The 56912-nt window shown below is 71.8% G+C and carries 47 protein-coding genes and 4 pseudogenes (1 of these 51 running past the window's edge); 23 read left to right on the top strand and 28 right to left on the bottom strand.

Going from position 1 to position 56912, the window contains the following annotated elements; translation table 11 throughout:
- Window positions 1–167: the 3' end of a phenylacetate--CoA ligase PaaK gene (gene paaK / locus ACFZDA_RS39100; protein ID WP_391090870.1), read on the top strand. Its footprint begins 1180 nt before the window's first position; 167 of the gene's 1347 nt are visible here — the last part of the coding sequence; its start codon lies beyond the left edge, outside the window; it ends in the stop codon at window positions 165–167.
- A gap of 30 nt (window positions 168–197) precedes the next feature.
- On the opposite strand, the gene ACFZDA_RS39095 is transcribed toward paaK, so the two are convergent.
- The 3 genes from ACFZDA_RS39095 to ACFZDA_RS39085 form a co-directional block, all read right to left on the bottom strand.
- A complete protein-coding gene (locus tag ACFZDA_RS39095) occupies window positions 198–1391 on the bottom strand; it encodes a SpoIIE family protein phosphatase (RefSeq protein WP_391090869.1) in 1194 nt (397 codons plus the stop codon).
- A gap of 141 nt (window positions 1392–1532) precedes the next feature.
- Entirely contained in the window at window positions 1533–2291 is a 759-nt protein-coding gene (locus tag ACFZDA_RS39090) for an IclR family transcriptional regulator C-terminal domain-containing protein (protein WP_391090867.1), read from the bottom strand.
- A gap of 55 nt (window positions 2292–2346) precedes the next feature.
- On the bottom strand, window positions 2347–3381 hold the full coding sequence (locus ACFZDA_RS39085) for a substrate-binding domain-containing protein (RefSeq protein ID WP_391090865.1): 1035 nt from the start codon (window positions 3379–3381) through the stop codon (window positions 2347–2349).
- 290 nt (window positions 3382–3671) lie between these two features.
- Between ACFZDA_RS39085 and ACFZDA_RS39080 the strand changes: the two genes are divergently transcribed.
- Together ACFZDA_RS39080 and ACFZDA_RS39075 are read left to right on the top strand one after the other, a co-directional pair.
- Window positions 3672–6932, top strand: a complete 3261-nt coding sequence (locus ACFZDA_RS39080; RefSeq protein WP_391090863.1) for a discoidin domain-containing protein — start codon at window positions 3672–3674, stop codon at window positions 6930–6932.
- Window positions 6929–8419: a family 43 glycosylhydrolase gene (locus ACFZDA_RS39075; protein WP_391090861.1), complete on the top strand. Its 1491-nt coding sequence runs from the start codon at window positions 6929–6931 to the stop codon at window positions 8417–8419. Before ACFZDA_RS39080 ends, ACFZDA_RS39075 begins: the two co-directional genes overlap by 4 nt.
- Here ACFZDA_RS39075 and ACFZDA_RS39070 read toward each other — a convergent pair.
- A complete protein-coding gene (locus tag ACFZDA_RS39070) occupies window positions 8337–9593 on the bottom strand; it encodes an MFS transporter (protein WP_391090859.1) in 1257 nt (418 codons plus the stop codon). The two genes, ACFZDA_RS39075 and ACFZDA_RS39070, sit on opposite strands and share 83 nt — an antisense overlap.
- Window positions 9594–9663: 70 nt before the next feature.
- Here ACFZDA_RS39070 and ACFZDA_RS39065 point away from each other — a divergent pair, with 70 nt between their 5' ends.
- Window positions 9664–10626, top strand: a complete 963-nt coding sequence (locus ACFZDA_RS39065; RefSeq protein WP_391090857.1) for a helix-turn-helix domain-containing protein — start codon at window positions 9664–9666, stop codon at window positions 10624–10626.
- Between the two features lie 49 nt (window positions 10627–10675).
- Here the strand turns inward: ACFZDA_RS39065 and ACFZDA_RS39060 are convergent, their stop codons facing one another.
- Window positions 10676–11410, bottom strand: a complete 735-nt coding sequence (locus tag ACFZDA_RS39060) for a dienelactone hydrolase family protein (RefSeq protein ID WP_391090855.1) — start codon at window positions 11408–11410, stop codon at window positions 10676–10678.
- Between the two features lie 326 nt (window positions 11411–11736).
- On the opposite strand from ACFZDA_RS39060, the gene ACFZDA_RS39055 reads away from it, so the two are divergent.
- The 7 genes from ACFZDA_RS39055 (at window position 11737) to hypE (ending at window position 19637) form a co-directional block, all read left to right on the top strand.
- Window positions 11737–13482 carry an enoyl-CoA hydratase-related protein gene (locus ACFZDA_RS39055; protein WP_391090853.1) on the top strand — a complete coding sequence of 582 codons (1746 nt, stop codon included), beginning with the start codon at window positions 11737–11739 and terminating at the stop codon, window positions 13480–13482.
- Window positions 13479–14042: a hydrogenase maturation protease gene (locus ACFZDA_RS39050; protein WP_391090851.1), complete on the top strand. Its 564-nt coding sequence runs from the start codon at window positions 13479–13481 to the stop codon at window positions 14040–14042. Before ACFZDA_RS39055 ends, ACFZDA_RS39050 begins: the two co-directional genes overlap by 4 nt.
- A 61-nt stretch (window positions 14043–14103) precedes the next feature.
- Window positions 14104–14841, top strand: coding sequence for a hydrogenase nickel incorporation protein HypB (gene hypB, locus ACFZDA_RS39045; protein WP_391090848.1), 738 nt, complete (start codon window positions 14104–14106; stop codon window positions 14839–14841).
- Entirely contained in the window at window positions 14838–17150 is a 2313-nt protein-coding gene (gene hypF, locus ACFZDA_RS39040; protein ID WP_391090846.1) for a carbamoyltransferase HypF, read from the top strand. Before hypB ends, hypF begins: the two co-directional genes overlap by 4 nt.
- 3 nt (window positions 17151–17153) lie before the next feature.
- Window positions 17154–17435, top strand: coding sequence for a HypC/HybG/HupF family hydrogenase formation chaperone (locus ACFZDA_RS39035; protein ID WP_354743874.1), 282 nt, complete (start codon window positions 17154–17156; stop codon window positions 17433–17435).
- A complete protein-coding gene (hypD, locus tag ACFZDA_RS39030; RefSeq protein ID WP_391090844.1) occupies window positions 17432–18574 on the top strand; it encodes a hydrogenase formation protein HypD in 1143 nt (380 codons plus the stop codon). The genes ACFZDA_RS39035 and hypD overlap by 4 nt, the downstream gene beginning before the upstream one ends.
- Window positions 18567–19637: a hydrogenase expression/formation protein HypE gene (gene hypE, locus ACFZDA_RS39025; protein WP_391090841.1), complete on the top strand. Its 1071-nt coding sequence runs from the start codon at window positions 18567–18569 to the stop codon at window positions 19635–19637. The genes hypD and hypE overlap by 8 nt, the downstream gene beginning before the upstream one ends.
- Window positions 19638–19681: 44 nt before the next feature.
- Here hypE and hypA read toward each other — a convergent pair whose 3' ends face one another.
- The 9 genes from hypA to ACFZDA_RS38980 all read right to left on the bottom strand — a co-directional run bounded on the left by hypA (window position 19682) and on the right by ACFZDA_RS38980 (window position 27204).
- Window positions 19682–20038, bottom strand: coding sequence for a hydrogenase maturation nickel metallochaperone HypA (gene hypA / locus ACFZDA_RS39020; RefSeq protein ID WP_391090839.1), 357 nt, complete (start codon window positions 20036–20038; stop codon window positions 19682–19684).
- 7 nt (window positions 20039–20045) lie between these two features.
- The gene (locus tag ACFZDA_RS39015) at window positions 20046–20195 is read right to left on the bottom strand and encodes a hypothetical protein (protein WP_391090836.1); all 150 of its coding nucleotides are present in this window, start codon (window positions 20193–20195) and stop codon (window positions 20046–20048) included.
- 80 nt (window positions 20196–20275) lie between these two features.
- Complete coding sequence (locus tag ACFZDA_RS39010) at window positions 20276–20482, bottom strand: hypothetical protein (protein ID WP_391090834.1); 207 nt, start codon at window positions 20480–20482, stop codon at window positions 20276–20278.
- Window positions 20483–20523: 41 nt separating this feature from the next.
- On the bottom strand, window positions 20524–21120 hold the full coding sequence (locus tag ACFZDA_RS39005; protein ID WP_391090832.1) for a DUF5947 family protein: 597 nt from the start codon (window positions 21118–21120) through the stop codon (window positions 20524–20526).
- Entirely contained in the window at window positions 21117–21653 is a 537-nt protein-coding gene (locus ACFZDA_RS39000; protein ID WP_391090830.1) for a NifU family protein, read from the bottom strand. Before ACFZDA_RS39000 ends, ACFZDA_RS39005 begins: the two co-directional genes overlap by 4 nt.
- Window positions 21646–23439, bottom strand: a complete 1794-nt coding sequence (locus ACFZDA_RS38995) for a nickel-dependent hydrogenase large subunit (protein ID WP_391090828.1) — start codon at window positions 23437–23439, stop codon at window positions 21646–21648. The genes ACFZDA_RS39000 and ACFZDA_RS38995 overlap by 8 nt, the downstream gene beginning before the upstream one ends.
- 49 nt (window positions 23440–23488) lie before the next feature.
- The gene (locus ACFZDA_RS38990) at window positions 23489–24577 is read right to left on the bottom strand and encodes a hydrogenase expression protein HypE (protein ID WP_391090826.1); all 1089 of its coding nucleotides are present in this window, start codon (window positions 24575–24577) and stop codon (window positions 23489–23491) included.
- Complete coding sequence (locus ACFZDA_RS38985; protein ID WP_391090824.1) at window positions 24577–26541, bottom strand: hypothetical protein; 1965 nt, start codon at window positions 26539–26541, stop codon at window positions 24577–24579. The genes ACFZDA_RS38990 and ACFZDA_RS38985 overlap by 1 nt, the downstream gene beginning before the upstream one ends.
- A 198-nt stretch (window positions 26542–26739) precedes the next feature.
- Window positions 26740–27204, bottom strand: coding sequence for a DUF6069 family protein (locus ACFZDA_RS38980; RefSeq protein WP_391090822.1), 465 nt, complete (start codon window positions 27202–27204; stop codon window positions 26740–26742).
- Between the two features lie 162 nt (window positions 27205–27366).
- On the opposite strand from ACFZDA_RS38980, the gene ACFZDA_RS38975 reads away from it, so the two are divergent.
- Entirely contained in the window at window positions 27367–29046 is a 1680-nt protein-coding gene (locus tag ACFZDA_RS38975) for an oxaloacetate-decarboxylating malate dehydrogenase (RefSeq protein ID WP_391090820.1), read from the top strand.
- Window positions 29047–29121: 75 nt separating this feature from the next.
- Window positions 29122–30036, top strand: coding sequence for an RNA polymerase sigma factor SigJ (gene sigJ / locus ACFZDA_RS38970; RefSeq protein ID WP_391090817.1), 915 nt, complete (start codon window positions 29122–29124; stop codon window positions 30034–30036).
- A gap of 24 nt (window positions 30037–30060) precedes the next feature.
- Here sigJ and ACFZDA_RS38965 read toward each other — a convergent pair whose 3' ends face one another.
- A complete protein-coding gene (locus ACFZDA_RS38965) occupies window positions 30061–30798 on the bottom strand; it encodes an NAD(P)H-binding protein (RefSeq protein WP_391090815.1) in 738 nt (245 codons plus the stop codon).
- A 110-nt stretch (window positions 30799–30908) separates the two neighbouring features.
- Window positions 30909–31910 (bottom strand): AsnC family transcriptional regulator, encoded by a 1002-nt coding sequence (locus ACFZDA_RS38960; RefSeq protein ID WP_391090813.1) that lies wholly within the window; start codon window positions 31908–31910, stop codon window positions 30909–30911.
- 119 nt (window positions 31911–32029) lie between these two features.
- Here ACFZDA_RS38960 and ACFZDA_RS38955 point away from each other — a divergent pair, with 119 nt between their 5' ends.
- From ACFZDA_RS38955 to ACFZDA_RS38945, 3 genes are read left to right on the top strand one after another with little or no spacing between them, the layout of a single operon-like run.
- Window positions 32030–33349, top strand: coding sequence for an Nramp family divalent metal transporter (locus ACFZDA_RS38955; RefSeq protein WP_391090812.1), 1320 nt, complete (start codon window positions 32030–32032; stop codon window positions 33347–33349).
- On the top strand, window positions 33346–34797 hold the full coding sequence (locus tag ACFZDA_RS38950; protein ID WP_391090810.1) for an amidase: 1452 nt from the start codon (window positions 33346–33348) through the stop codon (window positions 34795–34797). The genes ACFZDA_RS38955 and ACFZDA_RS38950 overlap by 4 nt, the downstream gene beginning before the upstream one ends.
- Window positions 34794–36035, top strand: coding sequence for an FAD-dependent oxidoreductase (locus ACFZDA_RS38945; protein ID WP_391090808.1), 1242 nt, complete (start codon window positions 34794–34796; stop codon window positions 36033–36035). Before ACFZDA_RS38950 ends, ACFZDA_RS38945 begins: the two co-directional genes overlap by 4 nt.
- 7 nt (window positions 36036–36042) lie before the next feature.
- Here ACFZDA_RS38945 and ACFZDA_RS38940 read toward each other — a convergent pair whose 3' ends face one another.
- From ACFZDA_RS38940 to ACFZDA_RS38920, 5 genes are all read right to left on the bottom strand, one after another.
- The gene (locus ACFZDA_RS38940; RefSeq protein ID WP_391090806.1) at window positions 36043–37782 is read right to left on the bottom strand and encodes a trehalase family glycosidase; all 1740 of its coding nucleotides are present in this window, start codon (window positions 37780–37782) and stop codon (window positions 36043–36045) included.
- Between the two features lie 59 nt (window positions 37783–37841).
- Entirely contained in the window at window positions 37842–38666 is an 825-nt protein-coding gene (locus tag ACFZDA_RS38935) for an ABC transporter permease subunit (protein ID WP_391090804.1), read from the bottom strand.
- Window positions 38663–39649 (bottom strand): ABC transporter permease subunit, encoded by a 987-nt coding sequence (locus ACFZDA_RS38930; protein ID WP_391090802.1) that lies wholly within the window; start codon window positions 39647–39649, stop codon window positions 38663–38665. Before ACFZDA_RS38930 ends, ACFZDA_RS38935 begins: the two co-directional genes overlap by 4 nt.
- Before the next feature lie 10 nt (window positions 39650–39659).
- Window positions 39660–40901: an extracellular solute-binding protein gene (locus ACFZDA_RS38925; protein ID WP_391090800.1), complete on the bottom strand. Its 1242-nt coding sequence runs from the start codon at window positions 40899–40901 to the stop codon at window positions 39660–39662.
- 118 nt (window positions 40902–41019) lie between these two features.
- The gene (locus ACFZDA_RS38920; protein WP_391090798.1) at window positions 41020–42042 is read right to left on the bottom strand and encodes a substrate-binding domain-containing protein; all 1023 of its coding nucleotides are present in this window, start codon (window positions 42040–42042) and stop codon (window positions 41020–41022) included.
- A gap of 319 nt (window positions 42043–42361) precedes the next feature.
- Between ACFZDA_RS38920 and ACFZDA_RS38915 the strand changes: the two genes are divergently transcribed.
- Window positions 42362–45043: a cellulosome protein gene (locus ACFZDA_RS38915; RefSeq protein WP_391090796.1), complete on the top strand. Its 2682-nt coding sequence runs from the start codon at window positions 42362–42364 to the stop codon at window positions 45041–45043.
- 67 nt (window positions 45044–45110) lie between these two features.
- Here the strand turns inward: ACFZDA_RS38915 and ACFZDA_RS38910 are convergent, their stop codons facing one another.
- Window positions 45111–45824 (bottom strand): SDR family NAD(P)-dependent oxidoreductase, encoded by a 714-nt coding sequence (locus ACFZDA_RS38910; protein ID WP_391090980.1) that lies wholly within the window; start codon window positions 45822–45824, stop codon window positions 45111–45113.
- A 171-nt stretch (window positions 45825–45995) separates the two neighbouring features.
- Between ACFZDA_RS38910 and ACFZDA_RS38905 the strand changes: the two are divergent.
- Window positions 45996–46109, top strand: a pseudogene (locus ACFZDA_RS38905) (transcriptional regulator); the annotation flags it as partial.
- On the opposite strand, the pseudogene ACFZDA_RS38900 reads toward ACFZDA_RS38905, so the two are convergent.
- Both ACFZDA_RS38900 and ACFZDA_RS38895 read right to left on the bottom strand, forming a co-directional pair.
- A pseudogene (locus tag ACFZDA_RS38900) lies at window positions 46110–46644 on the bottom strand (TetR/AcrR family transcriptional regulator); the annotation flags it as partial.
- 44 nt (window positions 46645–46688) lie between these two features.
- Complete coding sequence (locus ACFZDA_RS38895) at window positions 46689–48113, bottom strand: aspartate ammonia-lyase (RefSeq protein ID WP_391090794.1); 1425 nt, start codon at window positions 48111–48113, stop codon at window positions 46689–46691.
- 103 nt (window positions 48114–48216) lie between these two features.
- Here ACFZDA_RS38895 and ACFZDA_RS38890 point away from each other — a divergent pair, with 103 nt between their 5' ends.
- The 3 genes from ACFZDA_RS38890 to ACFZDA_RS38880 are packed head-to-tail and all read left to right on the top strand — an operon-like array spanning window position 48217 to window position 50992.
- Window positions 48217–49560 carry a cation:dicarboxylate symporter family transporter gene (locus ACFZDA_RS38890; RefSeq protein WP_391090792.1) on the top strand — a complete coding sequence of 448 codons (1344 nt, stop codon included), beginning with the start codon at window positions 48217–48219 and terminating at the stop codon, window positions 49558–49560.
- Window positions 49557–50285: an amino acid racemase gene (locus tag ACFZDA_RS38885; protein WP_391090790.1), complete on the top strand. Its 729-nt coding sequence runs from the start codon at window positions 49557–49559 to the stop codon at window positions 50283–50285. The genes ACFZDA_RS38890 and ACFZDA_RS38885 overlap by 4 nt, the downstream gene beginning before the upstream one ends.
- 20 nt (window positions 50286–50305) lie before the next feature.
- Entirely contained in the window at window positions 50306–50992 is a 687-nt protein-coding gene (locus tag ACFZDA_RS38880) for an FCD domain-containing protein (RefSeq protein ID WP_391090788.1), read from the top strand.
- A 71-nt stretch (window positions 50993–51063) separates the two neighbouring features.
- On the opposite strand, the pseudogene ACFZDA_RS38875 reads toward ACFZDA_RS38880, so the two are convergent.
- The 3 genes and pseudogenes from ACFZDA_RS38875 to ACFZDA_RS38865 form a co-directional block, all read right to left on the bottom strand.
- A pseudogene (locus ACFZDA_RS38875) lies at window positions 51064–51201 on the bottom strand (SMP-30/gluconolactonase/LRE family protein); the annotation flags it as partial.
- Window positions 51202–51203: 2 nt separating this feature from the next.
- The gene (locus ACFZDA_RS38870) at window positions 51204–51362 is read right to left on the bottom strand and encodes a hypothetical protein (RefSeq protein WP_391090991.1); all 159 of its coding nucleotides are present in this window, start codon (window positions 51360–51362) and stop codon (window positions 51204–51206) included.
- Window positions 51363–51494: 132 nt separating this feature from the next.
- Window positions 51495–54683, bottom strand: coding sequence for a family 78 glycoside hydrolase catalytic domain (locus ACFZDA_RS38865; protein ID WP_391090786.1), 3189 nt, complete (start codon window positions 54681–54683; stop codon window positions 51495–51497).
- Window positions 54684–54891: 208 nt separating this feature from the next.
- Here ACFZDA_RS38865 and ACFZDA_RS38860 point away from each other — a divergent pair, with 208 nt between their 5' ends.
- Together ACFZDA_RS38860 and ACFZDA_RS38855 are read left to right on the top strand one after the other, a co-directional pair.
- Window positions 54892–55935, top strand: a complete 1044-nt coding sequence (locus tag ACFZDA_RS38860) for a substrate-binding domain-containing protein (protein WP_391090784.1) — start codon at window positions 54892–54894, stop codon at window positions 55933–55935.
- A 254-nt stretch (window positions 55936–56189) separates the two neighbouring features.
- Window positions 56190–56603 carry a hypothetical protein gene (locus ACFZDA_RS38855; RefSeq protein WP_391090782.1) on the top strand — a complete coding sequence of 138 codons (414 nt, stop codon included), beginning with the start codon at window positions 56190–56192 and terminating at the stop codon, window positions 56601–56603.
- A 90-nt stretch (window positions 56604–56693) separates the two neighbouring features.
- Here ACFZDA_RS38855 and ACFZDA_RS38850 read toward each other — a convergent pair.
- Window positions 56694–56912: pseudogene (locus tag ACFZDA_RS38850) on the bottom strand (2-oxoacid:ferredoxin oxidoreductase subunit beta); the annotation flags it as partial.

Below are 56912 nucleotides of genomic sequence, written 5' to 3'. Positions count from 1 at the left end.
GCCCGGGCACGCCCGCCGGCCTGCGGGACGCCGCCGCCCGCGCGATCGCGAAGGACGTCAAGGACCGAGTCGGCGTCTCCGCCGACGTGGCGGTCGTCGAACCGGAGACCCTGGAGCGCTCCCTCGGCAAACTCCGCCGGGTCAAGGACCTGCGGGGCAAGCCGTAACCCTGCGAGGGGGGAGCCACAGCCCTGCCCTCACAGGCGGCACCGCGCCTCGGGAGCGGGCTCCTTCTCGGGCGTGCCCGCTTCGGACGCGGCCGGTTTGCGGATCAGGAGCAGGGCCGCGTCGTCGTGCAGCCGGCCGCCCACATGGGCCAGCAGCTCGTCGTGGAGCGCGCCGAGGGTGCGGGCCGGCTCGTGGGACACGTGCCGCTGAAGTCCTTCGGCGAGCTGATAGAAGGCCCGCCCCTGGTCCCGGGCCTCGGTGACGCCGTCGGTGTAGAGGAGCAGCTGGTCACCGTCGGCGAAGGGGAGCTCATGGAGGCCGGGCCCGTGACCGGCGAGGGCGCGCAGTCCGAGGGGCGGAGACGGATGAGCGGGCTCCACCGGCGTGACGCTTTTGCAGGAGCGCACCAGCAGTGGCGGCGCATGCCCGCAGTTCACCACCTCCAGGTGCCCGTCCCGCGGATATCCGGCGACCACGGCGGTGACGAAGTCGTCGTGACCGAGGTTGCGCGCCAGACTCCGCTCGATCCGGTCGACCACGGCGAGGAGGTCGGGCTCGTCGTGGGCGGCCTCGCGGAAGACACCGAGCACCAGCGCGGCGGTCCCCACGGCGGGCAGCCCCTTGCCGCGCACATCGCCGACGATCAGCCGTACCCCGTGCGGGGTGGGTATCAGGGCGTAGAGATCCCCGCCGATCCGGGCCTCGGCCGCCGCGGCGCTGTAGCGGACGGCCGCCTGGAACGGCCCGACGGTCGACGGCACGGGCTTGAGCAGCGCGTGCTGGGCGGTCTCCGCGACCGAGCGGACGGCCGCGAGCACCCGCTCCCGGCGCACCCGCAGCACGCCGGCCAGGCCGCTGGCCAGGGTGACGGCCGTCAGGGCCGACAGCACGGCGGCCAGCTCCCGGCCCGGTATACCGTCCCGGATGCCGAGCGCCACCCCGGACGCGAAGGCGAGCAGGCCGATCCAGAGGACTCCGCGCGGGCCGTTGGTCGTGGCGGCGAGGGCAGGGCCGGCCGCGAGCAGGGGCAGCCAGATCATCCCGGCACAGCCGACGAGGTCGACGAGCACGATGACGGTGACGAGCAGGACCGGCAGGACGGGCGTACCGGCGGCCAGCTGTGCGACGACACGTCTGCGCGCCGAGCCCCCGGCACCGGCCACTCGGTTGCTGACCGGCCGTACGGCCCAGTGGTCGTCACCAAGGTCGCGGGTGTGACTCATGTCGGTATCCGTGGTCCTCACCTGTGAGCGGCGCCCCCTGGAGGAGGCCTACGAGGCCGAGCAGGCCTGGGGAAGCGCCGCTGAAATGTCCGTTTCATTCAGAAAACGGGGTGAGCCGGGGCACCGGCAAGGAGCGGATTTTCAGATAGTGAGCGAGAGGCTCCGCGTCACGCGGCTCGCGGTCGGAAGCAGCCGCTCGCTGATCTCCGGCAGCCGGGAGAGCCGGTGCGCCGGCAGGGAGACGCCGAGCGAGCCGAGGGTGTCCCCGCTGTAGACCGGGACGGCGACGCAGACCGTGCCGAGGGCGTACTCCTCCAGGTCCGTGACGGCCGGGGCCAGGGGCGAGGTCTCCAGCCGCCGGAGCAGTTCCGGCGGGCTGGTGATCGTCCGCGGGGTGAGGTCGGCGAGGTGGTGGCGGGAGAGGTAGTCCTTGCGGGCCTCCTCGTCCAGTTCCCTGAGCACGGACTTGCCGAGGGCGGTGGCGTGTCCCGCGTCCTCGAAGCCCACCCAGAGATCGACGCGGGGCGCCCCGGGGCCGTCGACGATCTCGGTGACCCGGATCTCGCCGTCCTCGTAGAAGGTGAGGTAGGCGGGGGTCGCGAGCTCGTCCCGCAGCGCGGCGAGCGTGGGCCGGACGCGGCTGAGCAGTGTCTGCGCACGGCCCGTGGTCCGGAGGTTTTGCACCTTGTCGCCGAGGACGAACCCGCCGTCGTCCAGCTTCCGCACGTAGCCGTCGTGCACCAGCGTCCGCAGCAGGTGATAGGCGGTGGCCAGAGGCAGCCCGGTCTCACGCGCCAGTTGCTTGGCCGGCGCGCCGTTCTGGTGCGCGCTCACCGCCTCCAGCAGCCGCATGGCCCGCTGGACGGAGCTGATGAGCGTAGGGCCGTCTTGCGCACCCATGGGACCAGGGTACGGCGGGTGCCGGGCACGGACGAGCCCCCTGCCGCCCCTTCGGCTACCGGGACGGCGGAGGTGCGGTCGAGGCCCGGACCACGAGTTCGACCGGGGGGTCGTTCGCCGGTGCCGGCTGCGCGCCGGGCGTCTCGATGGCCCGCACCAGGAGCCGGAGCCCCTCACGCGCCACGGCGTCGAACGGCTGGCGCACCGTGGTCAGCGGCGGGGTCACGTACGCGGCGACCGGGATGTCGTCGAAGCCGACCACGCTGACGTCGTCCGGCACGCGCCGCCCGGCCTCCGTCAGGGCGCGGATCACGCCGATGGCCATGTCGTCGTTGGCGGCGAACACGGCGGTGACGTCGCCGTCGGCGGCGAGCGCGCGGCCCGCCTCGTGGCCCGACGCGGCCGACCAGTCGCCGACGAGCACGGCCGGACGCTCTGCGCCCCGCGCGGCGAGGGCGCTGCGCCAGCCCTCCAGGCGGTCCCGGGCGGCGAACCACCGTTCGGGTCCCGCGACGTGGTGGACCGTCCTGTGGCCGAGGTCCAGCAGGTGTTCGGTGGCCGTGCGCGCGAGGAGCTCGGCGCCGACGCCCGTGGCGACGGTCCGGGTGCCGCCGAACGCGGCCGGCGCTCCGAGGACGAGGACCGGCACGTCGACACTCAGGGAGACCGCTCCCTCGTCGATGGGCTCGGAGACGACGATGCCGTCCACGCCCTGCTCCAGCAGCGACTCCACGGCGCCGACGACACCTCCGGGGTCGCCCTCCAGGGTGTTGACCACCCGGAGCGCGTATCCCGCGTCGCGCGCCGCCCGCTCGACGCCGATCAGGAGCGACGCGGGCCCGTAGAGGGCGGTCCCGAGCGCGACCACGCCGATCGAGCGGGTCCGCCCGGAGGCCAGCGCCCGGGCCGCGCTGTTCAGCCGGTAGCCGAGCTCCCCGGCCGCCTCCAGCACCCGCCGGCGCACCTCGTCGGAGACGTACCGCTCCCCGTTGAGGACCCTCGACACCGTCTTCTGCGAGACGCCGGCCAGGCGGGCCACGTCCACGCTGCGCGGCGCGGGGCCGCCGGCCCGTCCTTCCCCTCGCGTCATGCTTCTCTCCCTGGGTCCTGATGTCCTGCCGGACTGCGCAGTCATACGTACGCAGTGAAACGCGCCGCGTCAAGGAAAACGGGCCGTGCAAGCGGAGCAAGGCCGGCCTGAAAGGTTTTCCGAAGGTTTTCGTGCCGCTTCGCACCCATCCCTTCCGGAGGCAGCTCATCGCCGGATCGGGCAACTCAGGCCGCTCTCAACGCTATTGACACTTCATCAGCCCGCTCCTACGTTGCGAAAACCTTTTAGGTCGTTTCCGTGCTCGTCCCGGTCCGGACAGGGAGCATCCGATGAGAAGACCGCTGGTACTGCTGGCCGCGCTCGTGCTCGGTGTCTGTTGCCTCGTCCCGGCCGGTCCGGCCGCGGCGGCGCAGACCATCGGGTTCCCCACGTTCAGCGGCCCCTCGATCCCCGCCCCGCCCGTCGCCCACACGCCGGGCGACATGATGCGGGCGATCTACGACGCGGAGAGTTCGGGGACCGACTTCTGGATGGACCGCCTGCTGGCCCGCTCGGGCAACGACCCGGCCGGCCCCTGGCTGATGAGCAGGGGACGCGCCCTCTTCATGAAGGAGCACGACCCCGCCCGGTTCGGCTTCGGCGGCAAGGTCGCCTACTGGGAGAGCATCACAGGCGACAGCGCCTACACCGTCGCGGTGTCCCCGGGCACCTTCACCGAACAGGTCGCGCAGCGCCGGCAGACGCCGAGCCACTGGAAGAGCGTGCACACCAGCGGCTCGGTCACGGTCGACCAGACGAAGTTCATCACGGAGAACAACGTGGCCGTGACCAACCTGTCGATCAGGAACAACGGCTCCGCCTCCACCACGCTCCGGTTACGGGCGACCTCGCCCTACGCCACCACGGGCAGCGGCAGTGAGCTGACCGGGCAGGTGAACGCCTACAACAACCTCACGACCATCCGCCCGCGGCTCACCGGTGACGGGTTCACGGCCTCCGGCGGCGGCCTGGACCGGTCGGTGACGGTCGCGGCCGGGGCCACCGTCACCGCCAAGGTGGTCATGGGCTTCGTCACCGACGAGATCCCCGAGTCCCGCTCGGAGTACCAGGCCTACGCGGGCTATTCGGCCGCCGCCGCGTTCGCGACCCACGTCAGGGCCTACAACCGGTGGTGGGCGCAGAACGTGCCCTACATCGATGTGCCCGAGCCCGCGATCAAGAAGAACATCTACTACCGCTGGTGGCTGATGCGCTTCAACCACCTCGACGCCGACATCCCGGGGCAGACCTTCCAGTTCCCGACCTCCACCGAAGGCGTCCTCGGCTACAACAACGCCATCGCGCTCACCCAGCCGATGCACATCGACGACCTGAAGTACCTGCGCGACCCGTCCTACGCCTACGGCGACTGGCTCAGTGTCGGCCAGACCTCCAAGGGCGGCCGGTTCCTGGACAACCCGGGCGACCCGGAGAACTGGTCCAACAGCTACACCCAGTACATCGCCGAGGCGGCCTGGAAGAGCTACCAGATCCACGGGGGCCAGCCGGCGATCGCCGCGAACCTCGCCCGGTACGCCGAGGGCGACGTCAAGGGCCAGCTCGCCCACTACGACCACGACGGCAACAAGCTCATCGAGTACGACTGGGGCGCCCTGACGGGCAACGACGCCGACGCGGTCTCCTTCCACTGGAAGCCCGGGAACATGGACCGCGCCGAGTCCGCCTACCAGTACAGCGGGGCGCTGGCCGCCGCGCAGGCGTACGAGGCGACCGGCAACACGGCCAAGGCGAGCGAGATGCGCACCCTGGCCGGCCAGATCAAGGACGCCATCGTCAATGTGCTGTGGAACCCCAGCCGGCAGCTGTTCGAGCACCGGCTGAAGTCGACGAACGAGTGGGTGCCCTGGAAGGAGATCAACAACTACTACCCGTTCTCGGTCGGAGCCGTCCCCGACACCGCGACCTACAAGCAGGCCCTGCGGCTCTTCGACGACCCGGCCCAGTACCCGGTCTTCCCCTTCTACACGGCCAACCAGGCCGACAAGAAGGCGGCGGCCGACGCCGGGAACCCGGGCTCCAACAACTTCTCCACCATCAACTCCACCGTCCAGTTCCGGCTCTACTCCTCGGTGCTGCGCGACTACCCCAACTCCTGGATGAACGCCACCGACTACAAGAAGCTCCTCTACTGGAACACCTGGGCGCAGTACGTCGGCGGCAACACCCAGTGGCCGGACGCGAACGAGTTCTGGTCCGACTGGAACGGCAGCTCGATCACCTACCGCTCCTGGATCCACCACAACATCCTGGGCAGCGGCAACTGGACCGTGATCGAGGACGTGGCGGGACTGCGGCCACGCAACGACGCGAAGGTCGAGCTCTCCCCCATCGACATCGGCTGGTCCCACTTCACCGTCAACAACCTCCGCTACCGGGGCGCCGACCTGTCCATCGTCTGGGACGACCCGGCCGACGGCGTGACGCGCTATCCCGGCATCCCGGAGGGCTACTCGATCTACGTCAACGGCGACCGGGTCGCCACCGTCAGCTCCCTGGTGCCCTTCACCTGGGACCCGGCCACCGGCGAGGTCACCACCGGCGGCACGGTCACCCACCACACGGCCGTCCCCGGGCTGAAGGCGCCCACGCAGGTCGTGCAGGACAGCCCCCGGATGGTCGACATGCTCGCAAAGGCCGGTGTCGACCTGACCGCCGACCTGGCGAACCTCGCCTCCGGGGCGACCGCGTCCGCCTCCCACACCGGACCGGGCAGCACGGTCTCCGGCGCCGTCGACGGCTATCCCGTCAACGAGCCGTTCTGGGGCGCGGGCGGCTCCACGAGCAGCCAGGACTGGTACGAACTGAACTTCGGCACTGCCCGGACGCTGAACGAGATACGCCTGTACTTCAAGGACAGCCGCCCGGCGAGCACGACCTACCGGGCTCCGTCCGCGTACACGGTCCAGTACCACAACGGCAGTTCCTGGGTGAACGTGCCCGAGCAGACGAAGAGTCCGGACGTGCCCAGGGCCAACTACAACCTGGTGCGGTTCCCGGCGATCAGCGCCCAGCGCGTCCGGGTCCTGTTCACCCACGTCTCCGGGGCGAAGACGGGCCTGACCGAGATCAAGGTCCACCACCGGGGCGGCACCCGGCCGTCCGCCAACCTGGCACCGTCGGCGACGGCGTCCGCCTCCTACACCTCCCCCTGGGAGAGCGTCACCGCCGTCAACGACGGGGTCGACCCGCCCGCGTCCGACGACACCGTGAACCCGCGCTGGGGCACCTGGCCGCAGAGCGGGCAGCAGTGGGCGGAGCTGAGCTGGCCGTCGGCGAAGACGCTGAACAAGGCCGAGGTGTACTTCTTCGACGACGACCAGGGCATCGACCTGCCCGCCTCGTGGCAGCTCCAGTACTGGAACGGCAGCGCCTACGTCGACGTGCCCGGGGCGAGCGGCTACCCGGTCGCCAAGAACCGGTACAACACCGTCACGTTCACCGCGACGGACACCACGCGCCTGCGCATGCAGCTCACCAGCAACGGCTCCCACTCCGTCGGCCTCCTCGAAGCAAAGGTGTACGGCCCGTGACCCGTTCCCGATACCTGTCCGCGCTCCTCGCCTCACTCACCCTGGCCATCGCCTTCCTGGCCGCGCCGCCGCCCGCTGCCGCCGCCGTCGCGTTCACCTCGACGGGGGTGAACCAGAACGGCGGCAACTGCCTCGACCTGCCCGGCGGTTCGACGGCCGACGGGACGCAGCTGCGTGCCTTCGCGTGCGACTCCGGTGCGAACCAGAGCCTCGGCTTCGGCCCCGTCCCGGGGACGAGCGACACGTACACGATCACGACCCGGTCCGGTCGATGCGTCGACGTCCACGGCGCCTCCACGGCGGACAACGCGACGATCATCCAGTGGCCCTGCCACGGCGGCACCAACCAGCGGTGGCGGCTCGTGCCGGCCGGCGGCGGGGACAAAACCTTCAACCTGGTCTCCGCGCACTCGGGCAAGTGCGTCACGCCCAGCGGAGGTTCGCCCGCGTCGGGCACCGGCCTGGTGCAACTGCCGTGCTCCACGGCGAACGGCAGGGTGTGGCGGCTGCCCGGCTTCACCGGCGGCGGCACGAACCCGAACACCTTCACCAACCCGATCGCCCAGCGCGGCCCCGACCCCTGGATGACCTACCACGACGGCTACTACTACCTCGCCACCACGACCTGGAACTCGACCGTCACCATGCGCAAGTCCCGCACCCTCGCGGGGCTGGCCACGGCCACCGAGCAGGTGGTCTTCCGCCTGACCCGGCCCAATGGGGCGGGCACGATGTGGGCGCCCGAGTTCCATCTGCTGGACGGTCCGAACGGCAAGCGGTGGTACTTCTACTACACCGCCGGGCGCGAGCCGTTCGACCTGGGCACGCAGCGGATCCACGTCCTGGAGAGCGCCGGCCTGGACCCGATGGGGCCGTACACCTTCAAGGCCGACCTGCTCGACCCCGCCCAGGACGACACCTGGGAGCTGGACCCCGGCATCCTCCAGCTGAACGGCAGGCTCTACCTGCTCGGCACGTTCTACAACGGCTCGCAGCCGATGTTCATCCGGCCGCTGTCGAACCCGTGGACCGCGAGCGGCACCCGCCGGATCCTGTCCACCCCCACCTACAGCTGGGAGACGGTCGGCGGCGCGGTCAACGAGGGCGCCGAGGTGCTCCAGCGCAACGGGAAGACGTTCATCGTCTACTCCGCCAGCCACTGCTCCACGCCCGACTACAAGCTGGGCATGCTCACGTACAACGGCGGCGACCCGCTCAGCTCCTCCTCCTGGAGCAAGTCGCCGAACCCGGTCTTCCAGCGGTCCGATGCCAACGGTGTGTACGGCCCCGGCCACAACGGCTTCTTCAAGTCGCCCGACGGCACGGAGGACTGGATGGTGTACCACGCGAACCGTTCGGCGAGCGGTGGCTGCGACATGAACCGCTCGACCAGGGCACAGAAGTTCACCTGGAACGCCGACGGAACGCCGAACTTCGGCACGCCGGTCGGCCTGGGTGTCCCGCTGACGGCGCCATCGGGCGAGTAGCCCGGGCGCTCGGGGACCGCCGCTCGTCCGCGCCGCGGCTCGGAGCACACAACAAGGCAAGGGCCGCGACGCCCGCCGTGAGGAGGAACGCGGCCCGCAGGCCATGGAGTTCGGCGTACCCCCCCAGCAGCGCGGGCCCCGCGATCGTGCCCACCGCCAGGAAGGAGACGGTGACGCTGAAGCCGGCGGAGGGCCGCTCGGGAAAGACGCGGTAGCTCCACACCGCGAGCGCCCCGGATCCAGCCATGAAGCACGGGCCGTAGAGCAGGGCGGAGAGGGCGACGGCGGGGAGCGAGCCGGGGGCGAGGCCGAGCAGGGCGACCGCGACGGCGATGCCGGAGAAGAGGCCGGCGTGGACGCGGCGCAGCCCGTAGCGCGCGACGCAGTGGCCGGTCAGCGCGCCCGCCGTGCCCGCCGCGCCCATCAGGGACCAGAAGAGGGGCGCGGTCGCGGAACCGGTGCCGGCGGCGTCGGTGATCGCTTCCACGGCGAAGGACCAGTAGACGGCGCCGACGAGGCCGTAGACGACGGCGCTGAGCAGGAGCGGCAGTGCGCCGCGGCGGTACGCCGGCCGGCCGCTGCTCTGTTTCGGCCGGCCAGGAGCCCCGGGCAGCACACGGGCGTTGTACGCGGTCGATGCCAGCGCCGCCAGTGCGAAGGCCAGCCAGGGGTATCGCCATCCCCCGCCCCGGGCGAGCAGCGCCAGCGGGCCCGCGACCACGACGGCGAAGGCGGTGCCGCTGGCGATGGTGCCCAAGACCTGCTCGCGCCGCCCGGCCGGCACCATCCGGTCGACCGCGTCGGAGTAGGGGGCCCAGGCCCAGCCTGAGCTCGTACCGGCGAGAGTCAGCCCGGTGATGAGCAGACCCGGCCCCTGAGCGAGCGCCACAAGTCCCATCCCTACGGCGGCACAGAGTCCGCCGACGAGGACGAGCGGGCGCGGCCCGAAGCGCGCGATGAGGGCACCGACCATCAGCAGCGCGGCCAGATAGCCGACGTAGGTGGCGCTGCCGAGCAGCCCGACGAGCGAGACGGAGAGCCCGAACTCCTCGCGCAGCTCGGGGAGGAAGAGCCCGTATCCGTACCGCGCGAAACCGAAGGTCACGCCGATCGCCGAGATCCCGGCGAGGGCCAGCCTGTGAGCGGGCGCGGTCAGTGGTGAGTTCGATGCCATGCACCCACCCTCCGACCGGCGTCTCCGCCACACCATTGGCGAAAACGTCAGCTTGCCTTAGATTTACGCCATGGTACTTCGTGTGGTGGTGACCCTGCTGGAGGAGACCTCGCTGTTCGAACTCGCCGTGCCGTGCGCGGTGTTCGCGGGCGAGGGGTACGAGCTGACGCTGTGCGCCACCGCCCCGGGAGGCGCCCAGCGCGCCCCCGGCGGTCTGCGCCTGGAGGCCGAGCACGGCCTCGAGTCGCTGCGCGAGGCGGATCTGATCGTGGTCCCGGCCTGCATGATGGAGGGCTACGAACCGCCGGCCGCCCTGCTCGACGCGCTGCGCGAGGCGCATGCCCGCGGGACGCGGATCGCCTCCCTGTGTTCGGGGGCGTTCGTGCTGGCCGCGGCCGGGCTGCTGGACGGGCGACCGGCGGCGACCCACTGGATGTACGCGGAGGAACTGCGCCGCCGTCATCCGTACGTACGCGTCGACGACCGCTCCCTGTACGTCGACGACGGCTCGATCCTCACGAGTGCGGGCACGGCCGCGGCCATCGATCTGTGTCTGCACATCGTGCGCGGCGACTACGGCACGGCAGCGGCGGCCGAGGTCGGCCGCCGGATGGTCGTGGCCCCGCACCGGGAGGGCGACCAGACCCAGTACGCACTGCCGCCGGCCCCTGTCCCCCCGCAGGCGGAGGGCCTCGGGCCGGTGCTGGACTGGGCGCTGACCCGGCTCCACCGGCCGCTGACGATCGCCGAGCTGGCGTCGCGGGCGGGGATGAGCACCCGGACGTTCGGCCGCCGCTTCGCCGCGGAGGTGGGCATCACCCCGCTCAAGTGGCTCAACCAGCAGCGGCTGGCGCGGGCCCGGGAGTTGCTGGAGACGACGGATCTGGGAGTGGACACGGTGGCGGAGCGGAGCGGGCTGGGCAGCGCGGACAGCTTGCGCCAGCACTTTCACCGGGCGCTGGCCACGACTCCGGCGGCGTACCGGCGCACCTTCCGGGCCGCCGGCACCCCTGAACGGCTGTCCGGCAGCTGATCACGGGGGGAGTCCGGCCACCGGGACGCGGTGGTCCCCGAGCCGGAGCTCAACTGCCTGGCAGGGCGCGGTCGAGGAGGGGGAGCAGGCGGTCCCAGTGACGCTGCAGTCCGGCGGGGTCGAAGGCGTCGGTGTCGGACATGGTGAAGCCGTGGACGGTGCCGGGGTAGATCTCGGAGGTGTGGCGGACACCGGCGGCGTCCAGGGCCCGGTCGAGCTCGCCGAGGGCCTCGGGCGTGAGGTCGCTCGCGGCGTGGCCGAAGTGGACCTGGGCGGTGATCCCGGCGAGGGCGCCGGGCCCGTCCGCGCCCACGGGGGCATGGAATGCGGCGAGGGCGGCCACCTGGCCGGGGTGGGCCGCGGCGGTGCGCGTCGCGAGGAGACCACCTATGCAGTAACCGGTCACCGCGACCGGTCCGGCGGCGACCTCCGGCCGGGCGGTGAGGAACCTGAGGTAGGCGTCGGCGTCGCTCAGAGCACGTTCGGCGGTGTGCGCCTCGATCAAGGGCATCACCTGGGCCATGAGCGCGGGCCGCGCCTCTTCCCCGATGTGCTCGGGCAGGCCGGTCACCGGTGCCGGGCCGTGCCGGTAGAAGAGGTTGGGGACCAGCACGTAGTACCCGTGTCCGGCCAGGTCGCGGGCCATCTCCCGCAGCACGGGCCGGATGCCGAAGCCGTCCGCGTACATCAGCACCCCCGGGTGCCGCTCGCCGTCGTCGGGGAAGGCGGCGAAGGCGTCGGCCTGGCCGTCCGTGGTGGGAATCCGCAGCGCCGTGATGGGCATGTTCTGTTCTCCTGTCGTGGTTGATGTGCCGAGCCTGTGATCAACACGACGGAGGCGGAGCCCGCGCGGCGGCGCGGGACTCTCGATCAGAACCCGGGCCCGCACCGGCCCGTACGGCGCTCAGGAGAGCACCGGGTCACCGATCAGTGTGTGGCGCGAAGCCGTCCCGGTATACATGGCCGCAGCCTAGCCCACCGGAGAAGAGCCTGGCCGGACGTCGAGAACGGACAGCGGGCGATCCGGATGGAGCAAGAGGCCCGCGAAGACAGGCGAAACGCCGCCGTGGTCCTTCGCGGGCCTGCCCGGACCGGCGACCATGCGATGTCATGGACATCTTGCTCGTCGCCAGCGCGTTCAACAGCCTGTCCCAGCGTGTGTACGCGGAACTGTCGGACCACGGGCACCGCGTGGACGTCGTCCTCGCCTCGCACGGGCCCGACGCGGTCCGGGCCGCCGTCCGCGAGGTGCGCCCGGAACTGATCGTCGCCCCGATGCTCAAGTCCGCCCTGCCGGAGGACGTGTGGCAGGAGCACACCTGTCTGATCGTGCACCCGGGGCCGCCCGGCGACCGTGGCCCGTCGTCGCTGGACTGGGCGCTCGCCGAGGAGGCGCCCGAGTGGGGGGTGACGGTGCTCCAGGCCGAGGCGGCCATGGACGCGGGAGACATCTGGGCGGACGGGGCCTTCGAAGTGCCGCCGGCCGGCAAGAGCGACGTGTACCGCAACGAGTTGTCCGACGCCGCCGTGGCCGCCGTACTGCTGGCCGTGCGGCGGTACGCCGACGGATCGTTCAAGCCGCGGCCGCAGAGCGACCCCGGGATCCGTGTGGTGTGGCGGGACTTCTTCCGCCAGGAGCAGCGGCGGATCGACTGGGAGAACGACAGCACGGACACCGTGGTGCGCAAGCTCCGCGGGGCCGACTCGCAGCCGGGCGTCCTGGACGAACTCTGCGGCCGGGAGGTGTTCCTGCACGGCGGGCATCTGGAGGACCGGCTGCGCGGCCGGCCGGGCGAACTGCTCGCGACCCGGTCCGGCGCCCTGTGCCGGGCCACCCGGGACGGCGCGGTGTGGATCCCGGAACTGCGCCCCCGCAAGAGCTCCGGCGACCCCGCCCCCTTCCGCCGCCCGGCGGCCTCGGTCCTCGCCTCCTTCCCGGCGCCGCCCGGCAGCGGCCCGGGCATGCCGGGTTCGAACGACCGCCCGTACTGGCTGCCGGAGATCGCCGCCCCGCTCGAACTGCCGCCGAAGCGCACCACCTGGTCCGACATCCGCTACCGGCAGCGGGACGGCATCGGCTTTCTGTCCTTCTCGTTCCCGGGCGGGGCGATGAGCACCACGCACTGCCGCAGGCTGCTCGCCGCCTACCGGTACGCACTCACCCGCTCCACCTCGGTCCTGGTGCTCGGCGGCGCCCGCGACTTCTTCTCCAACGGCATCCATCTGAACGTCATCGAGGCGTCGAGCGACCCGGCGGGCGAGTCCTGGTCCAACCTCATCGCCATGAACGACGTGGTCGAGGCCGTGCTGCGCACCACCGACCGGCTGGTGGTGGCGGCGCTCGGCGGCAACGCGGCGGCCGGCGGCGTCATGCTGGCCCTGGCCGCCGACGAGGTCTGGTGCCGCACGGGCAGCGTCCTCAACCCGCACTACCGGAACATGGGCCTGTACGGATCGGAGTACTGGACGTACTCGCTGCCGCGGCGCGTGGGAGCCGAGACGGCCGAGCGGCTGACGAGCGAGGCGGTGCCGGTGAGCGCCGCGACGGCCGAGCGGTTCGGGCTGGTGGACCGTCTGGTGCCGGTTCCTCCCCGGGAGTTCGCCGCGGAGGTCGAGCGCCTGGCCGCCGAGGTGGCCGCCGACCCGGATCTCGCACGCCGGATCACCGCCAAGGCCACCTCACGGCACGCGGACGAGCTCCAGCGCCCCCTCGCCGAATACCGGCGCAGCGAACTCGCCCGCATGCGCGCCGTCTTCTTCGATCCCGAGGCCCCGTACCACGAGCTGCGGTCCGCCTTCGTCCGCAAGAACCCGACCGGCTCCGCCCGGCCGCTGGCCCCCGCGGGCGCGGAATGAGGACGCGGCTGCTCGTGGCGGGCGTCGGCAACATCTTCCTCGCGGACGACGCCTTCGGCCCCGAGGTGATCCGCGCCCTGGGCCGCCGTCCGCTGCCGCCCGAGGTGCGGGTCCGGGACTTCGGCATCCGCGGCATGGACCTCGCCTACGCGCTGCTCGACGGCTACGACACGGCCGTCCTGGTCGACGCCGCCGTACGGGGGCACGAGCCGGGCACCCTGTCGCTGATCGAGCCGGACCTGCCCGGCCGCGCCACGGCCGGTGCCCCGCCCGAGGCGCACGGCATGGACCCGGCGAAGGTCCTCGCCCTGGCCGCCCACCTGGGTGACGAGCCGCTCCCGCGCGTCCTCGTCCTGGCCTGCGAGCCGGAACTGCGGGCACCCGCCGACGAGGACATCGCCCCGGGGATCAGCGCGACGGTACGCGAAGCGGTCGGGCGGGCCGTCGCGGCCCTGCACGCCATGGTCCCGGTGCTGCTGGCCGACCCGGCGGCCACGCCCCCGTTGAGCCGCCCGGACGAATCCCCCGCCCTGTCCCCGCAGGGCTGCCGGGCACCGTGAGCGACGGCCCCGAGGATCGGTGGCGGACCGATTTCCCCACCGACCGCGAGGAGCGGCGCCCATGTGCGATTCCGTGGACGAGGTCACCCAAGCCGTCCTGGCGAAGAACGACGGTCTGGCCGCGGGCCTGCGCGAGACACTGGCCCGCCGCGGAGTGAGCGTGGTCAATCTGCTGTCCAGCCCGGGCAGCGGCAAGACGGAGCTGCTCGGGCGGGTGCTCGCCCGGGCGGTGGAACAGGGCCTTCCGGTGGCCGCGCTCACCGCCGACCTGGCGACCGAGAACGACGCCCACCGGCTGGCCCGTTCGGGAGCCCCCGTGAAGCAGCTGCTGACGGACGGGCTGTGCCACCTGGAGGCGCGGCAGCTGCGCGGCCATGTGGAGGGCTGGCTGCCGGAGGACACCTCGCTGCTGTTCGTGGAGAACGTCGGCAACCTCGTCTGCCCGGCGTCCTACGACCTCGGCGAGCGTCTGCGGATCGTGCTCATGGCGGTCACGGAGGGCGAGGACAAGCCGCTGAAATACCCCACCGCCTTCGGCTCCGCCCATCTGGTGGTGCTGACCAAGACCGACCTGGCCGAACCCGCCGGGTTCGACGAGACCGCCTTCGCCGCCCATGTCCAGCGGGTCAACCCCGGGGTGGAGGTGCTGCGGTCCTGCGCCCGCACCGGCGCCGGCGTCGACGCTCTTGTGGAGCGGGTCCTCGCCGTACGGGACGGGGCCCCGGCGCACCGGCCGCCGCTGGCGCCCCGCCCGCACACCCACACCCCTGAGGACGCCGAAGCCGGTCTCGTCTCGTGACAGCGCCCGCCACCCGGGCGGTGCGCCGCCGCGTCACCGTGCGCGGCACCGTGCAGGGCGTGGGGTTCCGCCCCTTCGTGCACCGCCTGGCCACCGATCTCTCGCTCGCGGGGTTCGTGAGCAACACGGCGAACGGAGTCCTCATCGAGGTGGAGGGCCCGCAGGAACGGGTCGCCGACTTCTGCGACCGGCTGGCCAACCGGCCGCCGCCGTTGGCCGCCGTCACCGGTGTCGGGGTCGAGGACCTGCCGGTCACCGGCGCCGAGGACACTTTCGCCATCCATGCCACCGACCACTCCCCCGGCCGCACCCATCTCCCGCCCGACACCGCGACCTGCGCCGACTGTCTGCGGGAACTGGCCGATCCGGCCGACCGCCGGTACCGGCACCCGTTCGTCACCTGCACCCACTGCGGGCCACGCTTCACCATCGCGACGGGCATGCCGTACGACCGGGCGGTCACCACCATGGCCGGCTTCCCGATGTGCGCGGACTGCGCCCGGGAGTACGGCGATCCCCTCGACCGCCGCTTCCACGCCCAGCCCGTGGCCTGCCCCGGCTGCGGTCCCCGGCTGCGCCTGGTGCCCGCCGCCGGCAGCGAGGTCCGCCCGGCGTGCGACGCCGACGCGTTGCGGGCGGCCCGGGCGCTGCTGGCCGCCGGGCGGATCGTCGCCGTCAAGGGCCTCGGCGGCTACCACCTGGCGTGCGACGCGACCGACGCACGGGCCGTGGAGACGCTGCGCAGCCGCAAGGCGCGCGGCGGCAAGCCGTTCGCGGTGATGTGCGCGGGCCTGGACACCGTACGGCGGATCGCCGTGCTCTCCCCACCCGAACGGGCCGCCCTCACCGGCCCCCGGCGCCCCATCGTCCTGCTGCGCCGGCGGACGGAACAGTCGGGCCTCGCGCCCGGCGTCTGCCCCGGCAGCCCCCACCTGGGCGTCATGCTGCCCTACACGCCCATGCACACCCTGCTGTTCGGTCTGCCCGGCGATCCGCCAGGACCGCGCGTGCTGGTCATGACGAGCGGCAACCGCTCGGGGGAACCGATCGTCACGGACGACGACGAGGCTCTGACCCGGCTCGCCGGGCTGGCCGACGCGTGGCTCGCCCACGACCGGCCCATCGCCTCGCCCTGTGACGACTCCCTGCTGCGGGTGCGCCCCGACGGCACCGAGCAGGTGCTGCGCCGCTCCCGGGGGTACGTGCCCCGCCCGCTGCGGCTGCCGGTCCCGGTGCGGCCCGCGCTCGCCGTGGGCGGCGATCTGAAGAACGCCCTGTGCCTGGGCGAGGGCGACCACGCCTGGTTCGGCCCGCACATCGGGGACATGGGCGATCTGACCACTCTGGAGGCGGCCCGGCGCGCCGAGGGGCACCTGCGGTGCCTGACCGGCGTCGCCCCCGATGTCGTCGCCGCGGACCGGCACCCCGGATACCACTCGGCGAGGTGGGCGGCCCGGCTGGCCGGGCACGCCCCGGTGCTGGTCCAGCACCATCACGCGCACATCGCCTCCGCGATGGCCGAGCACGGTCTCGACGGCACCGCACGCGTGATCGGCGTCGCCTTCGACGGCACGGGCTACGGCGACGACGGCACCGTCTGGGGTGGCGAGATCCTGCTCACCGGCTACAGCGGCTTCCGGCGCTACGCCCGCCTCGCCCCCGCCCCGCTGCCCGGCGGCGACGCGGGCGTGGCCAACCCCTGCCGCCTGGCGCTGGCCCGGCTGTGGGCGGCGGGACTGCCGTGGGATGCGGGCCTGCCCTGCGTGACCGCCTGTGGGGGCGACGAACTGGCCGTCCTGCGGCAGCAGTTGGCGCGCGGTGTGGCCTGTGTGACGACCTCCAGCATGGGCCGGCTCTTCGACGCCGTGTCGTCGCTCGTCGGCGTGTGCCATCGGGCGGGGTACGAGGCCCAGGCCGCCCTGGAACTGGAGGCGGCGGCCGCTTCGGCCTGGGACGCCGGCACCTCGGCGTACGCCTTCGCCGGCGATCTCGACCCGGCGCCCGTGCTCAGCGCCCTGGTCGCCGATCTGCGGCGCGGCACCCCGGCCCCCGTGCTCGCCGCCCGCTTCCACCGCGCGGTGGCGCGCGCCGTCGCGGAGATCTGCCGGCGGGCGCGCCGGGACACCGGCCTGGCCACCGTCGCCCTCAGCGGCGGGGTCTTCGCCAACGCGCTGCTGGAGGAGGAGTGCGCACGACTGCTGGACGGCGACGGATTCGTGGTGCTCCGCCACGGCGAAGTCCCCCCGAACGACGGTGGATTGGCCCTCGGCCAGCTGGTGGTCGCGGCGCACCTACGACAGGAGGAGTGACCCATGTGTTTGGCAGTGCCCGGCAAGGTCGTGGCCATCGACGACAGCGCGGATCCGCTCACCGGGCTGATCGACTTCGGCGGAGTGCAGAAACGGGCGTGTCTGGAGTACGTGCCCGAGGTGCGGGTGGGCGAGTACGTCATCGTGCACGTCGGCTTCGCGCTCCAGCGCCTGGACGAGGAGTCGGCCCTGGCCTCGCTGAAGCTGTTCGAGGAACTGGGGCTGCTGGAGGAAGAGTTCGGTGACGCCTGGGAGCAGGCGGCGAAGGAGGCGGGAACGGCGTGAAGTACATCGACGAGTTCAACGACCCGGAGCTGGCCCGGCGGCTGCTGGACGAGATCCGGGCCACCGCGACCCGGCCGTGGGCCCTGATGGAGGTGTGCGGCGGGCAGACCCACTCGATCATCCGGCACGGCATCGACCAACTGCTCCCCGAGCAGGTCGAGTTGATCCACGGCCCGGGCTGCCCCGTCTGTGTCACGCCGCTGGAGGTCATCGACAAGGCGCTGGAGATCGCCTCCCGGCCCGAAGTGATCTTCTGCTCCTTCGGCGACATGCTCCGGGTGCCGGGTACCGGCCGCGACCTCTTCCGGGTCAAGGGCGAGGGCGGCGACGTCCGCGTGGTCTACTCGCCGCTCGACGCCCTGGAGCTGGCCCGCCGCCACCCCGACCGGGAGGTGGTGTTCTTCGCGATCGGCTTCGAGACCACGGCCCCGGCCAACGCGATGGCCGTGCACCAGGCGCGCAGGCTGGGTCTGGGCAACTTCAGCCTGCTGGTGTCGCACGTGCGGGTGCCCCCGGCCGTCGAGGCGATCATGACGGCTCCGGCCTGCCGGGTACAGGGCTTCCTGGCCGCCGGGCACGTGTGCAGCGTGATGGGCACGGCGGAGTACCCGGAGCTCGCCGAGCGGTTCGGTGTGCCGATGGTGGTGACCGGGTTCGAGCCGCTGGACATCCTGGAGGGCATCCGCCGGGCGGTCCGCCAGCTGGAGCGTGGCGAGCACCGGGTGGAGAACGCGTATCCGCGTGCCGTGCGCGAGGAGGGCAATCCGGCCGCCGTGCGCATGATCGAGGAGGTGTTCGAGGTCACCGACCGGTCCTGGCGCGGTATCGGCCGGATCCCTGCCAGTGGCTGGCGGTTGCGCGACACCTTCCGCGCGTACGACGCCGAGCACCGCTTCGACGTCACCGGGATCCGTACCGAGGAGCCCGCGGAATGCCGCAGCGGTGAGGTGCTCCAGGGGCTGATCAAGCCGACCGAGTGCGCCGCGTTCGGCACCACCTGCACCCCGCGCACCCCGCTCGGCGCCACCATGGTCTCCAGCGAGGGCGCCTGCGCGGCCTACTACCTGTACCGCCGGATGAACGCCCCGACGCCGCACGCCGGCCGGTCCACGCAGGAAGGGGTGGCTCCCGTTGCCTGAGCGACTCTCCGAGGTGGTCGATCCGGCCGCCTGGACCTGCCCCGCCCCGCTGCGCGACCAGGGTGTCGTGGTGATGGGCCACGGCGGAGGCGGAGCCCTGTCGGCGGAGCTGATGGAGCAGGTCTTCACGCCCGCCTACGGCAACGCCACCCTCGCCGGTCTCGCCGACTCCGCCGTCCTCGAACTGGGCGGCGCGCGGCTGGCCTTCTCCACCGACTCCTACGTCGTCCGGCCGCTGTTCTTCCCCGGCGGCAGCCTGGGCGACCTCGCGGTCAACGGCACCGTGAACGACCTGGCGATGAGCGGTGCGCGGCCCGCGTATCTCTCCGCCGCGTTCGTGCTGGAGGAAGGCGTCGAGCTGACCGTCGTGGAGCGGATCGCCCGCGCGATGGGTGCGGCGGCCGAGACCGCCTCGGTCACCATCGCCACGGGCGACACCAAGGTCGTGGAGTCCGGGCACGGCGACGGGGTGTACGTCACCACCGCCGGTGTCGGGCTCGTCCCGCACGGGGTGGACATCCGCCCCCAGCGGGCGCGGCCCGGGGACGCCGTGATCGTCAGCGGGCCGATCGGCCTGCACGGGGTGGCGATCATGAGTGTCCGGGAGGGGCTGGAGTTCGGGGTGGAGATCGCCAGCGACACCGCGCCGCTGGCGGATCTGGTGGCGGCGATGCTGGCCGTCACCTCCGACATCCATGTGCTGCGCGACCCCACCCGGGGCGGCCTGGCGGCGTCGCTCAACGAGATCGCCCGCGCCTCGGGGACCGGCGTCCGGCTTCAGGACCGCGCCATTCCGGTGCCGGACGCGGTGGCGAACGCGTGCGGGTTCCTGGGACTCGATCCCCTCTACGTCGCGAACGAGGGCAGGCTGGTCGCCTTCGTGCCGCCGGCGGAGGCGGAGCAGGTGCTCGCCGCGATGCGTGCCCACCCGCACGGCGCCGGGGCCACGCTGATCGGCGAGTGCGTCGCCGAACACCCCGGGATGGTGGTGGCCGCCACCGGCCTGGGCGGGACGCGGGTGGTGGATCTGCCGCTCGGGGAGCAGTTGCCGCGAATCTGCTGAAGCGCGCGAAAGGGCCCCGCCGGCGGATCGGCGGGGCCCTTTGCCTAGGCCGGGGCCGGTGACGGCTCGATCCCGGTGATCTCCAGTTCGCGGCCGCTGCGCAGGTCGTTGGAGGGCTGGTCGCAGTGCGGGCACCAGAAGAACGGGGGCATGCCCACCGGGAACTCCTCGGCGCACGGGCCGCACCAGGCCTGCGCGGGGACCTGCTCGACCACGAGCCGGGCCCCGGCCAGGGCCGTGCCGTCACGGGCCACCTCGAAGGCGAAGTCGAGGGCGTCGGGGACGACGCCCGCCAGCTCGCCGACCCGGACGGTCACCGCCGAGACGGCGTCCGTCCCGTCCGCCTGGGCCAGCTCGCCGGCCCGCTCGATGATCGCGGTCGCGATCGACAGCTCGTGCACGGCCGGCTCAGGGGTAGCGGTGGCCGGCGCGGAAACCGCCGGACATCCGCCAGATCCGCATCTCGCGCCTCAGGCTGGGCAACTCCCGGCACAGCAGGGCCAGGGCCACACCGCCGACCAGGGCGGCCTCGGCCTTCAGCACCCGTTGTCCGCTCATCCCGCCCCGCCTGCGGGCGACGGGTCTGCATGCTCGTCTGACCTTCATTGCGGTGACTCCCTGCTCTCTCATCACGGCTCTCATCCCGGCGGGATGTTCGGCATGGTCTCCACGAGGGCGTCATGCCGCTTCCAGTGGATCCCCGTGGAGCGGCGCGCGTCGGCGGTGCCGTCCTCGTGGTGTCCCTTCTGCTCGTCGTACCGTCCCTTGTTGCCCTGGTGCATGCCGGCGACGTGCCCCGGCGTGTCGGGCCTAGCCTGGGCACGGCCCACTCTGATGTTGCCCATGGGGTGTTCTCCTTCCTCGCCTCCGGCCTGCGGAGACGTGTTCACGGCCGCTCGGTGAGCTCCTCGAAGAACCGCTCGACGGCCGGCCAGACCCGGCCGCCGCCGGACAGGCCGCGCCATTCCCGGCGGACGAGGGCGACCATCCGGTAGCAGTCGTCGACCGGCACGATCCAGTGGTGGTCGAGGCCGTGGACGGTGTTCACCAGGAGGGCCTCCACGTCGGGTTCCACGCCGGCGAGCTGCGGACACGTCCCGGCCAGTGCCTGCCAGGCCGCCGCGTCCACCTCCCACCGCATCGCCCCCGCCGGGCTCGGGCCCTCCGCCGTGACCGTGCCGTCCGCCCGGGGCACGAAGAAGACCAGACCCACGGGTACGCCCAGCACGGCCGTGTCGACGTGGGGCAGCCGGGCCCGGCGGCGCGGCACGAGCCGGTAGTGGCCGTCGCCCGCCCCGGCCCCGGCGAACAGCACCGAACAGGCGCCGCAGACGCAGCGCACCTCCTCCTGGCCGGTGTCGTACAGGTGGGCGTGCTCGTCGGCGACCGGCGCGGCACACAGCTCGCACTTCTCCACCTCGGCCGCCGCCGTACGGTCGGCCGAGGAGCGGATGAGGCGGGCCAGTGCCCCGTCGGTGGTCACCGTGCGCCCCGGTGTGTCAGCGTGGTCAGGGGGACGAACGCCGGAGCCGGTGTGCTTGGCACCGGCTCCACCGCCGTCAGCTCGGGAGCGACGGCGAGCACCGCCTCCCGGACCGCGTCGGTGACGTCGGAGCCGCCACCGCCGCAGCCGGATCCGCAGCCGCCCGTGGTCAGACGCACCCGGGCGACCTGGCCTTCCACACCGGCCCATTCCACGTCGCCGCCCCGTTCCCGTACGGCGGGCCGCAGCCGTTCGACGGCGCGGGCCGCCCGGCGCTCGGCGGGCTCGGGGTGGATGTCGTGCAGCACGAGCAGGTGGCCCAGCAGTTCGTCGTCGGCGAGGCGTTCGGTCAACTGCTCGTCCGCCTCGTCCAGGACGCGGGCCAGGGCCTCGCCGTAGACCTCGGTCAGCAGCCGGACCGCCTCCGTGGCCGCGCCGGGAAGGGGTTCGAGGGCTTCCAGCACCTCGTCCAGCCGGGCGAGCCGGGCCTCGACGTCCGGGTCGGCCAGCCGGGTGCCGGGAGCCTCAGCCATGGTTCGCCCCGTAGGTGGGCGAGTGCAGGGTGGTGAGCGTCCTTCCCTTGCCGACGTACATGTGCACACCGCACGGCAGACAGGGGTCGAAGCTGCGGACCGTGCGCATGATGTCGACGCCCTTGAAGTCGTCGGGCCCGTTCTCCTCGAAGATGGGCTGGCCCTGGACGGCGTCCTCGTAGGGGCCGGGGGTGCCGAACTTGTCGCGGGGGCTGGCGTTCCACGGGGTGGGCGGGTACGGGTGGTAGTTGGCGATCTTCTTGTCCTTGATCACCAGATGGTGGGAGAGGACGCCGCGCACCGCCTCGTGGAAGCCGCAGCCGATCGCCTCGTCGGGCACCTCGTAGTTCTCGAACACCTTGGTCTCGCCCGCGCGCACCATGCCCATGGCCTCTTCGAGGAACTGCAGGGCCATGGCGGCGGCGTACGCGACGAAGTAGGGCCGGGCGCGGTCGCGTTCGATGGTGTTGCTCCACCGCGGGATGCGCCACTCCAGGGTGGTCTCCGGCAGCGACTCGCCCTTGGGCAGGGAGATGCGCACGCTGTGGCCGGTGGACTTGACGTACGGGGTGTCGACCAGGCCGCTCAGCGCCGTCGACCACAAGCGGGCCAGCGGGCCGCCGCCGGTGTCGAGGGCGAGGTGGTCGCCGGTGCGCTGGTCGAACCAGCGGGGGCTCATCACCCAGCTGTACTTGTCGTCGAAGTCGCGCTTCTGCGGCACCGGGACGGTCGTCTGGTTCCACGGGTGGCGCATGTCGACGGGGTTGCCGAGCGGGTCGTGCGTGACGAAGGGCTCCTCGTTCACCCAGTCCTCGTAGTAGGAGCTGCCGAGCATGATGCGCAGGCCGAGGTTGATGTCGACGAGGTTGTTGGTGACCAGTTCGCCGTCGACGATGATGCCGGGGGTGACGTACATCGCCTTGCCCCAGGTGTTCATCGACTCGTAGCGGTAGTCGACGACCTTGGGGTCCTGGAAGGCGCCCCAGCAGCCCAGCAGGACGCGGCGGCGGCCGACCTCCTCGTAGCCGGGGAGCGCCTCGTAGAAGAAGTCGAAGACGTCGTCGTTCATGGCGACGGCCTTCTTCACGAAGTCGATGACCCGCATGAGCCGGCTGAGGTAGTCGGTGAAGGTGGTCGGTTGCGGCATCGTGCCGACGCCGCCCGGGTACAGCGTGGACGGGTGGACGTGCCGCCCCTCCATCAGGCAGAACATCTCGCGGGTGACGCGGCTGACCTTCAGGGCCTCCTTGTAGACCTCGCCCTCGAAGGGGTTGAAGGCCTTCATGATGTCGGCGATGGTGCGGTAGCCGTGGATGTCTCCGCGGGGCGCGTCGGTGCGTTCGGCGCGGGCCAGGACACCGGGGTTGGTGGCCTTGACCATCGCCTCGCAGAAGTCCACGAACACCAGGTTGTCCTGGAAGATCGTGTGGTCGAACATGTACTCGGCGGCTTCGCCGAGGTTGACGATGTGCTCGGCCAGCGGGGGCGGCTTGACGCCGTAGGCCATCTGCTGGGCGTAGTCGGAGCAGGTGGTGTGGTTGTCGCCGCAGATGCCGCAGATCCGGGACGTGATGAAGCCCGCGTCGCGCGGGTCCTTGCCCTTCATGAACACCGAGTAGCCGCGGAAGAGCGACGAGGTGCTGTGGCATTCCACGACTTCCCGGTTGGCGAAGTCGATCTTCGTGTAGATGCCCAGGTTCCCGATGATCCGGGTGATGGGATCCCAGGACATGTCCACGAGCTGTGGCGGTTTGCGCTCGGTGGGCCGGGCCTCGGTGGTGGTCATCTGCGGTACTGCCCCTCGCTGTCGGTGGTGGGATGGGTCGCGGGTCTCGTCAGGGGCGCCAGTGCGGGTCGTAGCCGCTGGTCAGCTTGCGCTTGTTGTGGCGCCATCTGGGCTCGTGGTTGACCAGTTCGTTGGTCATGCCGCGCAGACGGCGGATGACGGCCCCGTACGGCTTGATGGCCAGGGACGACAGGGTTCCGCCGGGGGGTTCGTCCATGAACGGCATGAACGCGTCGGGGAAGCCGGGCATCGTGCAGCCGATGCAGATGCCGCCGACGTTGGGGCAGCCGCCGATGCCGGCCATCCAGCCGCGCTTGGGCACGTTGCAGTTGACGACCGGACCCCAGCAGCCCGTCTTCACCAGGCACTTGGGTGAGTTGTAGTCCATGGCGAAGCTGGCCTGCTCGTAGTACGCGCCGCGGTCGCAGCCCTCGTGGACCGTCTTCCCGAACAGCCACTGCGGGCGCAGCATGTGGTCCAGCGGGGGCGGGGGTGCGGAGCCGGCCGCGTGATAGAGGACCCAGATCAGGGTCTCCATGAAGTTCTCGGGCTGGATGGGGCAGCCGGGCACGTTGACGATCGGCAGGCCGCCCTGGGAGGTGAAGTCCCAGCCCAGGTAGTCGGCCAGGCCCATGCAGCCGGTGGGGTTGCCGGACATGGCGTGGATGCCGCCGAAGGTGGCGCAGGTGCCGGCGGCGACCACCGCCCAGGCCTTGGGGGCCAGTTGGTCGATCCACCAGTTGAGGGTCTGCGGCTCGCCGGTCTCCGGGTCGTTGCCGAAGGACGTCCAGTAGCCGTCGCCCTCGATGATGTTCTGGTTGGGGACCGAGCCCTCGATGACGAGGATGAACGGGCCCAGTTCGCCGCGTACGGCCGCCCGGTAGGGGGCGAGGAAGTCCTCGCCCCCGAGGCTCGGGGAGAGCACCTTGTTGACGAGGTTCACCTTGGGCAGGCCCGGGATCAGCCCGAGCACGAGGTCCTCGATGGAGGGCTGGCCCGCGGCGGTGAGGGAGACGGTGTCGCCGTCGCAGCTCATGCCTTCGGAGATCCAGAGGATGTGGATCTCCTCCATGCCCTGCCGTTCCTCGGTCCGGTCGGGTTCCTTGCTGACGTCGGTGGTACTGCTGTGCGTGGTCATCACTCGGCCTCCGCTGCGGGGGTCTCGGAGTCGGTCGTGTGCCGCGAGGGGGCCGCGGCGGGAGCCGGTGCCGACGGCTCGTCCCGGGATCCGGCGGGTTCGAGGGGTTCGAGCTCATCGGGCCGGAAGTAGTGGAAGCGGCCGTACCAGGCGTGGAGTTCGGCCGCGGGATCGTCGTCGAGGGTGACGGCGAGGTGCACGCTGCCGTCGACGTCGTGGAAGACGGCGGCGACCTCGGCGGTGCGGCCGGCCAGGAACATGTCCTGAGCATCGGCACCACGCCCGCGCGGCCGCAGCCGCACGCGGCTGCCACCGCCGAGCGGAACACCGTCGACGAGCACGGTGTCGGTGACCGGGGAGAGCCCGTCGTCGACGCCTTCCTGCCACCAGGCGGGACGGTCGGTGGGGGTGGGGGGCGCGTCGGTCGCGGGCGCGGCACTCGCGGGGGCGGGGGCCTCGGCCGCCGGGGTCATGGGGACGGCGGTCCCAGGCCTCGGAGTCACAGGCGCGCCGATCCCAGACGCCGGCGGCCGAGGCCCGGAAGCCGCAGGCGGCGGGGTCACGGACACGGCCGTCCCAGGCGCCGGGGTCGTGGACGCGGGCGTCCGGAGGGCGCGAGCCCCGGGCCCCGGGGCCGCGGGCGTGGCAGTCATGGGCGCGACAGCCCCGGCCGCCGAAGTCGCAGGCGCGGCCGTCACAGGCGCCGCGGTCGCGGGTGCGGCAACCCCGGACGCCGAAGTCCCGCACACAGCCGCCCCGGACGCGGCAACCCCAGTCCCCGAAAACCCTGGCGCGGCAGCCGCAGCCGCAGCCGCCGCTGTCGCAGGCGCGGGCGTCACGGGCGTGACCGTCGCGGGCGTCGCCGGTGTCAAAGAGCGGACGGCGCCGTGGAGGCGTTCGAAGATCTCCTGCGGCATCGTGTCGACGCGGTCGAGGATCGCGGCCGCCCGCGGGTCGGTGGCCCGCGCCTCGCGCTTCTCCTCGTCGGTCAGCAGCATCGTGCGCAGCGTGAGGATCTCGTCGATCTCGGCGGCGTCGTGCAGGTCGCCGGGGCTTTCGGGGGCCACCCGGGGGTGGTCGGGCAGGATGATGGGCGCGGAGAGCAGGACGTGGCCGTCGTCGCCGCCGAGGACGGGGAAGGTGAACTCGTTCCGGCACGAGCGGGCGAGTGCGCTCAGGTCCGTCGGCGGGTCGATCAGGGAGACGAACTCCACGCCGTCGCCGCCGATGAGGGTGTGCGTGGCGATGAGGGCGCGGCGCAGTGCCTCGTCACGAGCCGTCCCCGGTTCGGGCGCGTGCCCGGTGTTCGTGGTGCGTACACGGAGCCGGCAGAGGTCGTCCGCGAGGCGCTCGGCGGTGACGGTGACGTCGGCCCGTACCTCGTCGCGGCGCCGCACCACCCGCCCGGCGTGGGCGGGCAGCGGCTCGACGTCCATGCCGGCCGGTGCGACCACGGGGATGGTGCGTCCGCCCTGGAGGAGCTCGGCGAGCGGGACCTCGACCTCGCGTTCACGCGGTACGGCCTCGTCGAAGGTCAGATGCGTCGTGCCGTCGGCGGTGCACAGCGACTCGACGGCGTGATGACGGCCCTCCCGGGTCTCCTCCACCTGCTTGCGCTGCATCTGGAGGTGCCGGATCCGCACACGTACGGACGCGCTGCCGGGCTGCCGGACCCTCAGCAGGCACTCGGTCTGCTGGTACCAGGAGTCGGCGGAGCCGGAGACACCCGGGACCACGGGGCCGTCCGCCTCCGCCCAGTCCCTCGGGAACAGCACCCCGAACTGCCATCGGACGCGGTTCTTGGCCGAGGACCGGCGGTAGGGGTAGAGGAGGTAGCCCTCGTAGAGGACGGCGTCGGCGACCGCGCTAACCTGCTCGAAGGGGTCCGGGGGCCACTCCGGCGGATCCTCGCCGCCTCTCGTGGCAGCGCGCGCCGTGCAGCCCTCGGCCAGTCCCTCCGCCATCGCGTCTCCTCGTCCGGGTGTGCACACGCATCCAGGGATGCACACGCATCCCTTCCACCACGGTCACACCGCTCATCCACGGTCGCCTCCTCCGGCGCAGTGCCATTGGGCCGTTCGGGGCCGGCGCGTGGTGCACGACGACGGCCCGTCGGCGGTGAGCGCGACGGGCCGGTGCCGGGATGGCGGGAGTCGAGGGCGTCACCTCCGCACGTGGGACAGCCGCCGCGCCACCAGGGGGATGATCACCGCGGCGGCCACCCCATGTGACACGGCTAGGACGGCCTGGGTGGACGTGGCCGTGTGCGGGGCGACGGCCGGGCCGGCGAGGGACAGTGCGGTGAGGACGACGGTGGTCACGGTGAACGTGCGGGCGGGCTGCTTCGCCCAGCGGGCGAGCACCACCGCCAAGGCGATCCCGGCGACCGACCAGAACACCACACCGCCGCCGAAGCCGCCGACGGGGATGGGCGCGGCCTCCGCGGCGCCGGGACTGGCCGCCTCCATCGGGACGCCCGCGGCCCGGGCGACGAGCGCGAACGCCTCGGTCGCGACGGCACCGGCGAGCGTCGCCAGGATGGCGACCAGCCATACGGGGCGCGTGGAAAGGAAGCCGGCGGGCCGGGAGGCGGTTCGGGGCCGCGCCTGCGGGATCGTCACGTTCATGTCGCCTTCTCCTGACGGGTGTTGGGCTCGGTACGCCTTACGGAGAGGTAGACGGGGTGACGCGCCGGAACTCATCGGTGCGCCGGAGGCCGGATCGACCGTTCGGCCGGGCCGGCGCAAGTCGTCTGCACGAACGGGCGAGTCCAGGGAAGGCGTCACCCCATGGACCAGCCGAAGACCCCGCACCCCCGCACGACCACCAGCCCCGCCCTCACCACCCTGGCCGACCCGCTCGTCAACAGGGGCACCGCCTTCAGCCGGCGGGAGCGCGCCGAGCTCGGCATCGACGGGCTGCTGCCGCCCGCAGTGGAGACCCTGGACGAGCAGGTCGCCCGCGCCTACGAGGCGTTCCACGGCTACGACAAGCCCCTCAACCGGCACATCTACCTGCGTCAGCTCCAGGACACCAACGAGGTGCTCTTCTACCGTCTGGTCACCGAGTACCTGGAGGAACTGCTGCCCGTCGTCTACACGCCGACGGTCGGTGAGGCATGTCAGCGCTTCAGCGAGATCTACCGGCGGCCGCGCGGGCTGTTCCTGACGTGGGAGGACCGGCACCGCTTCCGGGACATCCTGCGCAACCGCCCGCACCGCGACCAGGACGTGGACGTCATCGTCGTCACCGACGGCCAGCGCATCCTCGGCCTGGGCGACCAGGGCGTCGGCGGGATGGGCATCCCGATCGGCAAGCTCAGCCTGTACACGGCGATCGGCGGCATCCACCCCGCCCGCACCCTGCCGGTCCTGCTGGACGTCGGCACCGACAACGAGGACCTGCTCGGCAACCCGCGCTACCTCGGCCGGCGGGCCCGCAGGCTGACCGGCGCCGACTACGACGAGATGATCGAGGCGTTCGTCTCGGCGGTGGAGGCGGAGCTGCCCGGCACGCTGCTCCAGTGGGAGGACTTCGCCACCGCCCACGCCCATCCCATCCTCTCGCGCTACCGGGACCGGCTGCTCACCTTCAACGACGACATCCAGGGCACGGCGGCCGTCACGCTCGGCGCCCTGTCCACGGCGGCGAACGTGTCCGGCACCCCGCTGTCCGAGCAGCGCCTGGTGATCCTGGGAGCGGGGTCGGCCGCCATCGGTGTCGCCGGCATGATCCGGACGGCCATGACCGAGGAGGGCCTGTCCGAGGACGAGGCGACGGCACGGTTCTGGATCCTCGACGTCGACGGCCTGCTGGTGCGCTCGCGCACGGAACTGACGCCGCAGCAGCGGGAGTTCGCACGCGACGACGGTGAGGTGACCGGCTGGGACGGCACCGGCCTCGCCGAGGTGGTGCGCCGTGTCGAGCCGACGGCGCTGATCGGGCTGTCGACGGCTCACGGCGCGTTCACCGAGAAGATCGTGCGGCAGATGGGTTCGACCTGCGAACGGCCCGTCATCTTCCCGCTGTCCAACCCCACCTCCCACTCCGAGGCCGATCCGGCGGACCTCACCCGCTGGACCGACGGCCGGGCGCTGATCGCCACCGGCTCGCCGTTCCCGCCACTGAGGGTGGACGGGCGCGAGGTGCCGGTGGCGCAGTCGAACAACGTGTACGTCTTCCCGGCCATGGGCCTCGCGGTGACGGCGAGCCGGGCCACGCGCGTCACCGACCGCATGATGGTGGCCGCCGCCAGGGCCGTCGCCGAGTGCGCGGTACGGGCGGCGCCCGGCGACGACGGTCCCGTGCCGCTACTGCCGCCCCTGGACGGGATGCGGGAGTCCGCCCGCGCCATCGCCCTGGCGGCGGCTCTCGCCGCCGTCGAGGACGGGGTCGCTCCGCAGGCGACCGAGGAGGAACTGCGCCGGGCGGTCGCTCGGGCGCAGTGGACACCCCGCTACGTGGACTGAGCGCCGCCCCGTGCGCCGGCCTGGAAGGTCGTACTGTCTGAGGCACGACGGTCGACCCGTGGAGGCATCGGCGGCATGGACCAGGGACAGCCCCTCACCGACGGCGCGCTGAACGCGGCGGCGGACGCGTTCGAGCACCTGCGTCCCCGGCTGTTCGGCATCGCCTACCGCGTTCTGGGCAGCGTGTCCGAGGCCGAGGACGTGGTGCAGGACGTGTGGCTGCGCTGGCAGGGCGCGGACCGGAGCGCCGTGCTGGACGCAGGGGCGTTCCTGGCCAAGATCACCACACGTCTGGCGATCAACGTGGCCCAGTCGGCACGGGTCCGCCGTGAGGCCTATGTGGGGCCCTGGCTGCCGGAACCGGTGGACACCAGTGTGGATCCGCAGGTCGGCGCGGAGCGGGGCGAGGCGCTGGAGCTGGCCGTGCTGCTGGTCCTGGAGCGGCTGAACCCCGTGGAGCGGGCGGCCTATGTGCTGCGGGAGGCGTTCGACTACGCGTACGACGAGATCGCGGACATGCTCCGGTTGAGCCAGGCCAACACGCGGCAGATCGTCAGCCGGGCCCGCAAGCGCCTGTCCGCCGAGCGCCGTGAACCGGTCGACTCGGCACAGCACCGGCGCCTGCTCGAAGCCTTCGTCGCCGCCGCGCGGCACGGTGACGTGGCGGCGCTGGAGAACGTGCTGTCGGCCGACGTCGTCGCCTACGCGGACGGCAACGGCATGCGCGGCGTGGCACGGCTGGAGATCGTGGGCCCCGAGCGCGTGGCCAGGGTCACCGTTTTCGCCCGGAAGTTCTTCCCCGGGGCCGAGTACGGCATCGTCGAGGCCAACGGGCGGCCCAGCCTGCTGCTCGTCCGGGACAAGGCCGCCGTCGCCCTGGTGAGCGCCACCGTGGGGCCCGGCGGCATCGACGGGCTCTACTGGGTTCTGGCACCGCAGAAGCTGAGGGCGTACGAGCGGTCGGCGCGCAGGCTCACCGGCCGCCCGTAGGTCCTGTCCGACGACGGTCAGCGGTCAGTTCCGCCTGACCCACTCCTCGTAGCGGGTGGACGCGAGGTGCGCGGTGCCGTCGCCGGTGAGCACGTCGGGCATGCCCGCGAACAGGCCGGCGGTCTCGTCGGTGACGACGGTGCGGCCGTCCGGCTTCGCCGCCAGGGTGATTTCACCGAGCCGGTCGAGCCGGTGCACTTCGGGTCCCGCGATGTTCCGGATGCCGTTCGACGGTTCGCCCTGGGCGGCCTCGGCGACTGCCGCCGCGACATCGGCGGAGGCGATCGGCCGCAGCCGCGTGGACGGCAGCCGCACCTCACCGTCCTGGGTGGACATGTCCATCACCGGGGCGACGAACTCGAAGAACTGCGTGGCTCGCACGATGCTGTAGGGCACGCCACTGCCGCGCACGGCGTTCTCCTGCGCGACCTTGGCCTGGTAGTAGCCGTAGCCGGGCACCTGATCGACGCCGACGATGGAGAGCCCGACGTGGTGCCGGATGCCCGCCTCCTTCTCGGCGGCGAACAGGTTCCGCGCCGAGCGGGTGAAGAAGTCCAGCGCCGGCTCGGTGTCGAAGGAGGGCGAGTTCGACACGTCCACGACCACGTCCGCGCCCTTGAGGGCCCCGGCCAGTCCCTCGCCTGTGAGGGTGTCGACCCCCGTGGAGGGAGCGGCGGCCACGGCGTCGTGCCCCCGGTCGCGCAGCAGCGCGACGACCTGCGAGCCGATGAGTCCGGTACCGCCGACGACCACGATCTTCATGACTGTCTCCGTTTCGCTGAGGGGTTGACTCACCACAGAGACAGGACAGGGCCCGGGCTTGTGACAGCCGGCCCGGCCTGCGAGCCCTCTTCCCCCTTCTGAACAGGACGTCAGTCACGCAGCCACGGCGCGAGCATCCCGCCCCGCTTCAGCGAGCCGAGGACCATCGACACATCCACCGACACCGCCTCGCGCAGCCACGGGGCACGCGTGACGAAGTCGTGGAGCGCCGCCTCGTCCGCAAACGCGGTCAGGACCAGCAGCTGGCGTTCGCCGGTGACGAAGCTGACGTACCGGACGTGGGGGGATCCGGCGAGCGCCGCCGTCACCGTGCCGACCTCCGACGGCGCGGTGCGCACCCACAGCACCGCCTCCACCGGCAGCCCGACCAGCAGCGGTTCGATCACGGCACGGACGCGGACCCGACCCTCCCTGCGCAGGGCGCCCAGCCGGCGCCGGGCGGTGGCCTCGGACACGCCGGCCACCCGGGCCAGTTCGTCGAACGTGCACCGTCCGTCCTCGGCCAGGGCGTGCACCAGCAGGCGGTCGGCGCGGGTGAGTTCCCCGGCCCCCTCGAACGGGGGCGACACGTCCGCCGAGGCGGGGACGGCGCCAGCCGGTGTGCCGTCGGTCAGTGCGGCGATCTCGGCCTCGGTGAGCAGGCCCGCGTGCCACTCCCGGATCGTCCGCACGTGCCGCAGCACCGGGAGCGTCAGCGTCCGTACGACCCCGGGCACGCCCGGGAGTTCGTCCATGACGAGGCCCGCGAGACGGTCGCGGGGGCACTGCACCTCGGCGACGCAGTCCCAGGTCCCGGTCAGGACATGGGCGAAGACACAGTCGGGGCGGCGCGCCAGCGCGGTGGCGGCCACCCGGGCCTGGCCGGGTGCGCAGCGCACTGCGATCACGGTGCTGCGCCCGCGCACCGCCATGGCGCCGATCCGTACCAGCCCGGAGTCGAGCAGCCGGGTACCCCGGCGGACGACGGTGCGTTCCGGTTCGCCGAGCGCCGTCGCGACGCGGTGCCACGAGGCACGGCCGTCGATCTGCAGGGCGCTGATGATGCGCCGGTCCAGCGAATCGGCCACGAAGCCGGTGTGCGGTGCGTCCATCGGCCTGAGCTTATGGCCGATTCCGTCGATTTCACAGGGATTCTTGTTCCCATCCGTCGACGTCCCCGACTCTGCCGGGAAGCCGGACCGCGCTCTCCCTACCTCCGGAGGTGGCCGACATGACCGCGACACCCGGAAGTCCCCCTCACCCGCCCACGGCTGCCCCGTCCCCCGAGTCCTTCCCCGCCCCCACCACCCGGCGCGGGCGGCTGGCCGTCCTCGGGCCGGGGCTGGTCCTGGCGGCCGCCAGCGTGGGCGCCGGCGACATGGTGACGTCGCTGGCGGGCGCCGCCGGCTACGGCATGGCCCTGCTGTGGGCCATCCTCATCGGTGTCGTGCTCAAGTACGCGCTGACCGAGGCGGTGGGACGCCTGTATCTGGGGACCGGGCTGACGGTGATCGCGAGCCTGCGCTCGGCCGCCCGCTGGCTCCCGTCCGCCTTCTTCGCATTCGTCCTGGTCATCGGGCTGCTGTACGGCGCCGCCCTGAGCTCGGTGGCGTCGCTCGCGCTGTCGACGCTGTTCCCCGTGCTGCCGGTGAGACCGCTGGCCCTGGTGATCGCGCTGGCGTCGGCCGGGATCGTGTACGTGGGCCGGTACACGCTGTTCGAGCGGGTGATGAGCGGGTTCATGCTGGCCAAGTTCGTCGGCATGGTGGTGCTGGCCGTGGTCACGCTGGCCACCATGGACGACCCGTCCGCACTGGTGGCCTCGCTGCGGCCGCGGCTGCCTCAGGGCGACGTCATCACCGTGCTGGCGCTGGTCGGCGGAGTGGGCGGCACGGCCGGTGTGGCCTCGTACAGCTACTGGGTGCGGGAGAAGCGCTGGCGCCACACGAGCTGGCTGCCCGTCATGCGGGCGGACACCGCGGTGAGTTACACGGTCACGTTCCTCTTCGTGGTGTGCACCTCGATCGTGGGCACCGGCCTGCTGTTCGGCAGCGGCCGGACGATCACCGGCAACGACGGGCTCGCCGCGCTGGCCGAACCGCTCGGCGCGGACCTGGGGTCGGCGGCCCGGGTGCTGTTCCTGGGCACGTTCTTCCTCGTCACCCTGAGCGCCCTGGTCGGCGGCTTCAACGCCCTGTGCTATCTGCTGGCCGACTCGCTGCGCACCCTGCGCGGGGTGCCGGACGCCGAGGCCGAGCGGCACATGGGTCAGCGCAGCCGCCCGTTCCGTCTGTTCGTGCTCTACTGCGCGGCCACGTCCGTGGCGGTGACCTTCGCCGGGCGCCCGGTGCCCCTGCTGCTCACCTACGCCGCCGTGGGCTCCCTCGTCCTGCCGCTGCTGTCCGGGGCGCTGCTGGTGCTTCTCAACCGGCGCGGCCTGCGGGCGCCGTACCGCAACAAGCCTCTTTCGAACGTGCTGCTGTCGGGCTCCTTCGTCCTGTTCGGGGTGCTCGCCGTCGTCCAGCTCAAGGAAACCCTGGGAGGACTGTGAACCCCGCCGACCTGTGCTTCAGCACCGCGACCGAGCTCACCGCGGCCCTGCGCCGCCGTGAGATCTCCGCCCGCGAGGTCGTCACCGCCCATCTCGAACGGATCGACCGGGTGAACCCGTCGGTGAACGCGATCGTCACCCTGGTCGCCGACCAGGCCCTGGAGGCGGCGGCCGAGGCTGACGAACGGGCCGTCTCCCAGGCGGAGTTGGGTCCGCTGCACGGGCTGCCCGTCGCGCACAAGGACCTCCACGACACCGCGGGCATCCGCACGACGTACGGCTCACCGGTCCTCGCCGGCCACGTCCCGGCCCGGGACCACCTGGTCGTCGAGCGCCTCAAGCGGGCCGGTGCCATCACGCTCGGCAAGACCAACGTGCCCGAACTCGGCATGGGTTCGCACACCGTCAACCCTGTCTTCGGCGCGACCCGCAACCCCTACGACCTCTCGCGCAGCGCGGGCGGCAGCAGCGGCGGCGCCGGGGCCGCCCTCGCCTGCGGCATGCAGCCGATCGCCGACGGCAGCGACACCGGCGGCTCGCTGCGCAACCCGGCCTCCTTCAACAACGTGGTCGGCCTGCGCCCCTCCCCCGGCCGGGTCCCCTCCTGGCCCGACAAGGCGCCGTGGGCGCAGCTGTCGGTCAAGGGCCCCATGGCGCGGACCGTGCAGGACGTCGCCCTGACGCTGTCGGTGCTGGCCGGGCCGGACCCGCGCAGCCCGCTCGCTCTGGAGACGCCGGGTTCCCGCTTCGCCGGCCGGCTCGACGGCGATGTGCGCGGCTTGCGGGTCGCCTGGTCGCCCGACCTCGGCGGGAGCGTGCCCGTCGAGGCGGAGGTCCGGGACGTGGTGCGCGGCGCGGTGGGGGTCTTCGCGGCGCTGGGCTGCGAGGTCGAGGAGGCCTGCCCCGACCTGTCCGGCGCCGACGAGGCGTTCCACGTGCAGCGCGCCTGGCAGATGGAGCTCGCCTACGGGCCCCTGCTGGACGAGCACCGGCACCGCATGGCCCCGGACGTCGTCTGGAACATCGAGGAGGGCCGCAAGCTCACCGGCCCGGACCTGGGCCGCGCCCAGCTGCTCCAGGCCGCGCTGTTCCACCGGGTGCGCGCGTTCTTCGACCGGTACGACGTCCTGCTGCTGCCGGTGAGCCAGGTCGCGCCCTTCGACGTCGGTCTCCCTTACCCGGCGTCGGTGGACGGGGTCGCCATGGAGACGTATCTGGACTGGATGCGCTCGGCCTCTCTGATCACGATGACCGGCTGCCCGGCCCTGTCGGTCCCGGCCGGCTTCACCCCGGCCGGGCTGCCGGTCGGGCTCCAGGTGGTCGGGCCGCACCGGGGGGACGCGGCCGTGCTGAGGGCGGGACACGCGTTCGAGCAGGCGACCCGGTTCGGGGAACGGCGACCGGACATCGCGGTAAACACGGACAGGGCGGAGGGCGGCCGGTCATGAGCCCGCGCAGTGTCGTCGTGGTGGGTGCGGGCATGGCCGGGCTGGCGACGGCCTGGTTCCTCCAGGAGGCCGGTGTCGACGTCACCGTGGTCGACCGGCGGGGCGTCGCGGCCGGCGCGTCCTGGGGCAACGCGGGCTGGCTGTCCCCCGCCCTGACCGTGCCGCTGCCCGAACCGGCAGCCCTGAAGCTGGGGTTGCGCACGCTCCTCTCCCCCGCCTCCCCGCTTTACATCCCACCGCGTCCTGATCCGCGGCTGGCCCGCTTCCTGCTGGCGTTCACCCGGAACTGCACCCACCGGCGGCGGCAGGTGGCGATGGCGGCGCTGGCCGCGCTGAACCGCGGGGCGCTGTCGGCGTACGACGATCTGGCCCGGGGCGGGGTCACCGAGCCGACGCGCTCGGACGAGGCGTGTCTGATCGCCTTCACTTCCGCGGCCGGACGTGCCCCGCTCGTGGCGGAGCTGGACGCGGTGCGCGCGGCGGGGCAGGAGGTCGACTACGACCTGCTCACGGGGGCCGAGGCGCGCGAGGTGGAGCCCGCGCTCTCGTCACGCGTCGACGCGGCCGTACGGCTGCACGGCCAGCGTCACCTCGACCCCGGGGCGTTCGTCACGGCGCTGGCCGACGCGGTCCGCGACCGGGGCGGAAAGATCGTCACCGGCGTGGAGATCACCCGCGTCCGGGACGTGGGCACCGGGGTCGTCGCCCTCGCCCAGGACGGCACGTCCGTGCGGGCCGACGCTGCCGTCCTCGCGCCCGGGGCCTGGCTCGGCCGCCTGGCCGCGCCCTTCGGGGTGCGCGTCCCGGTGCAGTCCGGGCGCGGCTACAGTTTCTCGCTTCCTCCGGCCGGGCTGCCGACCCGGCCCGCGTACTTCGCGGAGCGGCGGGTGGTGTGCACACCGCTCGGGGACCGGGTGCGGGTGGCGGGCATGATGGAGTTCACGGCGCCCGACCGTCCCGCGGACCCTCGCCGCATCGAGGCGATCGTCAACGCCGTCGGGGACCTGCTCCCTTCGGCCGACCTCACCCGCCGCACCGACGAGTGGGCCGGCCCCCGCCCGTGCACGGCGGACGGCCTGCCCCTGGTCGGCCCGACCCGCTCGCCCCGGGTCCACGTCTGCGGAGGCCACGGCATGTGGGGCATCGCCCTGGGCCCCCTCAGCGGCAAACTGCTGGCGGAGTCGGTCGTCACGGGCCGCCGGGCGGCCGAGCTGACCGCGCTGCATCCGCTGCGGTGACGCACGGTCAGTGGCCGGTACGGTGGGCGTGTGCTTCGGCGAGGAGGAGGTAGCTCGCGGCGGTCCAGGTGTAGGCCCGGTCGCGCAGACCCGTGCCCGTGAGGGCGTCGAAGTTCTCGGCGAAGCCGTGCGTCTCGCACAGGGCGCGGAAGCGGGCGCTGATGTCGTCGGCGAGCCGGTCGTGGCCGGCGCGGCGCAGACCGTCCTCGATGAGGACGGTGGCGGGGGCCCAGACGGGGCCGCGCCAGTAGCCGTCGGAGAGGTAGTGCGGTGAGGTGGGCAGTTCGGTGGCGAGGCCGTACGGGGTCAGATGGGCCTTGATGTGGTCGGCCAGCGCGCTGCCGATCTCGCCGGGCAGGTGCTCGCCCAGCACGATGGGCATCAGGTCGAGGAGGCTGGAGCTGCTCCAGGTGTGCCCGGTGGCGGCTCCCCGGGCGACGAACCGTTCGCCGGTCCAGAGCTCGTCCAGCAGCGCCGACTGGGTCTCGTGTGCCGTGCGCGTCCACCGGCTCGCCTCGTCGGGCTTGTCCAACTCCACGGCGAGCCAGGCGAGTTCATGGAGCTGGAGGACGAGGAAGGCGGCCAGGTCGGCGGTGACGACCACCCGTTCGGGGTCGAAGGTGGTGGCGTTGTCCCAGCCGCTGTCGTTGCCGTGCTGGTAGTGGGGCAGGGCGGCGCCGGGTGCGCGTCGTGCGCTGAGCCAGAAGTCCGTCCAGCGTGCCAGCCGGTCGTACGTCTCGGCCAGTGCCGCCCGGCCGGGCGGCACCGGCAGCCGGCGGCGCAGACGGCCCGACGCCCAGCCGTGGATGGGCGGTTTGACGAAGTTGTGCAGGACCTCGGAGTGGGTGACCGAGTCGGGCAGGGCTCCGCTGCCGTCCTGGTGGTCGAAGGGCAGGGCGAACTGGTCCACGGCCAGTCCGGGACAGCCCGGGGCCAGGGCCAGGGCGTTGAAACAGTGGTCCCAGCTCCAGACCTTGTCCATCCAGTGCTTGGACATGAGCACGGCGGGCCGGGTGACGAGTCCGGTCGGGCGCACGGTCGCCGACCAGAGGACGTAGGCGGCGAGTTCGGCGGCGGGGGTGTCGGACGAGCGCCAGGGGGCCACCGCGTCGACGAAGTCCGCGAAGGTTCCGCGTGCCGCCGCCGCGACCTCGCCGAAGGCCGCCGAGGACGTGTACGGCGGGCGCGCGGTGTCGAGTTCCTCGACGGCGATCTCCCACCCGCCGTCCGCCGCCGCGGCCAGGGCGAGGCCACGCTCGCCGGCGCCCAGGGCCTGGGCGCCGGCGGCGCGGGCGATACGGCCGGTCAGGACGGTGACGCGGTAGCGGCGTCCCGTCTCGTACGACGTGAACACGTGTGCGTCCGCCGCCGGGTCGTGGAAGAAGTACGTCCCGCTGAACGGCGTCAGGACCTGCGCGGCCGCGAAGACGCCGAGGCCCAGGCCGCTGCCCCGCAGGCGCACGGTGTCCGGCGACTCGTAGGCGAGGTCGATTCGACCGGCCGGGGCGATCCAGCTGAGCAGTCCCGGGGTCGCCTCGACACGGGTGCCGGTGCGCTCGCCCGTCGCCGGGTCCAGGGGGACGAGGCTCAGGACGGCGTGCATGCCGTTCTGGTGCGAGACGAGGTGGAGGTCCTCGGCGTACGTCTTCTCCGCCACCACGGGTGAGATGCCGAACCAGGATCCGAACGTGCTGAACGGGATGTCGTGGACCGAGAAGGCCGGTCCGGACGACGGGGCGGCGGTCATGAAGGCGTGACTCGTTTCTTGAGCAGGGATCGTCGGCGGAAGGGAAGGGCCACGGGAGGTCAGTCCTTGACGGCACCGGAGGTCACGCCGGCGGCGACGTAACGCTGGGCCAGGACGAGGATCACCGCGGCGGGCAGCGAGGCCACGACGGCGGTCGCCATGATGGCGTTCCACTCCTGGTTGTTGTTGCCGATGTAGTGGTAGATGCCCAGGGTGATCGGCTCGTGGGCGCCGCCGTTGACGAGGGTGCCGGCGAAGACGAAGTCGGACCAGGACCACAGGAACGCGAACAGGGACACCGTGACGACGGCGTTGCGGCTCATCGGCAGGACGATGGACCGGAAAGTGGTCAGGGGCCCGGCGCCGTCCATCGTCGCGGCCTGGAGCAGTTCGCCGGGGATGCCGGACATGAACGCCGTGAAGATGAGCACCGCGAACGGGACGGCCAGGGTGGAGTCGGCGACGATCAGGCCGGGCACGGACCGGAGCAGGCCGAGCTGGAGGTAGATGGCGTAGAAGCCCATCGCCATGATGATGCCGGGGATCATCTGGGCGACCAGGAAGAGGAAGCCGAGCACGCCGCCGCCGCGCGGGCGGAGTTTGGCCAGGGCGTAGCCGGCGGGGGCGGCCAGTGCCACGGTCAGGACGACCGTGCCCAGGCCGATGACCAGGCTGGTCGCGAGGTAGGGCAACTGCTCGTCCAGGACGGTGCGGTAGCCGGCCAGGGTGCCGTGCAGCGGCAGCAGGTCCGGCGGGCTCTTGCGCATGTCCTGGTCGCGGGTGAGGGAGACGTTGAGCATCCAGTAGACCGGGAACAGCATGATCCCGGTCAGCAGCAGACCGATGGCCGTCTTCCACCCTGCGCGGCCGGTGCTTCGGTTCATGACAGCGCCTGCTTTCGCTGGACCCGGATGTAGACGAGGCCGAACACCAGCGCGGCGACGACGAGCAGGTTGCCGACGGCCGCTCCGGGGCCGAAGGCGGGCAGCAGGTTGCCGAAGCCGAGCTGGTAGGACCAGGTGGCGAAGGTGGTGGAGGAGTCGGCCGGGCCGCCCTTGGTCATGATCCAGATGATGTCGAAGACCTTCAGTGTGTAGACGAGGCCCAGGAGCAGGGTGATCGCGGACACCGGGCGCAGCAGCGGGAAGGTGATGCGCCAGAAGCGGTGCCAGGCGTTCGCCCCGTCCAGTGCCGCCGCCTCGTACAGGCTGGCGGGGATGGACTGGAGGCCGCTGTGGAGCACCACCAGGTTGAAGGGGACGCCGATCCAGATGTTGGCGATGATCACCGAGGTCAGCGACCAGGTCGGCGAGGTCAGCCAGTTCACCGGGTCGGCTCCGGCGGCACTCAGCAGGGCGTTGACGATGCCGGAGTCGCTGTTGAGCATCCAGGACCAGGTGGAGGCCGACACGATCAGCGGCAGCAGCCAGGGCACCAGGAACAGGGCCCGCAGGGTCACCGACAGCCGGAAGTTCTGGTGGAAGAAGACCGCGAGGGCCAGGCCGATGGCGTACTGGAAGACCAGGCACACGGCGGTGAACACCACGGTGTGGAGGAGGGCAGGGGCGAAGGTCGGGTCGTCGAGGACCTTCGCGTAGTTCTCCAGGCCCGTGAAGGGCGCGTTGCCCTGGACGAAGGAGCGGACGGTGTAGTCGCGCAGGCTCAGGTCGAGGTTGCGGTACAGCGGATAGGCGTAGAAGAGGACGAGGTAGAGGGTCACCGGGGCGAGGAAGGCCCAGGCGGCCCACTGCTGGGAGGTCGGACGGCGTCGTGTCCCGGCACGGGCCGGGGGCGGGGCGGAGGCCGCCGCCGGCCCGGCCGGGGTGGGCACGGGCCGGTGGGCGGGCGGGTGTGCCGTCTGCTTCATCGGGCCCATGTCACTTGACCGCGGCCTGCGCCGACGCCAGTGCGTCCTTGGGGGACTTGGACCCGCTGAGGGCGGACTGGACCGCCTTCCACAACTGCTCCGAGATCTTGGGGTACTTGGTGCCGAGGTCACCGCTGGTGCGTCCCTTGGCCGACTTGACCGCCTCCACCCAGGGCTTCAGTGCGGGGTTCGCCGCCACCTGCTTGTCCTGGACCTCACCGGTGGGGGCGACGTAGGACAGGGTGGTGTCGGTGTCGTACAGGTTCCGGGTGCTGGTCAGGCAGGTCGCCAGCTTCTGCGACGTGGTGTAGCGGCCGGTGTCCTCCTGGACCGGGAGGGTGACGAACTCGCCGCCGGTCGGGGCGGCGGCGTGGCCTCCGGCGGAGCCCGGGATGGGCAGGACGCCGTACTCGAAGCCGGCCTTCTCGGCGTTCGCGAGCTGCCAGGTGCCGTTCTCGGCGAAGGCGTAGTCGCCGCCGGCGAACTCCTGCCAGCTGGTCGTCTGGGTGTTGTTGATGACCGAGTTGGGGGCGTAGCCCTTGTCCAGCCAGCCCTTCCACAGCGACAGTGCGGACACGGCCTTGTCCGAGTCGACCTGGGTGAGCTGCGCGCCCGAGCCCCAGAACCAGGGCAGGAACTGGAAGCTGCCCTCCTCGGTGCCGATCGCCGAGAAGGTGATGCCCTTCTTGCCCGCCTTCTTCACCTTCGCCAGCGCCGCCGTCAGCGACGTCCAGTCCTTGACCGAGGCGATGTCCACCCCGGCCTCCTTCAGCACCTTCTTGTTGTAGTAGAGGGCGAGGGTGTTGGCGCCGATGGGTGTGCCGTACGTCTTGCCGCCCGACTGACCGGCCGCGAGCAGGTTGGGGTCCACCGTGGAGGTGTCCAGCTTGTTCTCGTCGGTCGTGGTGAGCACGCCCGCCTCAGCCAGGGTCGAGACGACCGGATTGTCGACGATCAGGACGTCCGGGGAGTTGCCCTGCTGGGCGGCGAGCAGCGTCTTGTTGGCCAGGTCGCTGGTGTCGTAGCCGGTCCGCTGGATCTTCACGCCGGCCTGGCTGCCGCACTTGTCGAGCAGCTTCGTCCAGGCCGAGCCCTTGGCGAACTGCGGGTACGGGTCCCAGATCGTGTAGGTGCCGCTGTCGGCGTCCTTGGCGTCGGTGCTGCCGGCGCCGGAGGAACAGGCGGTGCCGACGACGGCGACGACGGTCGACAGGGCCACGGCCGCGAGGCGCCGTCTGGAGGAGCTGTGCATGGCGGGTCCTTCGTTCTTGGCATACGGGTGCTGTGGGCGGGTGATGCGGGGTGTGCGGGCACGCCGAGGAGCGGCGTCGCGCCGCGTGAAGTGAGGAGCGTGCGAGGAGGGTCGGGGGTCAGGCGGGGGGCGGGCCGCCGGCGGGTCCGGTGCTGGCCCGCAGCGAGATGGGCGGTGCGAGGAGGTGGTGCCGGGGTGGCGCGCCGGGATGGTCGAGCCGTTCGATGAGCAGGTCGACGGCGCGCCGGCCCATCTCCTCGGCGGGTACGTCCGCCGCGGTGAGCTGCGGGGTCACCGTCTCCGCCCACCGGCAGGCGACGACTCCGGTGACGGAGAAGTCGCGCGGCACATGTCGGCCCGCCTGGGAGAGCCCTCGGTACAGGCCGCCCAAGGCGGCCTCGTTCAGCGTGACCAGGGCCGTCGTCGCCGGTTCGTCGTGCAGGATCTGTTCCAGGCACGCCTGGCCGGAGGCGGCGTCGTCCCCGCAGCAGTACGTCCGAACGGTCAGCCCGCGCTCGGCAGCCGCCTTGGTGAAGCCGTCCAGCCCCCGGTGCGCGGACTCGTATCCCGCCCGCAGGAGCTGCTCCGGCCGGTTGACGAAGGCGACCCGGCGATGACCGAGGTCGGCGAGATGGTGGACGCACGCCGCCGCCAGTGCGGTGTGGTCAAGGCCGACCCACCAGCCGTTCTCCGGATGAGCGGTGCGGCCGATGGCCACGGAGGGGAAGTCCAGGGCGGCCAGGTGGTCGACCCGGTCGTCCTCCAGGCGGATCTCCATCAGGATCGCGCCGTCGACCCGCCGCTCCCCCAGCAGCCGCTGGAAGGAGCGGTCGCTGTCCACGCCGCTCGGGGACAGCAGCACGTCGTAGTCGTACGCTGCCGCGGCCTCTACGACGCTGCCGATGAAGTCCAGCTGCATGCCGGTGTAGTGGTTCCCGGCGGGCGGGAAGACCAGGCCGATCGTGCTGGTGCGGCCGTTGGCCAGGGCGCGAGCGCTGGCGTTGGGCCGGTAGCCCAGCTCGTCGATGACCTCCTGGATCTTCCGGCGGGTCTCGTCCGACACCGGACGCTTGCCGCTCAGCGCGTAGGACACGGTGCTCCGCGAGACACCGGCCCGCCGGGCGATCTCACCGATGTTCACGGGCGACTCCTTGCGTGGGCTGTGGAACCGGCGAGTGTCGAACCGGTTCGCGTGAAGTGAAGCTAAGAACTGCCCGGGCGGCTGTCAACACCCCGCACGAACTTCTTGCCCTGTGACAGGGGTATTGCTGGGAGATTTCGCCGGTGCTAGCTTCCTGCGAACCGGTTCGACGAGCGGCCGCCTCCGTGTCCCACAAGGGATGACGGACGGATCGCAGCCCACTCCCCTGCACCGAGTCGAACCGGTTCGACTCCCTCGGGGTCCGATTCAGCGTCCGAGCAGTCAACGTCCGAGCAGTACGCAAACCACGGAGACCTCAGTGCGACGAAGTAGAACGACTGTGGCCGGAGCCGTCGCGACGGCCGCGCTCGCCACGCTCCTGGCCGGCCCGTCCGCGGGCACCGCCGGGGCCGCGGAGCGGGAACGGCTCGTCATCGATCTCGCCACCGACACCGGCGCCTTCCACGGCGGCGCCGCCGGCTCGCTGTACGGCGTGTACGGCGACGGCGTGCCGAGCCGCAACCTCATCGAGGGCATGCACCTGCGCACGGTGTCGACGAAGGCGCAGGACGGTCCGCAGCACCCGGGAGCGGACGCGCTGGAGATGCTGCCGCCGTTCGTGGACTCGGGCGGCAAGGACGTCTACATCTACATGACCGACATCTACCGCGGCTTCCCGTACCAGTGGCCGGGCGCCAACGGCCCCGAGCGGCTCGCGGACTTCAAGACGAAGATCAAGAAGCAGGTCCAGCAGGTCCTGACCATGGGGAAGTACAAGGACCACGTCGTCTATGTGCCCTTCAACGAGCCCGAGGGCAACATGTTCGGGACCGGCGAGTGGAGCTACGACAAGGTCTCCTGGCTGAACGACCCGCAAGCCTACTTCGCGGCCTGGAAGGAGGTCTACCACCTCATCAAGGGCCTCGACCCGGACGCCCGCATCGCCGGCCCCAACACCAGCGTGCTCTACAACCAGGTCAAGGGCTTCCTGCAGTACGCCAAGGCCAACGACGTGGTGCCGGACGTGATGACCTGGCACGAGCTGTCGTCACCCGCCGCGGTCCGCACGAACGTGGCGAAGTACCGGCAGATGGAGAAGGACGTCGGCGTCGGGCCGCTGCCGGTCAACGTCAACGAGTACGGGCACAACTACCACCTGTCCGTGCCCGGCCAGGTCGTCCAGTGGGTCTCCGCCATCGAGGAGTCGAAGATCGACGCCGACCTGGCGTACTGGAACATCGACGGCAATCTCAACGACTCGGCGGTGGAGGCCAACAAGGGCAACGGCCAGTGGTGGCTGTTCAACGCCTACGGGCAGATGTCCGGCCACACCGTCCAGGTGACCGCCCCGCACCCCAACCAGCAGTACACCCTCCAGGGCGTGGCGACCCTCGACGAGGACAAGAAGCAGTCCCGGGCCCTCTTCGGCGGCAAGAGCGGCGACGCCGACATCGTCTTCGACCACATCGACCCGAAGCTGTTCGGGAAGACCGTGCGCGCCACCGTCCAGGAGATCCCGTGGACGGGTCAGGTCGGCGACTCCGCCCAGCCGTCGCGGCTCGCGGACCAGGAGCTGACGGTCGGCGCGGACGGCTCGGTGACACTGCCGATGACCGGCATGAACGAGATGTCCGCCTACCAGGTCATCCTCTCCCCCGGCGGCAACGGCGGGAAGCCGGCGGCGCCTTCCGTGAGCTGGCGCAAGACGTACGAGGCCGAGAACGCCACCTACACCGGCAAGGGCTACTCCAAAAACGGCCCCGAGGGCACGCCCTCCGACGTCGGCAAGTTCGCCACGTCGGGCGCCTACAACGTGGGCGGTCTGCGCACCGGCTCCGACGGGGTCCTCTCCTTCGACGTCGAGGTCCCGCAGGACGGCACCTACGACCTGAGCGTCTTCGCCAACTCCTACAACCTGTACGACCTGGTGAAGGAGCAGGGCCCGACCAACGTCTTCCTGCGGGTCGACGGCAAGGAGCCACAGGAACTGCGGCTGCCGCTGGGCTACAAGTGGGTGGTGTGGGGCCACACCGACACGACGGTGAAGCTCACCGCGGGCAAGCACCGGATCACGCTGGCCGCCCAGGACCCCGACCTCGGGGTCACCAAGGGCGACGCGATCATCGACAAGCTCGACCTGTCCCTGCGCGACGAGCAGGTGACCGCCCCGGCGCTCTACGAGGCCGAGTACGCCACCCTCACCGGTACCGCGCCGCGCTACACCTACGGCGGTGCCTCGGGGCCGGGCGCGGTTCCGCTGCCGAAGGGCGCCTCCGCGACGTTCTGGGTCCACTCCCCCGCCGACGGTGAATCGACCGTGTCGGTCGACCACTTGGGCGGCGGACAGGCGAGCCTGGCACTCAACGGCGAGCAGCTCGACCTGCCCAAGGTCGGCGGGGCCGGGAAGGGCACGGACACGGTCCGGCTGTTCCTGTCCGGCGGCCTCAACAAGATCACCGTCACCGGTGCGGCACACGAGCTGGTCCTCGACCGGCTGCGGGTCGCCCCGTCGAAGGGCACCCTGGTGCCCACCGTCTACCAGGCCGAGAACGGCACGCTCACCGGCGCCGCGAAGGTCACCGACGCCTACCCGTTCGCCGCGAACGGCAAGGCCGTCACGGACATCGGCGACGGCAAGGCCAACGCCCTCACCGTCGACGTGGTCGCCGCCAGGGCCGGGCGGCACGCGCTGACCATCCGCTACTCCAACGCCGAGCAGGCGCCCGCCACCCACTACAACCCCGACCCGATCGCCCGCCACGCCGACCTCTCCGTCAACGGCGGCCCGGCCCGCCGGGTGCTGTTCCCGACCACCTTCCACTTCAACAACTTCTGGGACCTGACCGTCCCGGTCACCCTGAAGAAGGGCACGAACCGGCTCACCTTCACCGCCGGGGAACTCCCCGACTTCAACGGCGACACCTACAACCAGTACGACCAGCGGTCCCCGTACGCACCGGTGATCGACCGGCTCGCCGTCACGCCGATGGCGGCGAAGTAGCCTCTGGTGAACGCGTGGCGCCGGCGCCGGCGCCACGTCACCCACAGGGGCAAAAGGGGGAGCCGGGTCAGTCGAGGGCGACGCCCGTATGCCGTCCCAGGGCTGCGATGAGCCGCGCCTGGAACTGTTCGTCCCGCGTGGCGGGGTGGGGTGTCCGGGGCCGGCGGTGGTACCAGTAGCCGCCGGTGCTCGGGGTCACGTCATGGTGGGTGGCGAGCCATGCCTGGGTCTCGTGCCCGGCGGTCAGATCGTCCGGTGCGCCGCGACCACCCATCCGGGTGGGGACCCACCCGGGGTCGACCGCGTGGCTGGAGGTTCCCTCCCAGCGGGAGGCGAAGGCCAGCGCGAGGGTCGTGACCCACAGCTTCGTGTCGCTGTAGGAGGCGGCTCCGACGGCCAGCCGGCGCAGGTCGGTGGAGCCGCCGTGGTGCATGGAGCTGCTCAGGTAGACGAGCCGGGCCGGTTTGTCCATCAGGGCCGTCAGCAGGTAGGGCGCGACGGTGTTGACGGTGACGTCTTCGGGACGGTTCATGACGCCGGCGTTGTGGATGACGGCGTCGAAGCGGCCGAACCCGGCGGCCTGCCGGGCGACGTCGCGGATCTCGTCCAGGTCGGACAGGTCCCCGGTGACGACGCCTTTCCACCGGGCGGTGCCGTCGGCGTCGGCGAGCCGGGCGGGATTGCGGGCGTGGACGACGACGTCGTGCCCTTCGCCGGCCAGCGCGTCCGCCGTGTCGCGCCCGAGCCCGCCGGCCGCCCCCGTCACCAGAACCAGTGCCATGTCGGTCCCCTCTCCTGTCGTCGGGACTCTCCTTGCCTTCCGTGTGCCCGGGCCCGCGGCGCCGAGCCGTGCCGGGCGCGTCACGTCACCGCCACGACATCCAGGGAAACAGCCCAGGGCGCGCGCAGCGAAGCCACTGGTGAAGGGTGTACCGGCAGTACACCCCACGCCGCCGCCCACCGCTTCCACAAGAACTGGGAACCCGCCGCCGACATGTCCGTCGACCTCCTGCGCACCGAGGCCGGGCGCAGCCTCCACGACAAGGACTTGCACGACCTCGTCGGCGGCCGGCGCGGTGGGGCCTTCGGGGCCGGCGCGGAGCATCGCCTGGTGGAGGGCGTCGTGCTCGGGCGGGTCGGGCAGGGGGCCGGGGCCTCAAGGGACTGGATCATCAGGGCGACGACACGCCGCCAGGCGTCGGGGGCGGCGTCGCCGGTGGCGTTCACGACACCGGCGTTGGCCATGGATCAGCACCAGGTCCGAGGGGTCGAAGTCCTCGCGCAGCCGCTCGGCGGTTGGCGCGGCCGATGAGCCGGACCATGGCCTCCTACGCCTCGTCGCGGCGCTGCTCCAAGGCCTTGGCAGTGCGGAAGGTCCTGGAGAAGACTGCGTCGACCAGCTCCTCCTTCGTGGGGAAGCGGCGGAACATGGTGGCGATGCCCACGCCCGCGTCTCGGGCCACCGACGCCATCGAGGCGCTCAGGCCGTCGCGTGCGAACACCGAGCGCGCGGTGGCGATGATCCGCTCCCGGTTGTGCTCGGCGTCCTTGCGCAGCGGTGGGCCTGCGGGACCGTCGGAAAGCTGGGCGCCAGGACTCATACCGGCCACTGCAGCGATCAGTTCACCCTGTCCGGCTTCCTCCCTCACGGCATGGTCAGCACCTCCGGCAGCGGTGCCCGGCCGGTGAGGTTCTCCGGGCGCAGGATCGTGTCCAGTTGCTCCGTCGTGAGCAGACCCGCCTCCGTGGCCAGTTCCTTGATGCCGCGTCCCGTGGCGAGGGCCTGGCGCGCCAGCGTGGTGGAGGCGGTGTAGCCGATGTGCGGGGCGAGCGCGGTCACCAGGGCGATGGAGCGGTGGACCGTGTCGTGGAGGTGCTCGCGGTGGGCGGTGATGCCGGGCACGCAGCGGGTGGCGAGCGTGCCGCAGGCGGCGCGCAGATGGGTCAGGGAGCGCAACAGGCTGTAGGCGATGACGGGTTCGAAGGCGTTGAGCTGGAGCTGTCCGGCCTCGGCGGCCATGGTGACGGTCAGGTCGTTGCCGATGACCTCGAAGGCGACCTGGTTGACGACTTCGGGGATCACCGGGTTGACCTTGCCGGGCATGATCGACGAACCGGCCTGCACCGGCGGCAGGTTGATCTCGCCGAGCCCGGCGGTGGGGCCCGAGGACATCAGACGCAGGTCGTTGCACGTCTTGGAGAGCTTCACCGCGACGCGCTTGAGGACGCCGGAGAGCTGGACGAAGGCGCCGCAGTCCTGGGTGGCTTCGATGAAGTCGCCGGCGGGCCGGACGGGTTCGCCGCTGATGTCGGCGAGATGGCGGCAGGCGAGTTCGGCGTAACGGGGGTGGCCGTTGATGCCGGTGCCGATCGCGGTGCCGCCGAGGTGGGATTCCAGCAGGAGGGCGGCGGCCTCGTCCAGGCGCCGACGGTCCTCCTCGATCATGACGGTGTAGGTGGTGAACTCCTGGCCGAGGGTCATGGGGACGGCGTCCTGGAGCTGGGTGCGGCCCATCTTCAGGACGTCTGCGAACTCTGTCGCCTTGGCGTTGAAGGCCGTGGCCAGCCCTCCCAGGGAGACGCCGAGCCGGCGCAGGGAGGCGACCAGGGCCAGGCGTACGGCGGTGGGGTAGACGTCGTTGGTGCTCTGGCCGAGGTTGACGTGGTCGAGCGGGTGGATGACGTCGTAGCGGCCGCGGGGATGGCCGAGGATCTCCAGGGCTCGGTTGGCGATGACCTCGTTGGCGTTCATGTTCGTCGAGGTGCCGGCGCCACCTTGCACGGGGTCGACGACGAACTGCTCGTGCAGCCGGCCGGAGCCGATCTCCTCACAGGCACCGATGATCGCCCGGGCGATGTCCGGCGGCAGCAGGCCCAGGTCACGGTTGGCCCGGGCGGCCGCCTGCTTGACGGCTGCCAGTGAGGCGATCAGGTCGGGGAACTGCGCGATGGTCGACCCGGTGATCGCGAAGTTCTCCACCGCACGCACCGTGTGCACGCCGTAGTAGGCGTCGGCCGGGACCTCCTTGTCCCCCACCAGGTCGTGTTCCACGCGTGTGGTCGGCTCCATCTGATGCTCCTCGTCCGTGCGGGCCCCTTGACAGGCCGCTGCTCGCGGCATCAGTGTTACCGGCCAACACGCAGAACGCAATATATTGCATGGCAGGAGCATCATGAACCGCGTTCACCCTCACCCCACCAGCACGGACACTCCAGCGACCCGGCCCCCGGGCTTCTGGCGGCGCTGTCTGCGGATGCCGATCGGAGTCCAGTCGGTCATCGCCGTCGGTCTCGGCGCCCTGATCGGAACCCTCGCCCCGTCGGCGGGAGAGCAGATGAAGACCCTCGGGGAGGTGTTCCTGAACCTGGTGCAGGTCGTGGTCCTGCCGCTGGTCTTCCCGCTCATCGTGCTGGGCATCGCCCGCATGGAGTCGGTCAAGAAGGTCGGCCGGATCGCCGGCAAGGCCATCCTCTACTTCGAGCTCGTCACCACCGTCATCCTGCTGATCGCGGTGGCACTGGCCAAGCTCACGGGCATCGGCAAGGGCGCTCCCGTCCACGGGGCCGACGCCAAGGACCTGGACGGCCTGAGCCAGGGCGTCGACTTCCACGAACTGCTCCTGCACGCCGTACCGAAGAACATCTTCGCCGCGTTCAGCGAGGGCAACCTGCTCGGCGCGATCGTCTTCGCCCTCCTCGTGGGCGTCGCCATGGCCGCGATCGGCGAGAAGTCCGAGCCCTTCGCCGCCGTCCTGGAGTCCGTCGCCGCGGTGATGTTCAAGGTCGTCGGCTACGTCATCCGCATCGCACCGCTGGGCGTGCTCGGCTTCATCTCCTACGACGTCGCCCACTACGGCTTCGGCAACCTGCGCAGCCTGCTGGGGTTCATCGCCGTGGTCTACGCGGGCCTGGCCATCGTCGTCGGCGTGCTGTTCCCGCTCATCGCCGCGCTCTACCGCATCCGCTACGTCGAGCTGATGAAGTCGATCGCCGGGCTGGCCGGGATCGCCTTCGTCACCCGCAGCTCCGAGTCCGTCCTGGCCCCGCTGATGGGCAAGCTGGAGGCGTTCGGGCTCAGCCGCTCGACGACCTCGTTCGTCGTCCCCCTCGGCTACTCCTTCAACACCGACGGCTCCGTCCTCTACCAGGCCGCCGCCCTGGTCTTCCTCGCCAACGCCTACGGCGCCGACACGTCCCTGCCCGCCCTGCTCCTCATGGTGGGCGTGCTGGTGATCCTCTCCAAGGGCATGGCCGGCGTCGCCTCCGCCTCCATCGTCGTCCTCATCGCCGCCGGCAACTCCGTCGGGCTGCCCGCCGAAGGCATCGCGCTGCTCCTCGGCGTGGACTTCATCGTCGACATGGCCCGCACCGGCGTGAACGTCATCGGCAACTCGCTCGCCGCCGCCGTCGTCGACAGCTCCGAGAAGAGGCGCGAGGCGAAACGCGGCGGGCAAGACACCCCCGGCAGCCCGGCCGAGGCCGGCGCCCCGGCCCTGACGAAGGAACCCGCGCAGTGACCACGCCCACCTCGGAGATCATCGGCATCCTGGGCGGCATGGGGCCGGCGGCCACCGCCGACTTCTACGCCAAGCTGGTGTCGATGACCCCGGGCCGCAGCGACCAGGACCACCTGCGTACGGTCATCTGGTCCGACCCCACCGTCCCCGACCGCACCGAGGCCCTGCTGGGCGACGGCCCCGATCCCACGCCCTGGCTCCTCGACGGCAGCCGCGTCCTGCGCGAGGCCGGCGCCACCGTCATCGCCATCCCCTGCAACACCGCGCACGCCTTCGTCCCGCGTATCGCCGACCACGTCGGCCTGCCCATCGTCCACATGATCGGCGAAGTGGCCCGGTACCTCACCACCGTGAGCCCCCGTATCCACACCGCCGGACTGCTCGCCACCACCGGCACCCTGCGGGCGGGCCTGTACCAGGAGTGGCTGGACCGCTTCGGAATCCGTCTCGTGCTGCCCGACGACGACAGCCAGGACCGGGAGGTGATGGCCGGCATCCGTGCGGTGAAGGCCGGGGACCGGGACAATGCGGCCGCTCCCCTGGAGCGCGCCGCGCGGCGCCTGGCCGGACAGGGCGCTCAGGCCGTGATCGCGGGCTGCACCGAGATCCCTCTCGGCCTGCCCGCCGACGCCGTGGACGTCCCCCTCGTCGACCCCGCGCTCGTCCTGGCCCGGGCACTCGTCCGCCGGGTCGGAAGAGGAACCACCGCCGGAGAGGCCGCCTAGAGCGATGTACTGTACGCAATATGTCACTGGACAGCCCTGTCTCCCGCCGCCTCCTCAGCGACGAGGTCTTTCACCGCCTGCGTGACTCCATCGTGCGCGGAGAACTCGCCCCCGGTGAAAAGGTCAAGGACGGCGAACTCGCCGAGCGCCTCGGGCTCAGCCGCACACCGGTGCGCGAGGCGCTCGCCCGGCTCGCGGACATCGGCCTGGTCGAGGCGAAGCCCGGCGTCTACACGCGCATCACCACCCTCAACCGCCGCGACGTCGAGAAGACCCTCGCCGTGCTGCGCTCCCTGGACCAGCTCGCCGTCGAGACGGCCGTGCCGGTCATGACCGAGCAGGACCTCCAGCGGATGCGCGAGGCCAACCGGGACTTCGAACGGGCCGTCGCCGCCAACGACACCGACGCCGCCCTCGCCGCCGACGACCGTTTCCACGCCGTCCCCATCGCGGCGGCGGACAACCCCGTCCTGAGCCGGATCGTCGAGCAGCTCCACCCGCAGATCCACCGCATCCTCTACCGGAAGTTCTCCACTCTCCTCGGCGGCCGCAACACCATCGAGCACCACGGCCGGCTCGTCGAGGTCTGCGCCGGCGGCGACGCCCACGCGGCGGCCGGGCTCTCGGGCCAGCACTGGTCGGAACTCGGCGGCCACATCAACCGGCTGTTCGACACCAACCAGTTCACGGAGGCCGCGTCCGACTGACAGGACGGCAGGCAGACCGACGTGGGGTGCGGGGCGGGGACGGTCATCCCGTCGGGGCTTCCTTCGGCCTCGCGCAGGCGGGTGAACGTCTCCGGGCCGGAGAGGTCGCTCGAGACGGGGTCGGCCCGGCAGCGGACGATCGTGCCCTCGGCCGTGTCGGCGAGGTGCAGAGTCGTGCCGTCGGCGGTGAAGGCCGGGCCGTTGGCGATGGTCAGGCCGTCGAGGACGCGTACGACCGTGCCGTCGGGGTCCGTCCGGACAGGAGGGTGTCCACGCCCTCCGGCTCTGCCGCGTCGGGCCGGTCCAGCACCAGCAGCAGTTCGGTCGAAGCACACCGTGAGGCCGGGCTCCACTTGGGGGCGTGCGGCACGCGGAGCGAGACGCGGACGGGAGGACGCCGTCGGCGAGGACACCGCGGAGTTCGTCCAACGCCGCGCCCCACCACCCCATGTGGCACACCGACGGGGACTGGATGCGGCAGGTGAACGCCCCGCCGGCCCGGTCAGCGCAGCGCGGCTGACAGCCGGTACCGTCCGGACGGCAGGCGGTACGAGCAGACCCCGTCCGCGGCTGAGAGGAAACGCACTCCGGGCACCCCCGCCAGCGGGGTGCGCCCCTCGCGGACGGTGTCGGCGGAGGTCGCCGGAAGGCGCAGGGTCGCCTCGCTGTTGGGGGGCACGACGGCGTCGTACACCAGGGTCCGGCCCGCCTCGACGACCTCCCACGCACTTGTGATCTCGCCGTACGGCGACTCGTACGAGCCCGACACCCGCGTGATCCTGCCCGTGGGATCGAGGTGGGGCCGCAGCAGGAAGTGCCGGAAGCCGGGGCTGTCCGGGTCCGGGGCGATGCCGGCCATGTGCGTGTACATCCACTCCATGATCGCGCCGTAGGCGTAGTGGTTGAAGGAGTTCATGCTGACCGGGCCGAAGCCGGCGTCGTCGGAGTAGGAGTTCCAGCGCTCCCAGACCGTCGTGGCGCCGTTGCGCACCGAGTACAGCCAGGACGGCAGGGCGTCCTGGTGCAGCAGTGCGTACGCCAGGTCGGCGCGGCCCTCGTCGGTGAGGACGGGGGCGAGGACGTTGACCCCGAGGAAGCCGACGGACAGGGTGTCCTCGGCGTACCGGACCCGGCTGCTGTCCGGGTGCGCCGCCTTGTAGGCCGCGTCGTTGCCGATGTTGTCGGCCAAGTGCCCGAGCAGGGCGCGGCGTTGTGCCTGCGTCTCGTAGAACCCGAGCTTGAGGACCCACAGCAGCGCTGTCTGGCTGTTGTCCTCCGTCTTCTGGTCGGGGTCGGCGCCCGGCTCGATCGGGGAGGCGTCGCCCAGGCTGGACTTCACCGTGACCCGGCCGTCCGATGTGCTCAGGTACGTCGTGATGAACGCCTGCCTGATGCGGCCGAAGAGGCGCTGGTACTCCTTTGCCTCCGCCGTCCTGCCGGTCGCCCTGGCCATCTGGGCCATCAGCCGCGCGGAGTAGCCGTAGTAGACGTCGCTCATGAGCTGCGCGCTGGTCTTCTGCGGTGCCAGCCAGTCGCCGGTGAGGGAGCCCTGCCCGGCGTAGGTGTCGCCGGTCTGCTCGTGGATCCAGTCCAGGTAGCGGGTCATCGCAGGCCAGTTGTCCTCGATGATGGTCGCATCGCCCGTCATCTGCCAGACCGTCCACGGGACGATCACCCCGCAGTCCGCCCAGCCGCTGCCGCCGCCGGGGAAGTTGTACCGGCCGCCGGGGGCCACGCCGGTGAACTGCGCTCCGTCCGTGCCGTAGACGGCCTGGGAGTCGACGACGGTGGTCTGGAAGTGGCTGAGGAAGGCACCGGCGTCAGCGTTGAACAGGCCGGTCCTGGCGAAGACCTGGGTGTCGCCGGTCCAGCCGAGGCGTTCGTCGCGCTGCGGGCAGTCGGTCGGCACCCAGAGGTAGTTGCCGCGCTGGCCCCAACGGATGTTGCTCATCAGCCGGTTGATGTCGGGGTCGTCGGTGGTGAGGGTGCCGGTCTCGCGGATCGCGGACGTGGCGACCTTGCCGGTCAGACCGGTGATCGTGACGGTGTCCGTCGCGGTGACGGAGACGTAGCGGAAGCCGTAGAAGGTCAGGGCGTCCTGATGGGTCTCGCCGTGCCGGTCGCCCTTGAGGATGTACGTGCTGGTGGCCTTGGCGCTGCGGAGGTTGGCCCGGTAGACGGAGCCCTCGGGGCCGTCCGCGCCGGCGCTGTCGTCGTTGAGCATCTCGCCGAACCGGAACTCGACCCGGGTGCCGGCCGGGCCGCGCAGGCCGTAGCGGGCGACGCCGACCATGTTCTGGCCGAGGTCGAAGACGGCCGTCTCGCCACTTCCGATCGTGACGGCGGCGGAGGCCGCCTGCTCCGGGTCGGTGACCGTCCGGGCGGGGTCCACGACGATGCGCCCCTTGCCGTTCGGGCTCCCCTCCTGGCCGGTCACTCCGGTGGCGACGGTGATCGACCGCGGCCGCCGGTCCCACCGCGGCATCAGGCGTGCCGTCTCGGCCGGGTAGGCGAGGAGCCGCGCGTCCGGGTACCTGTCCTCGAAGGCGACGCGTTCCACGTCCGTCCACGCGCCGTCGTCGAATCCGGGCGCCGTCCAGCCGGGCAGTTCCCTGCGGGCGTCGTAGGTCTGGCCGTCGTAGATGTCATCGGCCCGGTACGGGCCGGTGTCCGTGGCCTTCCAGCCGCCGTCCGGGGCGGTGACGACCGTCTGCTCCGTGCCGTCGGTGTACCGGATGAGCAGCTTGGCCTTCACCGCCAGGGCGTTGCCGTCCGCCGAGTAGTACGTACTGCCCTCGGAGACACGGCCGTTGTACCAGCCGTTGCCCAGGACGAAGGCGAGGGCGACGGTCCGCCGCCGCGTCACGAGGTGCGTGACGTCGTAGGTCAGGTAGGTGACGCGCTTGTCGTAGTTGGTCCAGCCCGGGGGCAGCAGCTCGATCGTGGTGCCGCCGTCCTGCGGGACCGTGACGTGCTCTGCGTTGACGTGGGCGTCGTAGACACCGAGGGCCGAGACGTACAGCCGCGCCTCGCGCACCTGCCGCCGGCCGTCGGCCCTGAGGGGTGTCTCTTTGCGCAGCAGGGGAGCGCCTGCCGAACCGGGGACCTTCCCCTTCATCCCGATCCATTGCGCGCCGTCCCATCCGGTCACGCCGTCGGTGCTCATCAGGCCGGTCTCGAAGGTGGCGGGGGATGCGACGCCGACCGGACGGTCCTCGGCGTCCCAGACGGTGACGGTCCAGTGGTAGCGGGTCGAGGCGCTGAGCGGCTCGCCCTCGTAGCGGACGGCCACCGACTCGGAGGAGCTGACGCGCCCGCTGTCCCAGAGATCCGCGCGGGCGGTCGAGAGTTTGTCGGGCGAACTCGCCACGAGGATCCGGTACGACCCCTGGCTCCGGCCGCGCGCCGCCGACCGCATACGCCATCCGAAGCGCGGCCTGTTCGCGTCCACGCCGAGCGGGTCCGTGCGGTGTTCGACGGTCAGCCCCCACACCGCGGCGCCTTGCGCGGCGCGGGACGGCTCCGCCGCCGCGCTCGTGCCGCCTCCCGTGGCCCCGGCCCCTACCGACACGACACCGGCCGTCGCGGCGAGCACGGTGCGGCGAGGCACCGCCGTGCTGTGCGCGCTGGGAAGCTCTCCCGCGCCGGGCTCCCGGCCGCCGCCGTCCGCACTGCGCTCCTCACGCCTCACACCTGCTTCCTTTCGGTTCTCCGGTCACCGGCCGGCAGGGCGATGACCGGCTGGGCATGGCCGGCTCTTCTTGAATCGATTCAGAAACAGCGGTTTGGGTAACGTTTCCCAAAGGGGTGTGGCCAGACCCTAGAGAGCGGCCCGAGTGGCGTCAAGGGGCCCGGCATACACTCGGCGGCACACGTTTCCCGGAGAGGCAGGGGACCGGATGGAACCCCCGGCACCACGTCGCAGAGTCACCATCGTCGACGTCGCCCGACATGCCCAGGTGTCCACCACCGCCGTGTCCAAGGTGCTGCGCAACGCCTACGGCGCCAGCCCCGAGATGCGCGCCAAGGTGCGCCGGGCGATCGACGAGCTGGGCTACCGGCCGCACGCGGGCGCCCGGGGTCTGCGCGGGCAGACCTACACCATCGGCGTGATGCTGCCCGACATCCGCAACCCGTTCTTCCCCGAGATCCTCGACGGCGTCACGGGTGCGCTGGAGGACACCGAGTACCAGGTGCTCCTCGGGCCGGGCTGCAACGGCGAGCGGGCGGAGGCCCAGGTCACCGAGGCGATGATCGACCGCGGCATGGACGGCCTCGTCCTGGTCGCCCCCGTCTCGTCACGCGCCCGCCTCGAACACATCGCCTCCGCCGTGCCCACCGTCGTCATCGGCCGGCACGGGACCTCCGCGCTGTACGACACGGTGGTGGACGACGACATCGAGGGCGCCTCGCTGGTCGTCGGCCACCTCGCAGGTCTCGGGCATCGCCGGATCGCCCATATCGAGCACCACGAAACCGATCCCGCGCGCCTCGCCGAGATGCCCAACGCCCGGCGCGCCGACGGTTACCGGCAGGCCATGCGGGCGCACGGCCTGGAGGAGTGGACCGACGTGGTCTCCACCAGCTACACCCAGGAAGGCGGCTACGAGGGCGCGAAGCGACTGCTGGCCCGTCCGCACCGCCCCACGGCTGTCTTCGCCGGAGCGGACATCGTCGCCATGGGCGTACTCCAAGCGGTCGCCGAGGCCGGGCTGTCCGTCCCCGGCGACCTCGCCGTCGCGGGCTACGACAACACCACCTTCGCCGCCCTGGGCCCGATCTCACTGACCAGCGTCGACCAGGCGGGGCACGAGATGGGCAGGAGCGCCGTGCGCCTCCTGCTCGGCCGGATCGCCGACCGTCACCGACCGTCGGAGCGGGTCGTACTCTCCCCCACCCTCGTACCCCGCCGGACCACGGCCCCGGCGCAGGCGGCGTCGTAGAAGACGTTTGACTCGGGCGGCCGGAAGTTCACCTGCGTGCCGCTCGTGTTGCGGCACATGCGGTTTCCTGGCTCCGCAGCCGTCTCTGCGTGCTACTCAACCAGGGCTCGAATTTCCGCCAATTGCGGCTCCGTCACGCCGCATTCCGCGCCCTGTCCGCCGGCTGGGCGCGATATGGGCGAGTCTGCGGGTGCCGAGCGGGGAACATGGTGCATTGTCGTGGCCCTGAGACGATCGCCGTGGAGGCTGAAGGCGTGAACAACGTGGACGCACCGGACAGTGGAATTCTTCTCTTCCGCAACACCATGCGCATCACCGAGGGGCATCTCGATGCCTACCGGGAAGCCGTCGAGAAGGCTGTGCGGTTCGTGGAGCAGCACGGTCCCCAGGTCATGGTGGAGGTGTTCATCGACGAGCAGAAGCTGTTCGCGCACAGTTTCCAGATGTACCGGGACTCGGATTCCGTCCGTGCACACTGGAAGATGTCCGAGCCGTACATCCAGGAAGTGATGAAGCACTGCCGGGTGGAACGCTTCGAGGTGTTCGGAAAGCCCGATGCGGACGTGATGGCGGGCGTGCGGGGATCTCTCGACGACGAGGTCTCACCCTCGTTCGCGGTGCGCTTCACGGGATTCATGCGACTCGACGCCTTGCGGTCCACGCAGTAGCGGCCCGCTCCGCTGAAGCGGCGTAAGCCAAGCCCGCCCCGACCGCATGCGCAGTGCGCGGCCGGGGCTCTTTCGGTGTGCTTCTGTGGGTCAGCCGATGACGGTCCAGGTGTCGCCGCCGGCCAGCAGTGCGGCCAGGTCGCCCTTGCCGTGCTGTTCGATGGCCGTGTCGAGCTGGTCGGCCATCTGTGTGTCGTAGACGGGGCGGTCGACCGAGCGCAGGACACCGATCGGGGTGTGGTGCAGGGTGTCCGGGTCGGCGAGGCGGGACAGCGCGAACGCCGTGGTCGGGGACTCGGCGTGCGCGTC

This window comes from Streptomyces sp. NPDC007991, assembly GCF_042958445.1.
Classification (GTDB): Bacteria; Actinomycetota; Actinomycetes; order Streptomycetales; family Streptomycetaceae; genus Streptomyces.
This window is presented reverse-complemented; position numbering and strand designations above follow the sequence as displayed.

Coding starts and splice junctions, on each gene's coding strand:
- ACFZDA_RS39095 (WP_391090869.1), bottom strand. CDS start 1,391: ATGAGTCACACCCGCGACCTTGGTGACGACCACTGGGCCGTACGGCCG.
- ACFZDA_RS39090 (WP_391090867.1), bottom strand. CDS start 2,291: ATGGGTGCGCAAGACGGCCCTACGCTCATCAGCTCCGTCCAGCGGGCC.
- ACFZDA_RS39085 (WP_391090865.1), bottom strand. CDS start 3,381: ATGACGCGAGGGGAAGGACGGGCCGGCGGCCCCGCGCCGCGCAGCGTG.
- ACFZDA_RS39080 (WP_391090863.1), top strand. CDS start 3,672: ATGAGAAGACCGCTGGTACTGCTGGCCGCGCTCGTGCTCGGTGTCTGT.
- ACFZDA_RS39070 (WP_391090859.1), bottom strand. CDS start 9,593: ATGGCATCGAACTCACCACTGACCGCGCCCGCTCACAGGCTGGCCCTC.
- ACFZDA_RS39065 (WP_391090857.1), top strand. CDS start 9,664: ATGGTACTTCGTGTGGTGGTGACCCTGCTGGAGGAGACCTCGCTGTTC.
- ACFZDA_RS39060 (WP_391090855.1), bottom strand. CDS start 11,410: ATGCCCATCACGGCGCTGCGGATTCCCACCACGGACGGCCAGGCCGAC.
- ACFZDA_RS39055 (WP_391090853.1), top strand. CDS start 11,737: ATGGACATCTTGCTCGTCGCCAGCGCGTTCAACAGCCTGTCCCAGCGT.
- ACFZDA_RS39050 (WP_391090851.1), top strand. CDS start 13,479: ATGAGGACGCGGCTGCTCGTGGCGGGCGTCGGCAACATCTTCCTCGCG.
- hypB (WP_391090848.1), top strand. CDS start 14,104: ATGTGCGATTCCGTGGACGAGGTCACCCAAGCCGTCCTGGCGAAGAAC.
- ACFZDA_RS39035 (WP_354743874.1), top strand. CDS start 17,154: ATGTGTTTGGCAGTGCCCGGCAAGGTCGTGGCCATCGACGACAGCGCG.
- ACFZDA_RS39015 (WP_391090836.1), bottom strand. CDS start 20,195: ATGAGCGGACAACGGGTGCTGAAGGCCGAGGCCGCCCTGGTCGGCGGT.
- ACFZDA_RS39010 (WP_391090834.1), bottom strand. CDS start 20,482: ATGGGCAACATCAGAGTGGGCCGTGCCCAGGCTAGGCCCGACACGCCG.
- ACFZDA_RS39000 (WP_391090830.1), bottom strand. CDS start 21,653: ATGGCTGAGGCTCCCGGCACCCGGCTGGCCGACCCGGACGTCGAGGCC.
- ACFZDA_RS38995 (WP_391090828.1), bottom strand. CDS start 23,439: ATGACCACCACCGAGGCCCGGCCCACCGAGCGCAAACCGCCACAGCTC.
- ACFZDA_RS38990 (WP_391090826.1), bottom strand. CDS start 24,577: ATGACCACGCACAGCAGTACCACCGACGTCAGCAAGGAACCCGACCGG.
- ACFZDA_RS38985 (WP_391090824.1), bottom strand. CDS start 26,541: ATGGCGGAGGGACTGGCCGAGGGCTGCACGGCGCGCGCTGCCACGAGA.
- ACFZDA_RS38980 (WP_391090822.1), bottom strand. CDS start 27,204: ATGAACGTGACGATCCCGCAGGCGCGGCCCCGAACCGCCTCCCGGCCC.
- ACFZDA_RS38975 (WP_391090820.1), top strand. CDS start 27,367: ATGGACCAGCCGAAGACCCCGCACCCCCGCACGACCACCAGCCCCGCC.
- sigJ (WP_391090817.1), top strand. CDS start 29,122: ATGGACCAGGGACAGCCCCTCACCGACGGCGCGCTGAACGCGGCGGCG.
- ACFZDA_RS38965 (WP_391090815.1), bottom strand. CDS start 30,798: ATGAAGATCGTGGTCGTCGGCGGTACCGGACTCATCGGCTCGCAGGTC.
- ACFZDA_RS38960 (WP_391090813.1), bottom strand. CDS start 31,910: ATGGACGCACCGCACACCGGCTTCGTGGCCGATTCGCTGGACCGGCGC.
- ACFZDA_RS38955 (WP_391090812.1), top strand. CDS start 32,030: ATGACCGCGACACCCGGAAGTCCCCCTCACCCGCCCACGGCTGCCCCG.
- ACFZDA_RS38945 (WP_391090808.1), top strand. CDS start 34,794: ATGAGCCCGCGCAGTGTCGTCGTGGTGGGTGCGGGCATGGCCGGGCTG.
- ACFZDA_RS38940 (WP_391090806.1), bottom strand. CDS start 37,782: ATGACCGCCGCCCCGTCGTCCGGACCGGCCTTCTCGGTCCACGACATC.
- ACFZDA_RS38935 (WP_391090804.1), bottom strand. CDS start 38,666: ATGAACCGAAGCACCGGCCGCGCAGGGTGGAAGACGGCCATCGGTCTG.
- ACFZDA_RS38930 (WP_391090802.1), bottom strand. CDS start 39,649: ATGAAGCAGACGGCACACCCGCCCGCCCACCGGCCCGTGCCCACCCCG.
- ACFZDA_RS38925 (WP_391090800.1), bottom strand. CDS start 40,901: ATGCACAGCTCCTCCAGACGGCGCCTCGCGGCCGTGGCCCTGTCGACC.
- ACFZDA_RS38910 (WP_391090980.1), bottom strand. CDS start 45,824: ATGGCACTGGTTCTGGTGACGGGGGCGGCCGGCGGGCTCGGGCGCGAC.
- ACFZDA_RS38895 (WP_391090794.1), bottom strand. CDS start 48,113: ATGGAGCCGACCACACGCGTGGAACACGACCTGGTGGGGGACAAGGAG.
- ACFZDA_RS38890 (WP_391090792.1), top strand. CDS start 48,217: ATGAACCGCGTTCACCCTCACCCCACCAGCACGGACACTCCAGCGACC.
- ACFZDA_RS38880 (WP_391090788.1), top strand. CDS start 50,306: ATGTCACTGGACAGCCCTGTCTCCCGCCGCCTCCTCAGCGACGAGGTC.
- ACFZDA_RS38860 (WP_391090784.1), top strand. CDS start 54,892: ATGGAACCCCCGGCACCACGTCGCAGAGTCACCATCGTCGACGTCGCC.